This is a genomic window from Streptomyces sp. 142MFCol3.1 (assembly GCF_000424945.1).
Taxonomy (GTDB): Bacteria; Actinomycetota; Actinomycetes; order Streptomycetales; family Streptomycetaceae; genus Streptomyces; species Streptomyces siamensis.
The window spans coordinates 1-57,671 of sequence record NZ_AUKV01000008.1; the positions used below are offsets into that span (position 1 = coordinate 1).

The 57,671-nt window shown below is 71.4% G+C and carries 40 protein-coding genes and 2 pseudogenes (1 of these 42 running past the window's edge); 20 read left to right on the forward strand and 22 right to left on the reverse strand.

The annotated features are described in order from the left end of the window. Positions 1-1,162: DUF1996 domain-containing protein (locus H305_RS0112915; protein WP_028800760.1), on the forward strand; the 1,162-nt coding region annotated here is incomplete at its 5' end. Positions 1,163-1,456: 294 nt separating this feature from the next. On the opposite strand, the gene H305_RS0112920 is transcribed toward H305_RS0112915, so the two are convergent. Further along, positions 1,457-1,918: a hypothetical protein gene (locus H305_RS0112920; protein WP_028800761.1), complete on the reverse strand. Its 462-nt coding sequence runs from the start codon at positions 1,916-1,918 to the stop codon at positions 1,457-1,459. Between the two features lie 215 nt (positions 1,919-2,133). Here H305_RS0112920 and H305_RS0112925 point away from each other — a divergent pair, with 215 nt between their 5' ends. The 4 genes from H305_RS0112925 (at position 2,134) to H305_RS0112940 (ending at position 6,889) form a co-directional block, all read left to right on the forward strand. Continuing rightward, on the forward strand, positions 2,134-4,062 hold the full coding sequence (locus H305_RS0112925; RefSeq protein WP_028800762.1) for a hypothetical protein: 1,929 nt from the start codon (positions 2,134-2,136) through the stop codon (positions 4,060-4,062). A 108-nt stretch (positions 4,063-4,170) separates the two neighbouring features. Continuing rightward, positions 4,171-5,076, forward strand: coding sequence for a metal-dependent hydrolase (locus H305_RS0112930; protein WP_028800763.1), 906 nt, complete (start codon positions 4,171-4,173; stop codon positions 5,074-5,076). Further along, a complete protein-coding gene (locus H305_RS0112935) occupies positions 5,073-6,131 on the forward strand; it encodes a PDR/VanB family oxidoreductase (RefSeq protein ID WP_028800764.1) in 1,059 nt (352 codons plus the stop codon). Before H305_RS0112930 ends, H305_RS0112935 begins: the two co-directional genes overlap by 4 nt. 56 nt (positions 6,132-6,187) lie before the next feature. Continuing rightward, complete coding sequence (locus H305_RS0112940; protein WP_078629021.1) at positions 6,188-6,889, forward strand: TetR/AcrR family transcriptional regulator; 702 nt, start codon at positions 6,188-6,190, stop codon at positions 6,887-6,889. 37 nt (positions 6,890-6,926) lie between these two features. Here H305_RS0112940 and H305_RS0112945 read toward each other — a convergent pair whose 3' ends face one another. The 8 genes from H305_RS0112945 to H305_RS0112980 form a co-directional block, all read right to left on the reverse strand. Further along, complete coding sequence (locus tag H305_RS0112945) at positions 6,927-7,286, reverse strand: 5-carboxymethyl-2-hydroxymuconate Delta-isomerase (RefSeq protein WP_028800766.1); 360 nt, start codon at positions 7,284-7,286, stop codon at positions 6,927-6,929. Positions 7,287-7,315: 29 nt separating this feature from the next. After that, complete coding sequence (locus H305_RS0112950; protein ID WP_051370557.1) at positions 7,316-8,941, reverse strand: fused response regulator/phosphatase; 1,626 nt, start codon at positions 8,939-8,941, stop codon at positions 7,316-7,318. An 80-nt stretch (positions 8,942-9,021) separates the two neighbouring features. Further along, a complete protein-coding gene (pulA, locus tag H305_RS0112955) occupies positions 9,022-14,421 on the reverse strand; it encodes a pullulanase-type alpha-1,6-glucosidase (RefSeq protein ID WP_028800768.1) in 5,400 nt (1,799 codons plus the stop codon). 144 nt (positions 14,422-14,565) lie between these two features. Further along, positions 14,566-15,948: an alpha-amylase gene (locus tag H305_RS0112960; RefSeq protein WP_028800769.1), complete on the reverse strand. Its 1,383-nt coding sequence runs from the start codon at positions 15,946-15,948 to the stop codon at positions 14,566-14,568. 237 nt (positions 15,949-16,185) lie between these two features. Beyond that, the gene (locus H305_RS0112965; RefSeq protein ID WP_028800770.1) at positions 16,186-17,865 is read right to left on the reverse strand and encodes a glycoside hydrolase family 13 protein; all 1,680 of its coding nucleotides are present in this window, start codon (positions 17,863-17,865) and stop codon (positions 16,186-16,188) included. A 201-nt stretch (positions 17,866-18,066) separates the two neighbouring features. Beyond that, positions 18,067-18,975 (reverse strand): sugar ABC transporter permease, encoded by a 909-nt coding sequence (locus tag H305_RS0112970; protein ID WP_028800771.1) that lies wholly within the window; start codon positions 18,973-18,975, stop codon positions 18,067-18,069. Between the two features lie 13 nt (positions 18,976-18,988). Continuing rightward, positions 18,989-19,993 carry a carbohydrate ABC transporter permease gene (locus H305_RS0112975; protein WP_028800772.1) on the reverse strand — a complete coding sequence of 335 codons (1,005 nt, stop codon included), beginning with the start codon at positions 19,991-19,993 and terminating at the stop codon, positions 18,989-18,991. Between the two features lie 133 nt (positions 19,994-20,126). After that, entirely contained in the window at positions 20,127-21,401 is a 1,275-nt protein-coding gene (locus H305_RS0112980; RefSeq protein WP_028800773.1) for an extracellular solute-binding protein, read from the reverse strand. Positions 21,402-21,868: 467 nt separating this feature from the next. Between H305_RS0112980 and H305_RS0112985 the strand changes: the two genes are divergently transcribed. Together H305_RS0112985 and H305_RS0112990 are read left to right on the forward strand one after the other, a co-directional pair. Further along, on the forward strand, positions 21,869-22,903 hold the full coding sequence (locus H305_RS0112985; protein WP_028800774.1) for a LacI family DNA-binding transcriptional regulator: 1,035 nt from the start codon (positions 21,869-21,871) through the stop codon (positions 22,901-22,903). A 110-nt stretch (positions 22,904-23,013) separates the two neighbouring features. Further along, the gene (locus H305_RS0112990; protein WP_028800775.1) at positions 23,014-23,874 is read left to right on the forward strand and encodes a phosphatase PAP2 family protein; all 861 of its coding nucleotides are present in this window, start codon (positions 23,014-23,016) and stop codon (positions 23,872-23,874) included. Between the two features lie 71 nt (positions 23,875-23,945). Here the strand turns inward: H305_RS0112990 and H305_RS54685 are convergent. Together H305_RS54685 and H305_RS0112995 are read right to left on the reverse strand one after the other, a co-directional pair. Then, positions 23,946-24,276: pseudogene (locus tag H305_RS54685) on the reverse strand (amidohydrolase family protein); the annotation flags it as partial. 1,076 nt (positions 24,277-25,352) lie between these two features. Further along, complete coding sequence (locus H305_RS0112995) at positions 25,353-28,349, reverse strand: bifunctional [glutamine synthetase] adenylyltransferase/[glutamine synthetase]-adenylyl-L-tyrosine phosphorylase (protein WP_028800776.1); 2,997 nt, start codon at positions 28,347-28,349, stop codon at positions 25,353-25,355. A gap of 127 nt (positions 28,350-28,476) precedes the next feature. On the opposite strand from H305_RS0112995, the gene H305_RS0113000 reads away from it, so the two are divergent. From H305_RS0113000 to H305_RS0113015, 4 genes are all read left to right on the forward strand, one after another. Then, complete coding sequence (locus H305_RS0113000; RefSeq protein WP_028800777.1) at positions 28,477-28,917, forward strand: VOC family protein; 441 nt, start codon at positions 28,477-28,479, stop codon at positions 28,915-28,917. Between the two features lie 110 nt (positions 28,918-29,027). Next, a complete protein-coding gene (locus H305_RS0113005) occupies positions 29,028-29,915 on the forward strand; it encodes an alkaline phosphatase family protein (RefSeq protein ID WP_028800778.1) in 888 nt (295 codons plus the stop codon). Between the two features lies 1 nt (position 29,916). Beyond that, a complete protein-coding gene (locus H305_RS0113010; RefSeq protein WP_028800779.1) occupies positions 29,917-31,473 on the forward strand; it encodes an MFS transporter in 1,557 nt (518 codons plus the stop codon). Continuing rightward, positions 31,470-32,492 (forward strand): TolB family protein, encoded by a 1,023-nt coding sequence (locus tag H305_RS0113015; RefSeq protein ID WP_028800780.1) that lies wholly within the window; start codon positions 31,470-31,472, stop codon positions 32,490-32,492. The genes H305_RS0113010 and H305_RS0113015 overlap by 4 nt, the downstream gene beginning before the upstream one ends. Before the next feature lie 241 nt (positions 32,493-32,733). Here the strand turns inward: H305_RS0113015 and H305_RS0113020 are convergent, their stop codons facing one another. After that, positions 32,734-33,879 (reverse strand): PP2C family protein-serine/threonine phosphatase, encoded by a 1,146-nt coding sequence (locus tag H305_RS0113020; RefSeq protein ID WP_028800781.1) that lies wholly within the window; start codon positions 33,877-33,879, stop codon positions 32,734-32,736. A 170-nt stretch (positions 33,880-34,049) separates the two neighbouring features. Here H305_RS0113020 and H305_RS54695 point away from each other — a divergent pair. Further along, positions 34,050-34,130: pseudogene (locus H305_RS54695) on the forward strand (integrase); the annotation flags it as partial. A 91-nt stretch (positions 34,131-34,221) separates the two neighbouring features. Here H305_RS54695 and glnA read toward each other — a convergent pair. Next, positions 34,222-35,583 carry a type I glutamate--ammonia ligase gene (glnA, locus tag H305_RS0113025; RefSeq protein ID WP_028800782.1) on the reverse strand — a complete coding sequence of 454 codons (1,362 nt, stop codon included), beginning with the start codon at positions 35,581-35,583 and terminating at the stop codon, positions 34,222-34,224. Between the two features lie 326 nt (positions 35,584-35,909). On the opposite strand from glnA, the gene H305_RS0113030 reads away from it, so the two are divergent. Next, on the forward strand, positions 35,910-37,097 hold the full coding sequence (locus tag H305_RS0113030) for a globin domain-containing protein (RefSeq protein ID WP_028800783.1): 1,188 nt from the start codon (positions 35,910-35,912) through the stop codon (positions 37,095-37,097). Between the two features lie 147 nt (positions 37,098-37,244). Here H305_RS0113030 and H305_RS0113035 read toward each other — a convergent pair whose 3' ends face one another. After that, the gene (locus H305_RS0113035; RefSeq protein ID WP_028800784.1) at positions 37,245-37,676 is read right to left on the reverse strand and encodes an RrF2 family transcriptional regulator; all 432 of its coding nucleotides are present in this window, start codon (positions 37,674-37,676) and stop codon (positions 37,245-37,247) included. A gap of 174 nt (positions 37,677-37,850) precedes the next feature. Here H305_RS0113035 and H305_RS0113040 point away from each other — a divergent pair, with 174 nt between their 5' ends. The 3 genes from H305_RS0113040 to H305_RS0113050 all read left to right on the forward strand — a co-directional run bounded on the left by H305_RS0113040 (position 37,851) and on the right by H305_RS0113050 (position 41,559). Further along, positions 37,851-38,513, forward strand: coding sequence for a DUF3105 domain-containing protein (locus H305_RS0113040; RefSeq protein WP_028800785.1), 663 nt, complete (start codon positions 37,851-37,853; stop codon positions 38,511-38,513). After that, on the forward strand, positions 38,510-39,133 hold the full coding sequence (locus H305_RS0113045) for a DUF305 domain-containing protein (RefSeq protein WP_028800786.1): 624 nt from the start codon (positions 38,510-38,512) through the stop codon (positions 39,131-39,133). Before H305_RS0113040 ends, H305_RS0113045 begins: the two co-directional genes overlap by 4 nt. Before the next feature lie 485 nt (positions 39,134-39,618). Then, on the forward strand, positions 39,619-41,559 hold the full coding sequence (locus H305_RS0113050; protein WP_037763739.1) for a S53 family peptidase: 1,941 nt from the start codon (positions 39,619-39,621) through the stop codon (positions 41,557-41,559). Positions 41,560-41,730: 171 nt separating this feature from the next. Here H305_RS0113050 and H305_RS0113055 read toward each other — a convergent pair whose 3' ends face one another. The 5 genes from H305_RS0113055 to H305_RS0113075 all read right to left on the reverse strand — a co-directional run bounded on the left by H305_RS0113055 (position 41,731) and on the right by H305_RS0113075 (position 48,721). Continuing rightward, positions 41,731-43,485 carry an NAD+ synthase gene (locus H305_RS0113055; protein ID WP_028800788.1) on the reverse strand — a complete coding sequence of 585 codons (1,755 nt, stop codon included), beginning with the start codon at positions 43,483-43,485 and terminating at the stop codon, positions 41,731-41,733. 290 nt (positions 43,486-43,775) lie between these two features. Further along, a complete protein-coding gene (locus H305_RS0113060; protein ID WP_028800789.1) occupies positions 43,776-45,005 on the reverse strand; it encodes an MFS transporter in 1,230 nt (409 codons plus the stop codon). Positions 45,006-45,152: 147 nt separating this feature from the next. Continuing rightward, positions 45,153-46,190 (reverse strand): endonuclease/exonuclease/phosphatase family protein, encoded by a 1,038-nt coding sequence (locus tag H305_RS0113065; protein ID WP_028800790.1) that lies wholly within the window; start codon positions 46,188-46,190, stop codon positions 45,153-45,155. A 215-nt stretch (positions 46,191-46,405) separates the two neighbouring features. Continuing rightward, positions 46,406-47,026 (reverse strand): TetR/AcrR family transcriptional regulator, encoded by a 621-nt coding sequence (locus tag H305_RS0113070; RefSeq protein WP_028800791.1) that lies wholly within the window; start codon positions 47,024-47,026, stop codon positions 46,406-46,408. A gap of 102 nt (positions 47,027-47,128) precedes the next feature. After that, positions 47,129-48,721: an MFS transporter gene (locus H305_RS0113075; protein WP_028800792.1), complete on the reverse strand. Its 1,593-nt coding sequence runs from the start codon at positions 48,719-48,721 to the stop codon at positions 47,129-47,131. A 243-nt stretch (positions 48,722-48,964) separates the two neighbouring features. On the opposite strand from H305_RS0113075, the gene panB reads away from it, so the two are divergent. The 3 genes from panB to H305_RS45640 all read left to right on the forward strand — a co-directional run bounded on the left by panB (position 48,965) and on the right by H305_RS45640 (position 52,237). Beyond that, positions 48,965-49,852 carry a 3-methyl-2-oxobutanoate hydroxymethyltransferase gene (gene panB / locus H305_RS0113080; RefSeq protein WP_028800793.1) on the forward strand — a complete coding sequence of 296 codons (888 nt, stop codon included), beginning with the start codon at positions 48,965-48,967 and terminating at the stop codon, positions 49,850-49,852. A 466-nt stretch (positions 49,853-50,318) separates the two neighbouring features. Beyond that, complete coding sequence (locus H305_RS0113085) at positions 50,319-51,353, forward strand: ATP-binding cassette domain-containing protein (RefSeq protein WP_028800794.1); 1,035 nt, start codon at positions 50,319-50,321, stop codon at positions 51,351-51,353. After that, on the forward strand, positions 51,350-52,237 hold the full coding sequence (locus H305_RS45640) for an ABC transporter permease (RefSeq protein ID WP_078629023.1): 888 nt from the start codon (positions 51,350-51,352) through the stop codon (positions 52,235-52,237). Before H305_RS0113085 ends, H305_RS45640 begins: the two co-directional genes overlap by 4 nt. Before the next feature lie 23 nt (positions 52,238-52,260). On the opposite strand, the gene H305_RS0113095 is transcribed toward H305_RS45640, so the two are convergent. Together H305_RS0113095 and H305_RS45645 are read right to left on the reverse strand one after the other, a co-directional pair. Further along, positions 52,261-56,052, reverse strand: a complete 3,792-nt coding sequence (locus tag H305_RS0113095; protein WP_037763743.1) for an AfsR/SARP family transcriptional regulator — start codon at positions 56,050-56,052, stop codon at positions 52,261-52,263. Positions 56,053-56,066: 14 nt separating this feature from the next. Continuing rightward, on the reverse strand, positions 56,067-56,594 hold the full coding sequence (locus H305_RS45645) for a DUF6578 domain-containing protein (RefSeq protein ID WP_037763745.1): 528 nt from the start codon (positions 56,592-56,594) through the stop codon (positions 56,067-56,069). 115 nt (positions 56,595-56,709) lie between these two features. Between H305_RS45645 and H305_RS0113105 the strand changes: the two genes are divergently transcribed. After that, positions 56,710-57,510 carry a site-2 protease family protein gene (locus H305_RS0113105; RefSeq protein WP_028800796.1) on the forward strand — a complete coding sequence of 267 codons (801 nt, stop codon included), beginning with the start codon at positions 56,710-56,712 and terminating at the stop codon, positions 57,508-57,510. Here H305_RS0113105 and H305_RS0113110 read toward each other — a convergent pair. After that, positions 57,500-57,671: the 3' portion of a hypothetical protein gene (locus H305_RS0113110; protein WP_234020770.1), read on the reverse strand. 71 nt of this gene lie beyond the right edge of the window; only the last 172 of its 243 coding nucleotides appear in the window; its start codon lies off the right edge, out of view — the gene reads right to left on this strand; the stop codon is at positions 57,500-57,502. The two genes, H305_RS0113105 and H305_RS0113110, sit on opposite strands and share 11 nt — an antisense overlap.

Genomic DNA, 57,671 nt, shown 5'->3' on the forward strand with positions numbered 1-57,671 from the left:
CGACCGGATCAAGCTGGAGATCTCGCGCGTGGGCGGCACCGCCCCGGACTCGCTGAACACTCTCGCCGGCTGCAACGCGACCACCGCCGACCAGACGCAGGCCGGCAACGGCGGACAGCAGCAGGGCGGCGGACAGGCCACCGCCTCACCGAGCGCTCCGGCCGGCGGCCAGCAGCAGGGTGGCGGGCAGCAGGGTGGCGGGCAGCAGGGTGGCGGGCAGCAGCAGGGCAACGGCGGCCAGGCCGGCAACGGTCCCGTCGCCGCCGACTTCGTCGACATCACGAAGGTCCGGCCGAACGTGCCCCAGAAGGCGCGGACCCGGGCGGGCGGCTCCTCCGGCACCTTCTCGAGCACCTGCGGTGTGAACGCGAACAAGAAGTTCAACACCGACAACGTGATCGTGGCGCCCGGCGTGACCAACGGCGCGCACCACCTGCACGACTACGTCGGCAACCAGTCGAACGACGCCTTCGCCAACAACGACACGTTCGCCGCGGCCAAGACCAGCTGCTCGAACCAGGGCGACAAGTCGTCGTACTACTGGCCGGTCGTGCGTATCCAGAACGGCACGCAGGACTTCGACCAGAACAACGACGGCGGTGGCAAGGAAGGCAACGTCGGCCAGATCCAGCAGGCCAAGCAGGCGCAGATCAAGTTCGTCGGCAACCCGAAGAGCAAGGTCGTCGCGATGCCGAAGTTCCTGCGCATCATCACCGGCGACGCGAAGACGACGACCAACGGACTCGCGAACGCCAACGCCCACTGGAGCTGCACCGGCTTCGAGAACAAGGTGCAGCTGACGACGCAGTACCCGATCTGCCCCCAGGGCAGCAGCGTGGTGCGCACCTTCGCCTTCCAGAGCTGCTGGGACGGCCAGAACATCGACAGCGCGAACCACCGGACGCACGTGGCCTTCGCCGACGCCCAGGGCAACTGCGCGGGCGGCTTCAAGGCGATCCCGCAGCTGACGATGCGCCTGGTGTACAACGTGCCGGCGCCGACCCTGCAGAACGGGCAGGTCAAGAACGCCTATGCGGTGGACGGCTTCCCGGAACAGCTGCACAAGCCCGCCACCGACCACGACGACTTCATCAACGTCTTCGACGAGAACGTGATGAACAAAATGGTCAACTGCATCAACCGGGGTCAGCGTTGCAGGTGAGCCGCTCGCAGCGGTGACCGACCCGACATGAAGCGCGAAGAAGGCCGGTGGCGGATCTCCCGCCACCGGCTTTCCGCGTTCCTCCTGCCACCGGCTTTCCGCGTCCCTCCTGCCACCGGCTTCCGCGTTCTTTCCGCCACCGGCTTCCGCGTTCTTTCCGCCACCGGCTTCCGCGTTCTTTCCGCCACCGGCCATCCACGTCCTTCCGGACGCCGCCGCGCCGCGGGCCGTTCCGGCTCGTGCCCGGGACCGGGCCGGCGGCGTCCCCGCCCCGTCCCTCCCGGGCCCGGGGCGTCAGCCGGCGTGGTGACCGGAGTGCCCGGTCGCGGTTCCCGCACCCCCGGTACCTCCCGCGTGGTGGGACATGCCCTCCTCGACCGTCCCGCCGAGCCGGCCGCGCAGCGTCGTGACCATCTTCTGGTCGCCGACGGCGACCCACTTGGCGCCGACGAGGTACGAACCGCCGTAGTCCTTGGCGCCGTTGAGCCACTCGCGCTGTCCGCGGTCGGTGGCGAAGGTCGCGAGGATGAACTTGCCGGAACGGATCTTGCACACGCCCTGACGGATCTCGTCCGCGTCCGTCTGGATGTCCGGGGTGCACTTCACCTCGGCCGCCAGGTCCTCCAGGCTCCCGGTCGCCGTGGCCGGCACCTTGTCCTGACGGTCGGCCGCCTTGTCGCCCGACCCACCGCAGCCGGTGAGCATCAGCAGGGCCACGGCGGCCCCGGCCGCGAGCTTCTCGCGTGTCAACGTCATACGTACCTCCGCTGCGTGTCGGCGCTCACGCCGATGAGAGCCCCGGCGGGGGCTCTGCCTTCGATACGGCTCCGGCGGGCCCCGCGCTCAATCGTCCCCCCATCCGCCGTGCTGCCGGCGGTCGACGGGCGAACCACGCGCGTCCGCCCGTCGGGCACGGGACAGATACGCCCGGCGCGGGGTGACCATCCGCCGATTCGCTCGTTCTGCTGAACGTGCAGTCACAGGATGTAGCCCCGCGCCCCGCACCCTCCTCAGGACCGGTCGTCGACGTCGAGCAGGCCGAGGCCGCCCTCGTCGAGCACTACCCGCGGCTGGTCCGGCTGGCCTATCTGGTGCTGCCGCCGGGTCTGGGCCGTGGCCGCCGGGTACTGACCGCGCACGCCCTCACCCAGCGCGCGCTGCCCCGGGGCCGCGCCTCGGGCGACGCCTCGGTCATCCCGGCCCAGCAGTCCGGCGGCGGCCGCGACGGCGACCCGGGCTACACCTTCGTGCGCCTGCGCGTGGTGCGTGCGGCCCTGGAGGCGTGCCTGCCACTGAGGCTCCGCGCCCGGCCCAGGCGCGCCCAGCTGCCGCCGCTGCTGCCGCACGTGTGGGGCCTGAAGCTGTTCCCGCGCTCGGGCGGAGCCGACGAACTCGCCCTGGACCAGCGGCTGTCCGCGCTGTCCGGCCCCGCCCGTGCGGCCTACGTCCTGCGCGGTCTGGAGAAACTGCCGGACGCTCACGTACGGAAGGTCCTCGCTGCGGCGGGGGTCGCGGACCCGGACGCAGCGCTCGCCGAGGCGTCCGGCGTCGAGGCCCGCGACTCGCTGCTCGACTCCCCCGAGTTCGACCCCTGTTCGCTGCACGCCCGGCCCACCGACCTGATGCGGCGCAGGCAGCACGTCAGGGCCGCGCTCGCCGCCACCGCCGCCGTCGCCGTGTGCGGCGCACTCCTCGCGCTGCCCGGGGACGGCTGGGGCCCCGACGGCGCCGCGGCGCCCTCCTACGCGCAGAACCCGGCGGCCGAGGCCGCCCTCGACCCCGGCAGGCTGACCAAGGTGGCGGGCACGGCCTGGGAGTCGTCCGCGCGCACCGACTTCTCCGTGTGGCCCGCCCGCGGCGGCCTCCTCGACGACAGCGCGCTGCTGCGGCGCGCGCTCGCCGTGTGGGCCAGGCCCGGCGAGTCGGTGCGGGTCTCGGCGACCCCCGGCACCCCGTCCGGCGCCCCGCCCGGCCCGCCGCAGCTGCTGTACGCGGGCGAGATCGACCAGGCACGCGTGGTGCTCCTCTACGACGGTCTGCGCATCGCGCGGTACGCGGAGCCGAAGGACGGCACGAGCGGCGCCGCCCTCGACTTCGCGCGGGTCGACGGCGCGCGCCGGGCCGAGGCGAACGCGGTGGTCGTGGGCCGCTCCGACGGCAACGTCCGGTATCTGACCGCGCCCTGGGTGACCGAGGCGGCCGAGCGGGACCTGATGAAGCCGTCCTCGGGCGCGATGGACCTGCCGATCTCCGCCGACGGCGTCACCTCCCCGCTGGCCGGTCCCGCCCAGAGCGGCGCCTGCACCTCATGGAACGTGCTCCAGCTGAAGGACGACTCGGGCACCCGTCTGATGGCCGACCTCGGCGAGCTGACCCCGGCGCACCTCACGGCGGGCAAGCCCTCCTCCCCGCACGAGGCCTCCGGCGCCGAGGCGCTGCGCGAGTGGTCCCCGTTCGCCTGCTCGCTCGCCTCGGTGCGCTCGCAGGGCGTGCGGTCCGTGAACGCCTGGCGGTTCGCGCAGCAGCCGCTGCCGGACGCGAGTGGCACCGCGGCCTGGGTCTGCACCCGCGCCGACACCTGGCGGGGCGGCGGGACGCGGGTGCTCGCGCAGTTCCACACCCCGGGCGGGGTGTACGGGGCTGTCGCCGCCAAGGCCGAGAACTCCACCGCGTGCGGCTCCCGTGACCCCCATGTGCTGGCCGGCGTGCTGTGGAAGTCGGGGACGGGCAGCTGGTATCTGCTGGCCGCAGGGAGCAGGGACACGGCGTCCGTCCGGGCCACGGGCGGGGTCGAGGGCGCCGTGCGGGGCAGCATGCTGGCGGTGCGGGCGCGGCAGGGCGCCCAGGCCCGGCTGAAGGCGACCCTGTCGGACGGACGGTCGATCTCGGGGCTGCGCTGAGCCGGTCGCCGGCTGACGTCGAACGGGCCCGACAGCTAGTTGACATTCGCGTAAACAAGTAGGCGCACGGGGCTTCTCCGTGCGCCTACCCGTCAGTACATTGACGCCATGTCTCACACGCAGGCCCGGCTGCCCCGGCCAGTCGACTCCGAGCGGACGGCGCTCAAGGCGCGGAAGGTGTCGTTCTCCTGGAAGGACACGCCCCTGCACTGGGTGCCCGGGGACCCGTTCGCCACGCACACCATCAACGTGCTGCACCTGCTGCTGCCGGCCGGTGAGCGCTGGTTCGTGCACGTGTACAAGCAGGTGCTGCCCCACATCCGCGACGAGCGGCTGCGTGAGGACGTCATCGGGTTCATCGGGCAGGAGGCGATGCACTCGCAGGCGCACGACGAGGTGCTGCCGCACCTCAAGGAGCTGGGGCTCGACCCGACCCCGTACACCGCCCAGGTCGACTGGCTCTTCGAGAAGCTCCTCGGCGACCGCACCCTGCCGCCGGGCAAGGCCCGCAAGTGGTGGCTGCTGGAGCGGGTCGCCATCATCGCGGCGATCGAGCACTACACCGCCTTCCTCGGCGACTGGGTCCTGAACGCCGAGGAGCTGGACCGGCGGGGCGCCGACCCGACCATGCTGGATCTGCTGCGCTGGCACGGCGCGGAGGAGGTCGAGCACCGCTCGGTGGCGTTCGAGCTGTTCATGCACGTCGACGGGAGTTACCGGCGGCGGGCCCGGACCTGGGCCACCGCGTTCGCGGCGCTCGTCTTCCTCTGGCAGCGCGGGGCACGGTTCTTCATGGAGAACGACCCGACGCTGGCTGACGGCCGGGCGAGCTTCAAGGACTTCTACGAGTGCGGGAAGCAGGGCGTGCTGCCGTCCACCGGGGACATGCTCAAGTCCATCCCCCGCTACCTCAGCCGCTCCTACCACCCCTCCCAGGAGGGTTCCACCGAGCAGGCGATCGCCTATCTCGCCTCCTCCCCCGCGGCGACCGCGGCGGAACGGGGTGCGGCATGACGCCCCGGCTTCGGACCGTCGTGGCCGCCGCCGGGGCGGCCCTCGTCGTGCGGCGCGCGCTGCGCCGCCGTATCGAGGCCTCGCCGCTGTGGCCGCTGCCCGCGCTGGAGGAGCCCATCTCCGGCCGGCCGCGCACCCGGGCGCTGCGCCTGCTGGTCACCGGGCACGAGCGGGTCGCCGACGGTGTCGTCCAACTGCGCCTGGAGGGGCGGGACCTCCCGCGCTGGGAGCCGGGCGCCCACCTCGACCTGGTCCTGCCGTCGGGTCTTGTACGGCAGTACTCGCTGTGCGGGGACCCCGAGGACACCTCCTCGTACACCGTCGCGACGCGGCTCGTCGAGGACGGGCGGGGCGGTTCGCGCGAGGTGCACGAGCAGGTGCGGGAGGGCTCCGAGATCGAGGTGCGCGGGCCGCGCAACCGTTTCCCCCTCGTGGACGCGCCGTCGTACGTGTTCGTCGTGGGCGGCATCGGGATCACCCCGGTGCTGCCGATGCTGCGCGCCGTGCGGGGGCGCGCGGACTGGCGGCTGGTGTACGGCGGCCGGTCGCGGGCCTCGATGCCCTTCCTGGAGGAGATCGAGAAGCTGGACCCGGACCCCGAGCGGGTCACCGTCGTCGCGGAGGACGAGCAGGGGCTGCCGGACCTCGACGCACTGTTCGCGGAGCTCCCCCGGGACACGGCGGTCTACTGCTGCGGACCGGAGGGGCTGACGGCGGCGGTCGAGGCCCGCGTCCCGGACGGGGCGACGCTCCATCTGGAGCGCTTCGCGCCCCGCACGTCGAGCGAGGGCAACGGCGCCTTCGAGGTCGAACTGCGGCGCAGCGGACGCACGGTGACCGTGGCCGCGGACTCCACGGTCCTCGCCGCCGTCCGCGCGGAGCTGCCGGGCACCGTGTACTCGTGCGAGCAGGGGTTCTGCGGAACCTGCCAACAGCGGGTGCTGGAAGGAGAGATCGACCACCGGGACGAGCTGCTGACGGACGCGGAGCGTGACGACTCGATGCTGATCTGTGTCTCGCGGACGCGCGGTGAGAGAATTGTGTTGGACATGTGAACGATCGCGGGCGGACCGGCCCGTTCCGGGCCGGATCCGATCGGTATGGTGTTCGCATGACAACCGGGGTACGACGCAGGATGGGTGTCGAGGAACGCCGGCAGCAGTTGATCGGCGTCGCCCTCGAACTGTTCAGCCGACGCTCGCCCGACGAGGTCTCCATCGACGAGATAGCCTCCGCCGCGGGCATCTCCCGTCCCCTGGTCTACCACTACTTCCCCGGCAAACTCAGCCTGTACGAGGCCGCCTTGCAGCGCGCTTCGGACGACCTCGCGGGGCGGTTCGTGGAACCCGCGGAAGGGCCGCTCGGAGCGCGGCTGCTGCGGGTGATGCGCCGGTTCTTCGACTTCGTGGACGATCACGGGCCCGGTTTCGCTGCGCTGATGCGGGGAGGCCCCGCGGTCGGCTCCTCCACCACCAACGCACTGATCGACGCCGTACGGCAGGCCGCGTACGTGCAGATCCTGTCGCACCTGAACGTCGAGAAGCCGACGGCCCGCCTGGAGCTCATGATCCGCTCCTGGATCTCGCTGGTCGAGTCGACGGCCCTGCTCTGGCTGGACGGTCGGCGGATCCCGCGCGGCGAGCTGGAGTTGCAGCTGGTGCACGACTTCGCGGCGCTGGCCGCGGTGAGCGCCGCCCACGACGAGCAGATGAGCGAGCAGCTGCGCCAGGGACTCAAGGGCGAGCCGGGCGACGGGCCGTTCAGCGACCTCGTCGTCCGGCTCGTCGCACTGGCCTCGCCCCCGGACGCCTGAGCCCGCGGACCGCGGGCCCCGGGCGGCGGGCGGCGGGCTAGGCCCCCTCGAACTTGCGGTACGACGGGTCGAGGTCCCGCACTTCGGCGGAGGCGTGCACGGTGACCCCCTCGACCGGCTCGACGTACTTGCGCAGCAGCTCCAGCGCGGCCTCGGTCAGCCGCGCCTTGGTCTCGTCGGACCGGCCGGCGAGCAGCGCCAGCGTGACGTGCACGATCGCGTGGCCCTCCCCGTCCGCTCCCACCACGTCGTCCCCGGTCGTACGGAACCGTGTCTTGCACGCCTCGATGCGGGCGGCAGCCGTCTCCACCACCACCGGGTGCAGCGCCAGCGCGAACCCGCGCCGGTCAAAGGCGTCGTCGAGCGACTCGGAGCAGTCGACGGTGATCTGCGGCATCAGCGCACTCCTGTTCTAGGAATCTGCGATCACCCTAACCGCAGCGCGAGCAGCGCGATGTCGTCCTCCCGGCCCGGCCCGAAGCAGTCGAGCAGGGTGTCGCAGAGGGCGGCGACGCCGGCCGGTGCCTCGGCGCCGGCACTGCGCAGCTGCTCCAGGGAGACCCCCAGGTCGGTCCCGCGCGTCTCGATGAGACCGTCGGTGACCATGAGGAGCCGGTCCGTCGGCAGCAGGACGATCTCGGTGGGCTGCGGCCGGTCCAGGCCGAGGCCGAGCAGCGGGCCGCTGACGTCCGCGTAGCCGGCGGTGCTGTCGTCGCCGACGATCAGCGGAGGGATGTGGCCCGCGTTGGCGATGCGCGCCCGCCCGCTCGCCGGGTCGACCAGGCACAGGCAGACGGTGGCCGTGACGTCCGGGTGGTAGTGCTGGAGCATCCGGTCCAGGCGCCGGGCCAGTACTCCGGGGTCGGGGTCCTCGACGCAGTAGGCGCGCAGCGCGTGCCGGATCTCGACCATCACGGTGGCCGCCTCCAGCGAGTGGCCGACAACGTCGCCGACGGCGGTGAGGACCCCGTCCGACGTGCGCAGCACCGCGTAGAAGTCACCGCCGATCTCGGCCTGCCGGGAGGCGGGAACGTAGCGCACGACGACGTCGAGGCCCGGCGTCTCGGGCATCTTCTGGGGCAGGAAGCTGTGCTGGAGGGTCAGCGCGACATGCCGCTCCGCCTGGTACATCAGCAGGGGCTCCGCGGCCAGCGCGGTGGCCTGGGCGAGCCGGGCCACCAGGGTGTCCGTCTGCGGGGCCATGTCCCGATCGCCGTCCGTGGGCGTCGCGAGGCAGACCGGCACCCTGCCGTCGGGGGTGCGTGCCAGCACGACCCGGGCCGCGTCGGGGGCACCGGCCCGGAAGAATCCGCGCGGCCACAGCGGGGCGGGGACGACCGCGCCGCTCACTCCGGTGTGGCCTGCCGTCATGTGGCGGATCAGCCGGGTCACGGTCTCGTGCGCGCCCGGGTCGGACGCTGTCGTCCGCGCCCGGGTGCGGGACGTCCCGCGGTAGAGCTCGCCGTCCTCGGAGAGGACGAACACGGCGGCGGGCGAGCCGGTGAGACGGGCGGTGCCCTCGGCCGCGGCGTCGGCGAGCTCCTCGGGGCAGCGGGCCGTCTGGACGGCGACGATGGTCTCGGAGAGCAGTGTCAGCCGTCGTACGAGTGTCTCGGCGCCGATCCGCATCCGGGAGCGGCGCACCGCCGCGCGGACGACGGCCTGGATCTCCTCGGGCTCCGCGGGCACCGAGAGGTACGCGTCGCCACCCGCGTCCAGGCCCCGGCAGCGGTGGGCGGTTCCGGAGGAGGAGGCGGAGAAGTGCACCACGGGCAGGGCGGCCATGGGGGGCTGCGCCTTGAGTCTGCGGCACAGTTCGAAGCCGCTCATGTCGGGCAGGCCGACGTCCACCAGGGCGACGTCGGGCAGGACTCCGGCGCGCAGCCGCACGTCGAGCTCGACGAGTGCCTCGGCGGCACTGGCGACGGGTACGACCCTGTGTCCCGCGCGGGTGAGCACGGCGCCCAGCGCGTAGCGGCTGGCCGCGATGTCGTCGACCACCATCACGGTGGACAGAGTGTCCACCGTGGGTCCGGCCGATTCGATGGCCATCGGAACAGTCCCTCGGAGCACGGGTGATGGGGGCAGGTCCGGGGATGTCCCGGCCCTGCCCCCACCAAATTAGTGCGCTATCAGCCGGTCCGGGTGAAAACCGCCACCGTGCGGCCCGGAACGGCGAACGTCCCCGATTCGGCCGCATAGGACGAGGACTTGACGATAGGGTCCGCGCCCGACGCCTGTGCCGGATGCAGCGCGTACGCCGTTCCGGCCAGCGAGCCGACGGTCTGCTCCTGCTTCTGGGGCGTCGCGTTGAAGACGACGACGAGATCGCCGAGTTCCATCGTGATCACCCCGGGCGTCTCCGTCTTCCCGGACAGCGGGAAGGCGAGCTCGGACTGCACCCGGTCGGCCGTGGGGAGCGAGAAGACGCCCTCCGTGGTGCGGATGCTCTGGAGGTCCCCATAGGCGGCCGCCGTCGCCCCGATCTGGTCGCAGCCCACCTTGACCGAGGTCAGCAGCGGCTTGGCGTAGGACCACTTGGAGGCGTTGTCCGCGGCCATCGGCAGCCCGCGCCCGAAGCCGTTGCCGTCGCGGCAGTCCCAGTGGACGGCGTTGAACCAGTCGCCGCTGTCGAACGAGTTCCGGTCGAGGGACTTGGAGCGCAGCAGGTCGCTGCCGGCCTGGGAGAGGGACGGACCCTGCGAGAGGGTGGCCGTCGCCATCGCCAGGACCTGCATCCGGGCCCGGTCGGCCGCGCTCGTGGTGGCGGGCAGCTTGTAGGTGAGCGCGTCGAACAGCGATTCGTTGTCGTGGGCGTCGGCGTACGCGAGGGCGTCCCCGGGGGCGTCCGCGTAGCCTGCGGGCTGTCCGTTGTAGTCGACCTCGGAGCCCTTGACCTCCTTGCCGGCGGTGTCGGTGAACCGGTACTTGGCGAGGTTGCCGCTCAGACCGACCTTGATGAGGTCCTGGTAGTGCAGCAGGCGGGCCTTCTGTTCGGCCGTGGTGCCGTTCGCGTCCGAGGAGTTGGGGTCGGTGTAGAGGCCGGAGGCGAAGCCCTGGATGCCGGGGTCGGCGTCGAAGGGGCCGCCGCCGCGCACCGCGTCGCGGGCACGGTCGGAGAAGGTCGCGATTCCCGTGCCGGCCATGTTCTTCTGGGTGGCCTGGACGAAGCGGGCGTCGTCGGCGACCTCGCCGAAGTTCCAGCCCTCGCCGTACAGGATGATCTTCTTGCCGTCGACGCCGTCCTTCGCGAGGGTGAGGGCGTCCAGGGCCTTGCGGACCGCGAGGATGTTGGCCTTGGGGTGGTGGCCCATGAGGTCGAAGCGGAAGCCGTCGACCTTGTACTCCCTGGCCCAGGTGACGATCGAGTCGACCACCAGTTTGCCCATCATGGCGTTCTCGGTCGCCGTGTTGGCGCAGCAGGTGCTGTTGGCCACCGAACCGTCGGCGAGGAGCCGCTGGTAGTAGCCGGGCACGATCCTGTCGAGCACGCTGGTGTCCGCCTGGCCGGAGGCCGCCGTGTGGTTGTAGACGACGTCCATGACGACCCGCAGGCCGTCGTCGTTGAGCGACTTGACCATCTTGCGGAACTGGACCGTGCGGGCGGTGCCGTCCGGGTCGGTCGCGTACGAGCCTTCGGGAACCGTGTAGTGGTACGGGTCGTAGCCCCAGTTGTAGGCGTCCTTGGCGGCGGCCTTCGCGACGCACTCCTGCTGCTTCTCGGAGTCGGCCGCGAAGGAGGCCAGGTCGCAGTCAGGGGTGGCCTGATCGGCCTTCTTCTCGGGGATGGTGGCGATGTCGAAGGCGGGCAGGAGGTGGACGTACGACGTGCCGGACTTCGCCAGCTCGCGCAGGTGCTCCGAGCCGTCGCTGCCCTTGTCCGCGAAGGCCAGGTAGGTGCCCTGGTCCTCGGCCGGGACCGTCTTGTCGGCCACCGAGAAGTCCCGGATGTGCAGTTCCTGGATCTGGGCGTCCCGCAGCGGTACGGCCTTGGGCTTGCTCAGGGTCGACCAGCCACCCGGGGCGAGGGCCTTGTCGTTCAGGTCGACGACCAGGCTGCGCTCGGAGTTCGCGGTCAGCGCGACCGAGTAGGGGTCGGTGACCTTGTTCGTCACGACCTTGCGGACGCTGGGGGCCCACACCTTCACGACGTACCGGTAGGGCTTGTTCTTCCAGGACGCCGGACCCGTGACGGACCAGACGCCGGTGGCCGCGTGGCGGTGCATGGCCACCTCTGAGCCGGCCAGCTCCAGGGAGACGCTCTGTGCCGTCGGCGCCCAGACGGAGAGGGTCGGCTTCCCGTCGCGGAAGACCGGTCCGAGCTTCGCCGCGGTCGCGTCGTACACGTCGTCGAGGACGCCCGCGATCTGCACACCGGTCGCGGCCAGCACCGCGCCGTTCGCCGCACGCTGGGAGGCCACGATCTGGCCGCCGAGCGCCTGGCGCACCCGGTCCCGGTCACGCGGGTCGACGGACCAGGCCGTGTAGTCCTTCAGGTGCGGGAACTCGGCCTTCTGGGCGTCGGTGAGGCTCGTCCTCGTCAGCCGCAGCCAGCGCTCGTCGTCGCTGGTCAGCGTCCCGTCCTTGGCTGCGATCGAGCCGTCGCGGGAGGAGAGCAGCTGGGTGGAGGCAGCGCCGTCCGCGCCGTTCCAGGCGACCGTGTCCCGGTCGATCCAGACCGCCTTGGAGGTGGTCAGGTCGAGAGCGGCCGCACTGCCCGCGGGCTGCGGGAGCAGGTACTTCTCCTGGCCGCTCAACAGCCACACCTCGTAGCCGCTGGACTTGAGGTCCAGGGACTGGTCGGTGGGCAGATCCTTGTCGTCGCCCTTGTGGATGATGTAGCTGAGGCTGGTGGCACCGTCGGTGAGCGGTACCTCGAAGACCGCGCCGTAGGCATCGGTCTTCACCGGCTTCAGGGGGTTCGACCAGTCGGTGGGGTTCGCCGCGCCCGTCCAGACGTGCAGGCCCCAGCCGTCGTAGTTCCCGTCCGCGCGGTGGTAGTGGACGACTGCCTTGGTCTTGTCCTGCGCGGGGTAGTCGGGCCTCTTGGTGAGGACGTCCGTACTGCCCTGCTCGACCCAGACCTCGCCGGTCTTGGTGACGTCGATCGTCCGGTCGGCGGAGACGTCCTTGTTGCCGTCCTTGTCGATGACCAGGAAGCCGACGTTCGAGGCGCCGGGCTTGAGCTTGACGTAGGCGAAGGCGCCGTAGGCGTCACGGCCGGTGAAGGGATGGCTGGCGGGCCAGTTCGTGGACTCGCCGTCGGCGAGGTCGCCCCAGGCGTACAGGCCCCAGTCGTCGTAGTCGCCGTCGGTGCGCTTGTAGTGGACGATCGCGTAGTCGCGCGAGGAGGCGGTGGGGACCTCCGGGGCGGGCGGGGTGCCGGTGGTGCTCGTGGCGGTGGCGCTCGCGGTGCGCCCGGCGGAGTCGATCACGACCGCCTTGTAGCGCAGGGCCGTCCCCGCGGGGACGTCCTTGCCGATGGCCTGGGTGACCTTGTACGGGGCGTGGTCGGCGGAGCCGAGGATGCGCCACTTGCCGTTGCCGGCCTGGGCGGCGAAGACGACCCGGTCGAGCCGGCCGCCGGCGACGTTCGCGGAGAGCTCGACGGTCCCGGTGGCTCCGGCGTCCGGGGCCTTGAGCGTGATCGTCGGCTTGGTGACGGGCTCGGCGAGGGCGCCGGCCGCCTTGAGGACGACGGCGGACCCGGCGGGGACGGTGACGGTGATCTTCTTGTCGCCGTCGGTCCTCGCGGTGTCGCGGGTCCCGTAGATCCCGCGGTAGGTCATGTCCGCGGAGCCGGTCGCGAAGGTCGCGGTCTTCGCCTCGCCGGCGTTGTTGAAGGCGACGACGTACTCGGCGCCGGTCCTGGCGTCGGTGCGGGTGACGGCGTACACGCCGGAGCCGTCCGCCGCGTACCGCTCCGTCTGGACGCCGTCCGTGAGGGCGGGGTTGGCCTTGCGGAGCGCGGAGAGCGCGGCGATCCGCCGGTACAGCGGCGCGCTCGTGTCGTAGGCGTCGCTCGCGTGGGTGCGGTCGGTGCCGATCTCGTCGTCGTCGAGGTAGTCGGCGACCTTGGAGGCGAACATCGTCTGCCGGGCGTCCTTGTCACCGCCGGCGCCGGTGAACCCCTGCTCGTCGCCGTAGTAGACGACCGGGTTGCCGCGGCTGAGGAACATCAGCTCGTTGGCGAGCTGGTCCTTCTTGAGCAGTCCGGCGTCGGTGGCCTTCGGGTCGTCCTGGTTCAGGAAGGTCCCGATGCGGCCCATGTCGTGGTTGCCGAGGAAGGTGACCTGCTCGTACGCGTTGGCCTTGTCCGTCGTGTACTTGTAGTCGTCGCCGAAGACGGACGCCAGTTTCTGCGCGCTGCCGCCCTGGGAGGCGTACTGGCGGGCCGCCTCCTGGAAGGGGAAGTCGAGTGTGGAGTCGAGGCGGCCCTCGGTGACGTAGGGCGAGGTGATCGACGTGTCGGCGGAGTAGACCTCGCCGAACATGAAGAAGTCCTTGCGGCCGTGCCGGGCGGCGTAGGCGTCGAGGGCCGTGGCCCACTGGGTCCAGAACTCCATGTTCACGTGCTTGACGGTGTCGATGCGGAAGCCGTCGACACCGAAGTCCCGCACCCACTTCTCGTAGATCTTCTCCATGCCGGAGACGACCTCGGGCCGTTCGGTCCACAGGTCGTCGAGGCCGGAGAAGTCTCCGTACGTGGTGGACTCACCGGCGTAGGTCGAGTCACCGCGGTTGGTGTACATCGTCGTGTCGTTGAGCCAGGACGGGACCTTGGCGTTCTTCTTCGCGGCGGGAACCGTCGGCGTACGGGGGAAGGAGTCGGCGTCCACCGACGGGAACCCCTCGGTGCCGTCCGCGTAGTCCGCGTCGTCGAAGGGCCTGCCGTCCTCGGTCAGGTACGGGAAGGCGCCCTTGGAGAGGTAGTCGTAGGACTTCTCCTCGTAGTCGACGACGTCGGCCGTGTGGTTGGTGATGACGTCGAAGAAGACCTTCATGCCCTTGGCATGGGCCTTGGAGATCAGGGTCTCCAGGTCCTTGTTGGTGCCGAAGTGCGGGTCGACCTGGGTGAAGTCGGTGATCCAGTAACCGTGGTAGCCGGCCGATGCGTCCTTGCCGGTGCCCTGGACGGGCTGGTTCTTGAAGATCGGCGCCATCCAGATGGCGGTGGTGCCGAGGCCCTTGATGTAGTCGAGCTTCCGGGTCAGACCCTTGAGGTCGCCACCCTGGTAGAAGCCCTTGTCGGTGGGGTCGTAGCCGGTCGACAGGCGCGAACCGGTCAGGCCGCCCTTGTCGTTGCCCGTGTCGCCGTTGGCGAAGCGGTCGGGCAGGACGAAGTAGAACTGCTCGCGGGTGGCGTCGTGCCGGGCGGGCTGCGCGGCGAGCGCGGCGTCCGACGGCGGAGCGGGCGGGGTCTCGGCCCGCGCTGCGAGGGGTTGTGCGAGCGATACGGCCAGAGCGGCGGCAAGAACGGCTGCGCGCAGTCTGGAACGGCCGGGGCGGCGCGCCGGCCCTCTCGGTATCAGGTCCACAGGTGTGAACTCCTAGCGATTACGGCGTACTCGGGTCCGACCCCGCGCAGCGTTCCGGCTCCGGTGCCGAACGCCCGCGTGACCGTATCGCTCACGCAAGGTTTACAGCAAGAGTCTTGCAAGGTACGGAAAGGCTTTTCAGCAGCTGGACTTGCCCGCGTAGACCGCGAGCGCGGTGTTGGCGCCCAGGGTGGCCGTGAGCTGGCCCGAGGCGTTCACGGTGACCGTCGTGTTGTTCTGCACGTTGCAGTACGTGCCCGCGGCGAGCGAGGTGCTGTATGTGCGGGTCAGCGCGGAGGACTCGTGGTTGATGGCGACGAAGCCCTTGCCGCCGCGGCCGAAGGCGATGGCGTCGCCGCCGTTGTCCCACCAGTTGGTGACGGACTGTCCACGGGTGGCGTTGCGGAAGGCGACCATCGACTTGATCTCCGGCCAGGCGTGCTGGCACTTCCAGCCGTCCTGCCAGCAGGCGTTGACGGTGCCGCCGTTGGGCGGGCCGGCGTCCGCGTCGGACCACTCGTAGGCGGAGTTGATGTCGGGGGCGCCGTACGGGTAGGCGAGCATGAAGACGTTGGCGAGGGTGTAGTTCGCGCCGTCCTTGTAGTTGAGCGTCGAGCCGTTGCGCTCGGTGTCGTGGTTGTCGACGAAGACGCCTGCGACCGAGCTGCTCATGTAGCCCCAGCCCTCGCCGTAGTTCTTCAGGTAGGCGAGGTTCTCGTTGTTGAAGACCCTCTTGAGGTCGTAGGCGTAGCGGAACTCCTGCACGTCGCCGTTGCCGGTGTACTCGGTCGGCTGGACCGCCTCGCCCGCACCGTAGATGACCTCCTGCTTCCAGTACACCGACGGGTTGTTCAGCCGGGACTTGATGTTGGCGAGGTCGCCGGCCGGGATGTGCTTGGCCGCGTCGATCCGGAAGCCGTCGACCCCGTAGCCGAGCAGGGTGTTCAGGTAGCCGGCGATGGTCGCCCGGACGTACTCCTCACCGGTGTCGAGGTCCGCGAGACCGACGAGTTCGCAGTTCTGGACGTTGCCGCGGTTGGAGTAGTCGCTGATGGTGGCGGTGCAGTCGTCCATGTCGTACGAGGAGTACAGGCCCGGGTAGTTGTACTTCGTGTACGAGGAGCCGCCGGTCCCGGTCCCGGAACCGGCCGACATGTGGTTGATCACCGAGTCGGCCACGACCTTGACGCCGGCGGCGTGACAGGTGCTGACCATGTTGCGGAAGGCGGTGGCGTCACCGAGCCGGCCCGCGATGCGGTAGCTGACGGGCTGGTAGGAGGTCCACCACTGCGAGCCCTGTATGTGCTCGGCGGGCGGGGACACCTGGACGTAGCCGTAGCCGGCCGGGCCCAGCGTGTTGGTGCACTCCTTGGCGACCGAGTCGAACTTCCACTCGAACAGGACGGCGGTCACGTCCTTGGTTCCGGGCGGGGAGGCTTCGGCCACTCCGGCGGGGAGGGTCACGGAGGCCGCCATGCCCGCGGCGAGCGCGAGCGCGGTGGCGAGAGTTCTCTTGGCCATGTCTTCTCCTGCACATCGTCGTGCGGTGGGGGATGCGGGTGCGGGACCGGGGCGCCGGGTGCAAGTGGGGGGCCCTGGACGGAAGTTGCCCGATGAACCAGTCGGGCGTGTGCCGGAACGTATCTCTTGCCGGGAAGTTTCAGCAAGATGTCGTAAGGAATTTCAGTGCGCGAAAAAGGGGTGCTCCGGTCCCGATGGGACCGGAGCACCCCTTGAGGGTGCCGTGGTGACGAACCGTCAGGCAGTCCACCACACGGTCGTGTCCGCGGCCAGCTCGGCCTTGCCGTCCGGCGTCACGGTCACGTCGCCGCTGGCGATGAGCACCCGGCCGTGCGCAGGGAGGGTCACGGGTTCGCCCGTGGTGTTCGCCGTGCAGACGAACTCCCCGCGCCGGAAGGCGAGTACGCCCTCGGGCGCCGTCAGCCAGGAGACGCTGTCGCCCGCACCGAGGTCGGGCTGCGCGCGGCGCACCGCGAGCGCCTCGCGGTACAGCTCCAGGGTGGAGCCCGCCACCCCGGTCTGCGCCTCGACGCTCAGCTCGGCCCACTCGGCGGGCTGCGGCAGCCAGCTGCCCCCGCTGCCGAAACCGTACGAGGAGCCGACGCGGGTCCACGGGATCGGCACCCGGCAGCCGTCACGGAAGCCGTCCTGGCCCGCGCCACGGAAGTAGGCGGGGTCCTGCCGCACCTCGTCGGGCAGGTCCACGACGTCGGGCAGGCCGAGCTCCTCCCCCTGGTAGAGGTAGGCGGAGCCGGGCAGCGCCAGCATCAGCAGGGTCGCCGCGCGGGCCCGGCGCAGTCCCAGCTCCCGGTCGCCCGCCGTCCGGATCTGGGTGCCGAGACCTGCCTCGTTGGCGAACCGGGTGGCGTGCCGGGTCACGTCGTGGTTGGACAGCACCCAGGTGGAGGGGGCGCCGACCGGCCGCATCGCGTCGAGAGTGCGGTCGATGACCGAGCGCAGCTCCGCCGCGTCCCAGTGGGTGCCCAGGTACTGGAAGTTGAAGGCCTGGTGGAGCTCGTCGGGGCGCACGTAGTGGGCGGTGCGCTCGATGGTGGGCGTCCACGCCTCGGCGACGAAGATGCGCTCGCCGGAGTACTCGTCGAGGATGGTGCGCCACTGGCGGTAGACGGCGTGCACGCCGTCCTGGTCGAAGAACGGCATGACATCGTTGCCCAGCAGTTTCAGCTGGTCGTGGTCGCCCAGGTCCGGCAGGCCCTCCGCCTTCACCAGTCCGTGCGCCACGTCGATACGGAAGCCGTCGACCCCCATGTCCAGCCAGAACCGCAGGATCGAGCGGAACTCGTCGCCGACGGCCGGGTGCTCCCAGTTGAAGTCGGGCTGTTCGGGGGCGAAGAGATGCAGGTACCACTCGCCGGGGGTGCCGTCCGGCTCGGTGACCCGGGTCCAGGCCGGCCCGCCGAAGATGGACTCCCAGTCGTTGGGCGGCAGTTCGCCGTTCGCGCCCTTGCCGGGACGGAAGTGGTAGCGCTCCCGCAGCGAGGAGCCGGGGCCCTCGCGCAGGGCGCGCTTGAACCACTCGTGCTGGTCGGAGGAGTGGTTCGGCACGAGGTCCACGATGATCCGCAGGCCCAGGGCGTGGGCCTCGCGAATGAGGGCGTCGGCGTCCAGGAGGCTGCCGAACATGGGGTCGACCGCGCGGTAGTCCGCCACGTCGTACCCGGCGTCGGCCTGCGGCGAGGCGTAGAAGGGGCTGAGCCACACGGCGTCCACGCCGAGGTCGCGCAGGTAGGGGAGTCGGGAACGTACGCCCTCCAGGTCGCCCATGCCGTCGCCGTTGCTGTCGGCGAAGCTGCGCGGATAGACCTGGTAGATCACCGCGTCGCGCCACCAGTCGCGATGTGCGGCGACGGTGGCGAGAGCGGAGTTCGGGGCCTGGTCGGCGGAGTGCTGGCTCATGTCGTCCTTGATGCGTGACGGGTTCGAGGTGGGGGCTCCCCCGCACCGGGGCGGTGCCCGGTGCGGGAGAGGAAATACGTCATCGGTGTGGCGGGCGATGAGGCGGCCGCGGAACCGGCGGGGTCGGATGGGCACCGCGGCCGCCACCCGCGCGCTGGGAGCGCGCGGGAGTCTTCGGGCGTCGGAGGCGTACCGGGCGGGTCAGCCCTTCGTTCCGCCCGCGGTGAGTCCGGTCACCAGGTTCTTCTGCACGAGGTAGAAGAAGGCGGAGACGGGTATCGCGATCAGTACGGCCGTGGCGGCCATCAGGTTGCGCTGCGCGTCGTGCTCGCTGACGAAGCTCTGGAGTCCGACGGCGAAGGTGTACTTCGAGTCGTCCAGCATGAACGTCGAGGCGAAGGCGACCTCACCGAACGCGGTGATGAAGTTGTAGAACGCGGCCACCGCGAGGCCCGGCTTGGCGAGCGGCAGGATCAGCCGGAAGAAGGTGCCGAAGGGGGTCAGCCCGTCGACGCGGCCGGCCTCGTCGATCTCGAACGGGATGGTGTCGAAGTAGCCCTTGAGCAGCCAGGCGCTGTAGGGCACCGCCGTCGAGCAGTAGACGAGGATCAGACCGAGGTAGGAGTCGATGAGCTGCAGGTCCGAGAGGATCTGGTACATCGGCACGATGAGGACGGCGATCGGGAACATCTGGGTGACCAGCAGCACCCACATGAACTTCTTGTAGCCGGGGAAGCGCATGCGCGACACCGCGTAGCCGGTGGTGGCCGCGACCATGACGCCGACGACCGTGGTGCCGAGCGACACGATGAGCGAACTCTTCATCCACTCGAAGAAGTTCGTGTGCTGGAGCACGAAGGAGTAGTTGTCGAACGTCATCGTGTTCCAGATGCGTCCGGGGTGCAGGTAGTCGTCCTTGTCCGGGCCGAGGGACAGGAAGACGAGCCAGGCGATCGGGAACAGCGCGACCAGGCTCGCGACGGTCAGGACGCCGTGGGAGACGAGCGAGCCGACGAGGCCGCGCCGACCGCGCTTGCCGGCGGGCCGGGGCTCCTCCTCGTACCCGGAGGTCTGGTCGGCCGGAGGCGTCTGAAGGGTGGTGGTGCTCATGGAGACTCCTGCCTCAGATCGCGAGCTGCTGGTCATTGCGGTTCAGCCAGCGGCGGTAGAAGGAGGTGAAGACGATCAGGATGGCCAGCAGCAGCATGCCGTAGGCGGCGGACTGCGCGAAGTCGCGCGGCTGCTGTCCGAAGCCCAGGTAGTAGGCCCAGGTCACGAGGATCTGTGCGTCCGGGGCGGTGTTGCCGAACAGCAGGAAGATCACGGCGAACTGGTTGAAGGTCCAGATGATGCCGAGGAGCACCACGGTGGAGCTGACCGACCTGAGGCCCGGCAGGGTGACGTAGCGGAACTGCTGCCACCTGTTCGCGCCGTCCATCTCGGCGGCCTCGTAGAGCGTGCTGTCGATGGACTGCAGTCCGCCGAGCAGCGAGACCATCATGAACGGCACACCGCACCAGGTGTTGACCATGATCGCGGCGAACCGCTGCCAGAAGGTGTCCTCCAGCCACAGCGGTGTGGGCAGGTGCACCGCGTCGAGCATGGAGTTGATGATGCCGCCGTCGGCGAGCATGAAGCGCCAGCCGAAGACGGTGACGAAGGTCGGCACCGCCCACGGCAGCACCAGGACCAGCCGGTAGAACGTGCGGCCGCGCAGCTTCTGGTTGAGCAGCAGCGCCAGACCGAGGCCGATGCAGTAGTGCAGGGCGACGCACAGGACGGTCCAGGCGATGGTCCAGATGAAGTGCGACCAGAAGCGGTCGTACGACGTCGGACCCCACAGGATGTCCTTGTAGTTGTCCAGGCCGATGAACTTGTAGGTGGCGTCGATGTGGTTGACGCCGATCGTGCGGGCCGAGTTGAGGCTGTTGGCGTCCGTGAACGTCAGATAGAGGCCCCGTACCAGGGGATAGAGCACCAATCCGCCGAGTACGACGACGACCGGTGCGATCATCGCGTACGCATACCAGTACTTCTGGTACGAGTGCTTCAGACGCTGCATCCGGCCCGGACGCGGTGCTCGGTCACCGCGGCGCTTGCCGGTCGCTCGGTCGATGGCGACTGTCATGGTTCGACACCTTCTGCAAGATCAGGAGTTGGGCGCACACAGCCGGTGGCCGCCGGATCCGTTCCCCCAGTTGTAGGGGTCCCCGCGGCCCGACGGAAGTCGGGCCGGGGAAGGATCCGGCGGCCACACGGGCTCACTTGCTGAAGTCCGGGACCAGCTTGGCGATCGCCAGTTCGGCGTTGCTCAGGCCCTTGTCCAGCGACTCCTTGCCACCCGCGATCTTCGGCAGCTCGGTGTCGAGCGGGCCCCACAGGGAGCCGTACTCGGGAAGCGCCGGGCGCGGCTGGGCGGCGGGGAGGACGCCCTGGTAGCCGGCGATGCCCGGGTCGGCCTTGACCTCGGCGGTGTAGGCGTCGTCACGCGTCGGCAGCGTGGAGTTCTTGAGGGCGATCGTCGACTGCGACTTCGCGGACGTCATGAACTTCACGAACTTCAGCGAGGCCTCCTGGTGGGCCTTGTCCGAGCCCGCGTACACGGAGAGGTTGTGGCCGCCGGTCGGGGCACCCGCCTTGCCGGTGGAGCCGGCCGGGACGGTGGCGATACCGAGGTTCGCCTTGTCCGCGAAGGCCGAGCCCTTGTAGAAGTTGGTGATCTCCCACGGGCCCTGGATGATCGAGGCGACCTTGCCGTTGACGAAGGCGTCCTGGATGTGGGCGTACGCGTCGGCGGTGGTGTCCGCCTTGTGCAGGCCCTTGCCGGAGAACAGACCCTGCCAGGTGCCGAACGCCTTCTTGGCCTCGGGCGAGTTCACCGTGATCTTCTTGGCGTCGGCGTCGACCGTGTTGGTGCCCTCGCCGTAGAGGAAGGACTGCGCGTAGTAGGCCTGGGTCGAGCCCCAGTAGCCGTCGACGCCCGTCTTCTTCTTGATCGTCGCGGCGGCGGTCTTCAGGTCGGCCCAGGTCTTCGGGGCCTCGGTGATGCCGGCCTTCTTGTAGAGCGCCTTGTTGTAGACGAGCGCGAGGGTGTCGGTGACGAACGGCACACCGTACGTCTTGCCGTCGAACTTGGCCTGCTCGATCAGGTTGGGCTGGAACTTGCTCTGGTCCGCGAGGGCCTCGGTGCCGTCGAGCGGCAGGAAGTAGCCCTTCTTCGCGAAGGCCGGGGTCCAGCCGACCTCGGAGCGCAGGATGTCCGGGGCGCCCTTGGAACCGGCGGCCGTGTCGAACTTGTTCTGCGCCTGGTCGAAGGGCACGTTGACGTACTTGACCTTGATGTCCGGGTTGGCCTTCTCGAACTCCTTGGCCAGGGCCTTGTACGTCGGCGCCTCATTGGTGGCGTTGGAGGTGTCCCACCACGTGATGGTGAGGGGGCCGTCCGACTTGTCGCTGCCGCTGTCGCTGCCGCCGCAGGCCGTCGCCGCGAGGGCGAGGGACGCCACCAGCGCGGTGGCCGCTATGCCACGCCGCATGAGATCTCCTTGAGGGTGAAAGCCCGAGTGGGTGGAGGAGCGGTCCCGCCCGCTCTCCTTGCCGACTTGCCGACTGCGCCGTTGCGTCCGCCGGGCGACGTGAACGTAACAGCGTTGTAAGCGCCGCGAAAGACCTTGCAGAAAAAAAATGCAAGGACTGCCGAGAGTTACCCGCCCGTGACCCGTCGGTGTCACTAAGGAAACCCTTGTGCGAGGCCGCTCAGCAGACATGCGGGCCTCTGTGCAAGACTCTGCAAGCTCTTGCCATGGCGGACGGGTACGGGGATCATCTGCCCGGCAGCGCCTTGCAGGAGCCACCCCTTCCCGCGGCGCTCGCGCGGGACGCCGAGCCGACCAGAACAAGAGGGAGCGCGATGACGCAGCAGCCCGGAGCGGGCCGATCAACCGCCCGCACACGGCGTCTGGTTGGTGGGCACGGGGAGATTCGGCCGGTACAGTCCAATCCCGTGACCACACGGCTTGCCGACATCGCAGCCCAGGCGGGGGTCAGCGAGGCGACTGTCAGCCGCGTCCTGAACGGGAAGCCGGGCGTCGCCGCGACCACCCGCCAGTCCGTCCTGGCCGCGCTGGACGTACTGGGCTACGAGCGCCCCGTGCGTCTGCGGCAGCGCAGCGAGGGCCTGGTGGGCCTGATAACCCCCGAGCTGGAGAACCCGATATTCCCCGCGCTGGCGCAGGTCATCGGGCAGGCGCTGACCCGGCAGGGTTACACGCCGGTGCTGGCCACCCAGACACCGGGCGGCTCCACCGAGGACGAGCTCACGGAGATGCTGGTGGACCGCGGCGTCGCGGGCATCATCTTCGTCTCCGGTCTGCACGCGGACACCTCCGCGGACATGCAGCGCTATGAGCAGCTGCGCGCCCAGGGTGTCCCTTTCGTCCTCGTCGACGGCTTTTCTCCCAAGGTGCAGGCCCCCTTCATCTCACCGGACGACCGCGCGGCGATGGCCCTCGCGGTCACCCACCTCGTCTCGCTCGGGCACACCAACATCGGGCTGGCTCTCGGCCCCAAGCGATTCGTGCCCGTGCAGCGCAAGATCGAGGGCTTCGTGCGCACCGTGCAGGAGCAGTTGGGGCTGAGCCCCGCCGACATCGAGGAGCGGCTGGTCCAGCACTCGCTCTACACCCTGGAGGGCGGTCAGGCCGCCGCCAGCGCCTTGATGGACCGGGACTGCACGGCGGTGGTGTGCGCGAGCGACATGATGGCGCTCGGCGCCATACGGGCGGCCCGGCAGCGCGGCCTGGAGGTGCCGAAGGACGTCTCGGTGGTCGGTTTCGACGACTCCCCGCTGATCGCGTTCACCGACCCGCCGCTGACGACGATCCGCAAGCCGGTCCCGGCGATGGGGCAGGCCGCGGTCCGCACGCTGCTGGAGGAGATCGGCGGGACGCCCGCTCCGCACAGTGAGTTCGTGTTCATGCCGGAGCTGGTGGTGCGCGGTTCGACCGCTTCTGCGCCCGGGGACCGCAATCGTCCCTGAGGAGGAGAATGCGGGGCCTTCGCGCCCCTCCTCCCGGTGCAGAACGTGCGGCCCGGACCCGACCAGGGGATGATCGGTCACAGAACGCTTTTCTGGCAGACTCTGTGCCTATGGGTGAGAAGACCGTGACGACACTGGAAGGCCGGGAGCAGGCCCCTCCACAGCCCGTCGCGGAGGAGGAAGCGGGGCACGGATTCCTGCACAGGTTGCGGGCCCCGCGGCGCCCCCGCTTCTGGTTCGAGATCCTGTTGATCGCCTTGAGCTACTGGATGTACTCGCTGATCCGCAACGCCGTGCCGGAGCAGAAGCACGAGGCCCTGCGCAACGCGGACTGGATCTGGCGCACGGAGCACCACCTAGGGATCGCCGTCGAGCACTCGGTCAACCACGCCGTGAACTCGGCGACATGGCTGATCATCGGGATGAACTACTACTACGCGACTCTGCACTTCGTGGTGACGCTCGGTGTGCTGGTGTGGCTGTACCGCAGCCACCCGGGCCGCTACGCGGCAGCCCGGCTCGGGCTGTTCGCGACCACGGCCGTGGCCCTCGTCGGCTACTACTTCTTCCCGCTCGCGCCACCCCGTCTGATGACCGGCGGCCACTTCGTCGACACGGTACTGGTCCACGACACCTGGGGCTCGATGGCCTCCGGAGACCTGAAGCACATGTCCAACCAGTACGCCGCGATGCCCTCCATGCACATCGGCTGGTCGCTGTGGTGCGGTGTGACCGTCTTCGCGCTGGCGTCCGTGCCCTGGGCGCGCGTTCTGGGCCTGCTGTACCCGACCGCGACGCTCGTGGTCATCGTCGCCACCGCCAACCACTTCTGGCTGGACGCGGTCGGCGGCATGCTGTGCCTGGCGTTCGGCTTCCTGGTGGCGCGGCTGTGGTTCGGCGCCCTGCCGTACGCGCTGCCTCGCTGGGTGCCGGGTACGGGCGGGGCCGCCCTGCTGCCGCTGAAGGCCTGACCGGTACGCCCGCGGGCCGGCGGCGGGCCCAGGGGGCCGCCGCCGGCCCGGCGGGCGTACCGGTGTCGGGCTCCGCGGTGGACGAGGTGTCCCCCGGTCACGGTGAAGCGCCGGGGCCTCGGCGACCTCGTCCGCGGGTGCCTCGACGGGGTCCGGAGCGAAGGCCGTGAGGTCCGCCCGCAGGCCCGGAGCGATGCGTCCGGCCGCCTCCGGCCCGCCCCCGGCGGCGAGCGCGGCGTGCGTCGTGCGGCCCTGCACCGCCCGGAGCCCCGTGAGCCCGGCCCGTGCCGAGGCCGCGCCCGGCGGCGCGCGGGCGGTCGCCAGGACGCCGCGCACGTCGTACGCGGCGATCGGCCAGTCTGAGCCCAGGGCGACCTTCGCTCCGGCGTGGCGACGGTCTCGGTGCCCGGCCGGCGCCGGTCGCGTACGTCGTCCTCGTCGCCCACCTCGGCGATCACCCCGCCCCGGACGGCGGCCGCGGTGGCGTGCGGCCGGGCGGGGTCGAGGGTGCGGACCTCGGCGCCGGTGAGGATCAGCTCGGCGGTGGGCATCCGCGTGATGCCGCTGATCATCGCCCGGCAGAACCTGGTCCTCGGCTCGGCCCTGGGCCTCGCGGCCCCCGAGGCCATGGGGAGCTCCCGGACGACACTGCCACCCCGCGCCTCGCCGCGGCCCCGGACGCCGTCGGCGAGGACCGCGCGAACCGCGCCTTCGGACCGGCCCTGGACGCCTTCCTCACCCATGCGAGCGCCTTGCAGGGGGCGTGAGGCCCGGGAGGGGCTACGCGGCGCGGGCGTGAGGCCCGGGAAGGGGCTACGCGCCCTCGCGGGCCACAGCACGGGGCGAGGCCCGGGAAAGGGCTACGCGCCCTCGCGGGCCACGGCGCTCAGCGCGTCCAGCAGACCCCGCAGCGCGGGCCTTTCGGGGGCCGACTCGCGCACGGCCGCCTAGATGGCCCTCAAGGGCTCGGGGTCGCGGACCTTGCGCACGACGACGTCGGGATGGCGGCCCCCAGTCCGAGCAGGGGGATCAGGCTCACCCCGAGTCCCGCCGCCACGAAGCCCTGGGCGGCGACGTGGTCCTCGGCGCGCGGGCCGTGGCGGGGATGGTGATGGTGCTCGCCGGCGTGGCGCTGTCGCGTCGGGCGCGGGCGGGTACGGCTGCGGGTGGGGCCGGAGCCGAGACCGAGACCCGAGCCGAGACCCGAGCCGAGACCGGAGCCGGGGCGGCCGGAGCCGAGACCGGGACCGGGACCCGAGCCGAGACCGCGACCCGAGACCGCGACCCGAGACCGCGACCCGAGCCGAGACCGCGACCGCGACCCGAGCCGAGACCGCGACCGCGACCGGGACCGAGGCCGCGGAGGCTCGCGTCGCGGGCGCCGGTGCGGGTGGCGGCGACGGTCCCGACGCAGCCGTCGCGGACGCCGACGCCGGTGACGCCGACGTCGCCGTGGCCGTCACCGGTCCGGGGACGGCTCACGCCCCGTAGAACAGTTCCTCCACGAGCGCCCGCGCCCGCCTGGTGGTCCGCCGGTAGTCGTCGAGCATGTCTCCCACGTGGCCCGGCCCGTACCCCAGGTACCGTCCTACCGCGGCGAGTTCACGCGAGTCGGACGGGAAGGTGTCGCCGGCCCGGCCGCGGACCAGCATCACGGCGTTGCGCACCCGGGTGGCCAGCACCCAGGCCTCGTCCAGCGTCGCCGCGTCCTCCGTGGAAATGAGCTCCGCCGCACAGGCGGCGGCCAGCGCCTCCCGCGTCCGTGTCGTCCGCAGGCCCGGCTCCGCCCAGCCGTTCTGCAACTGCATCAGCTGCACGGTCCACTCCACGTCGGACAGCCCGCCCCGTCCGAGCTTGGTGTGCAGCGTGGGGTCGGCGCCCCGCGGCAGCCGCTCCGCCTCCATCCGCGCCTTCAGCCGGCGGATCTCGCGCACCGCGTCGTCGCCGAGCCCCTCCACCGGGTATCGCAGCGGGTCGATCAGCTCGATGAACCGGCCGCCCAGATCCTCGTCGCCCGCCACGTGTACCGCGCGCAGCAGCGCCTGCGACTCCCACACCAGCGACCAGCGCCGGTAGTAGGCCTCGTACGACTTCAACGTCCTCACCAGCGGGCCCGACTTGCCCTCGGGCCGCAGGTCCGCGTCGATGAGCAGGGGCGGGTCGGCGCTCGGGATCTGGAGCAGCCGCCGCATCTCGGACACCACCTTGTTCGCGGCGCGGGCCGCCTCCTGCTCGTCGACGCCCTCCCGGGGCTCGTGCACGAACAGCACGTCCGCGTCGGAGCCGTAACCGAGTTCGTGCCCGCCGAACCGGCCCATCCCGATCACCGCGAACCGGGTGGGCAGGGTGTCCCCCCACCCGTCGCGCACCACGGCCCGCAGCGTGCCCGCGAGGGTCGCGGCCGTCAGGTCGGAGACCGCGCCGCCGACCAGGTCCACCAGGGCGCCCTGGTCGGCGACGGCGGGCGACTCCTCGGTGCCGTAGGAGGCGACGATGTCGGCCGCGGCGGTGCGGAACAGCTCGCGCCGCCGCACCCCGCGGGCGGCGGTGACCGCCTGCTCGCCGCCGTCGGCCCGGCCGACCGCGGCGAGTATCTCCTGCTCCAGGTGGTCCCGGGTCCGCGGTTCGAGCCCGCCGCCGTCCCCGTCGCCGAGCAGGGCCACCGCTTCCGGGGCACGCATCAGCAGGTCGGGGGCGAGCCGGCCGGCGGACAGCACCCGCGCCAGGTTCTCCGCCGCGGCGCCCTCGTCCCTCAACAGCCGCAGGTACCAAGGGGTCTTGCCGAGGGCGTCGGACACCTTGCGGAAGTTGAGCAGTCCGGCGTCGGGGTCGGCGGAGTCCGCGAACCAGCCGAGCAGGACGGGCAGCAGGGTCCGCTGGATGGCGGCCTTGCGCGTGACGCCGGACGCCAGCGCCTCCAGGTGCCGCAGCGCGGCGGCCGGGTCGGCGTACCCGAGCGCGACGAGCCGTTCGCGGGCCGCGTCGGGGCTCAGCCTGCTCTCGCCGGGGGCGAGTTGGGCGACGGCGTCGAGCAGCGGCCGGTAGAACAGCTTCTCGTGCAGCCGGCGGACGACGGCGGCGTGCCGCTTCCATTCCCGGTTCAGTGCCACGACGGGGTCGGACCGCAGTCCCAGCGACCGTCCGATGCGGCGCAGATAGGACTCGTCCTGAGGCACCAGATGGGTGCGCCGCAGCCGGTAGAGCTGGATGCGGTGCTCCATGGAGCGCAGGAACCGGTAGGCGTCGTCGAGCTGCATGGCGTCGGCGCGCCCCACGTAACCGCCGGCGGCCAGGGCCTTCAGCGCGTCCAGCGTGGTGCCGCTGCGCAGCGACGTGTCGGCCCGACCGTGCACCAACTGGAGCAGCTGCACGGCGAATTCGACGTCACGCAGTCCGCCGGGGCCGAGCTTCAGCTCACGCTCGATCTCGGCGGCGGGGATGTTCTCGACGACCCTGCGGCGCATCTTCTGCACGTCGGCGACGAAGTTGTCGCGCTCGGCCGCGTGCCACACCAGCGGGGCGAGTGTGGCCACGTACTGCTCGCCGAGGCCGAGGTCCCCGGCCACCGGCCTGGCCTTCAGCAGTGCCTGGAACTCCCAGGTCTTGGCCCACCGCTGGTAGTAGGCGAGATGGCTGCTCAGCGTGCGCACCAGCGGTCCGTTGCGCCCCTCGGGGCGCAGGTTGGCGTCCACCGGCCAGATGCTGCCCTCGACGGTCGTCTCGGAGCAGATCCGCATCATGTGGGAGGCGAGCCTCGTCGCGGCCTGGAGGGCCTTGCGTTCGTCGGCTCCGTCGGCGGCCTCCCCGACGAAGATCACGTCGACGTCCGACACGTAATTGAGCTCGTGCCCCCCGCACTTGCCCATCGCGATGACCGCCAGGCGGCACTGCGCCGCGTCGTCGGGGGCGGCCGTCTCGGCTATGGCGAGGGCGGCGCGCAGGGTCGCGGTGGCGAGGTCGGCGAGCTCGGCGGCGGACTGCGCGAGGTCGGTGGTGCCGCACACGTCGCGCGCGGCGATGGACAGCAGGCAGCGCCGGTAGGCGACGCGCAGCGAGACGGGGGACGATGCCTCGGCGAGCCCCCGCTCGAACTCCCGTACTCCGGGGTGCAGGTCCTGCGGCTCGTAGGTGACGAGGGCGTGCCAGTCGCGCGGGTGCCTGGCGAGATGGTCGGCGAGGGCGGCCGAGGAGCCGAGCACGCCGAGGAGCCGGTCGCGCAGGGGCTTCGCCGCGATCAGGGTGTCGAGCAGTTCCCGCTGGGCGGAGTGGCCGTCCTGCGCCTCGACGAGCCGGACCAGTCCGAGGAGCGCGAGGTCGGGGTCGGCCGTGGCGCCGAGCGCTTCCAGGAGCACCGGGTCGGAGCGGACGGGTTCCAGCTCGGCGCCGTCCAGGAGGCGCTCGGCGGCGGAGGGGTCGGTGAAACCGTGCCGCAGCAGCCGTGTGAAGGTACTGCTCCTGCGTCCCGGCGCCGTCATCCTCGGCCTCCTGTCCGATCAAGGTCGTACGAGCCAGAGCCTAACCCCGGTCACCAGGGTGGCGCCCCACGCCGGACTCCGCTTCTGTAGGGGATGCCCGTGCGCCGTACGACGAAGGAGTCACGCCATGGACATGACCCTCGAAGTGATCCTGCTGCCGGTGTCCGACGTGGACCGTGCCAAGGAGTTCTACCGGGACAAGGTCGGGTTCCACGTCGACCTGGACGGCGAGGTGATGGAGGGGGTGCGGATCGTCCAGCTGACTCCGCCCGGCTCCGGATGCTCCATCGCGCTGGTGGACGGCCTCCAGGTCCCGACCGGGACCCCGCAGCCGGGGACGTACCACGGGATGCAGTTGTGCGTCGCCGACGCCAAGGCCGCGTACGACGAGCTCACGGCCCGCGGCCTCGACGTCAGTGAGCCGGTGGAGTTCGCACCGCAGGACGGCGCCACGTTCATGTACTTCAAGGACCCGGACGGGAACGGCTGGGCTATCCAGGAGTACCGGCGGCGCGAGACGGAGCCGCTGCACCGGCTGCTGGGCGAGCTGGCGGCCCGGCGGCAGTAGTTCATCCGCTCTTCACCCCTCGGGTTGGGCCGCGTGGGGCGGGGGAATATTGGCGTGCGCATGCTCTGTCCGCACCGCCCCCGCCTCTTCCCCCCCACCGGAGGTCTGAAGTGTCCGGCAGAAACGTGTACCGCCGCAGCCGTGCCCTCGTGGCGTCGGCCCTCGCCTTCACCGCCGCGGCCGTCGGGCTGTGGACCGGATTCGGCGGCTCGTCCACCGCGCACGCCGCGGCCGCGGTCCCGACCCCGGACCACGTCGTCGTCGTGGTCTTCGAGAACCACGCCTACAGCCAGGTGATCGGCTCGTCCAGCGCGCCGTACATCAACTCCCTCAAGACCGGAGGTGCGAACCTCTCCCAGTCCTACGCCGAGACCCACCCGAGCCAGCCCAACTACTTCGCCCTGTTCTCGGGCTCCACCCAGGGCATCACCGACGACAGCTGCTACACGCCCGGCTTCTCCTCGGCCCCCAACCTCGCCTCCGAGCTGATCGCCGCGGGCAGGACGTGGGGCAGCTACAACGAGACGCTGCCCAGTCAGGGCTCCACGACCTGCAGCAGCGGCAAGTACGCCCGCAAGCACAACCCGTGGTTCGGCTTCAGCAACGTACCGACGTCGAGCGCCCGGACGTTCGCGCAGTTCCCGACGGACTACTCGACGCTCCCGCAGGTCTCCTTCGTCGTCCCCAACCTGTGCAGCGACATGCACGACTGCTCGGTGTCCTCGGGCGACACCTGGCTGAAGAACAACCTGGGCGCCTACGCGACCTGGGCCAAGACGCACAACAGTCTCCTCGTCGTCACCTTCGACGAGGACAACCGGCTCAGCGGCAACCGCATCCCGACCGTGCTCTACGGCCAGCAGGTGACCGCCGGCTCCTCGTCCTCCACGACGTTCAACCACTACGACCTGCTGCGCACGCTGGAGGACATGCACGGTCTCCCGCACGCGGGCAACGCCGCCTCGGCCAAGGACATCACCGGCATCTGGACGTCCTGAGATGTACGTGGCGGACAGCCGCGCCGGCACACCGAGGACCTCGGCGGCGGCGTCCGCGGAAGGCGCCGCCCGGCCCCGGGCCGGGCGGCGCCGTGCCGCGGTCGCACCCACGGTGCTGGCGCTCGGCACGGTCAGTCTGATCACCGACGTCTCCTCGGAGATGGTGACGGCCGTGCTGCCCCTCTACCTGGTGGCGGGCCTCGGCCTGTCCCCCCTGGGCTTCGGGCTCCTCGACGGGATCTACAACGGCTTCTCGGCGCTGGTGCGTCTGGTCGGCGGGCACCTGGCCGACCGGGGCGGCGGCCGGCACAAATGGGTGGCGGGCGCCGGGTACGCGCTGTCGGCGGCCTGCAAGCCCCTGCTGCTCGTGGCGCAGTCCCTGACGCCCATCGGGCTGATCCTGGCCACCGACCGCACCGGCAAGGGCCTGCGCACCGCCCCGCGCGACGCGCTGATCTCCTTGTCGAGCACTCCGCAGACCCGGGGGCGCGCCTTCGGCGTGCACCGTGCGATGGACACGGCGGGCGCGCTCTTCGGGCCCCTGGTCGCCTTCCTGATCCTGCGGACGACCGTGGACGGCTACGACGCCGTGTTCACGGTGAGCTTCTGCGTGGCCGTGGCCGGTGTGCTGGTGCTGGTGCTGTTCGTGCCGGGGGGTTCCGGCACGAACGCCGACCCCGGCACGAACGCCGACTCCGGCGCAAGGACCGGCTTCGGCGCAGGGGCAGGCTCCGACGCACGGGCCGGGGCCGGCGGCGGCGCCGGTTCCGAGGCGAAGGCCCGCGCCGGCACGGGAACCGGCTCCGAGACGACGGCTCGCCCCGGCAGGAGGGCCGGCGAGCTCTCTGTGGAAGCCGGCCTGGACACCGGCCTGAACGCCGCTGTGGAAACCGGTCCGGACACCACCGCGGACACCGCCGTGGACAGCGCCGCGGCCGCCGACCGCGGGAAGGCGGCCTCCCGCCCCACGCTCCGCGCCGCCCTCGCTCTCCTGCACCGGCGTGATCTGCGCCGCATCACCGTCTGCGCCCTGCTCCTCGGGCTCGCGACCGTCAGCGACTCGTTCGTGTACCTGCTGCTCCAGCGGCGGCTCGGCGTGCCGGACCGGTGGTTCGCGCTGCTGCCGCTCGGCACAGCGGCGGCGTTCCTGCTGCTGGCCGTCCCGCTCGGCCGCCTCGCGGACCGGACCGGCCGGTGGCGGGTGTTCCTGGCGGGCCACGGCGCCCTGCTCCTCGCGTACGGACTCCTGCTGTCCTCCTGGCACGGGACGGCCCTGCCGTACGCCGTCCTCGTGCTGCACGGCGGCTTCTACGCGGCGACCGACGGCGTGCTGATGGCGGCAGCCTCGGACAGCGTGCCGAGGGAGCTGCGTTCGTCGGGTCTCGCGCTGGTCCAGACGGGTCAGGCGCTGGCCCGCTTCGCATGCTCGCTCGGCTTCGGCGCGGCCTGGACGGCGTGGGGCGACCGCACGGCGCTGACCGCGTCGGCCGTGGCGCTGGTGTGCTGCGCCCTGTTCTCGTTCCGGCTCCGTCCCACCCCTCCCGAAGGGCTCGCATGACCCTCCGCACCCGCATCCTGGTCCTGGTCTCGGCGCTGGTCGTCCTGGCGGGCGTCGCCACGGCGTCCGTCCTGCACGCGTCGGCCCGGGCGGACCGCAGGAACCAGGCCCGGCCCGGCGGCCCGCGGATCACCGCGGGCACGGTGGCGCTGACCGGTGACGGCGGCCGTATGGTCTTCCGGAACATGGCGTGGGGCCCGCACCGCGACGAACTGGCCACGGTCCCGGCGTCCGACCCGTCGGGCCCGCGCACGGCGTCCGGGGTCAAGTGCCTGCGCTTCTACGCGGCGGCAGGCACCGGGGTGTGCCTCCAGGCGGTGCACGGGCCCGTCCAGGACACCTACCGTGCCGTGGTCCTCGACGCGCGGCTGAAGGAGCGTGCACGCTACGACGTGCCGGGCATCCCGTCCCGCGCCCGGGTCTCCCCCAGCGGCCGCTACGCCTCCTGGACGGCATTCGTCGGCGGCGACTCGTACGCGGGCACGAACTTCTCCACCCGCGCGGCCGTCGTCGACACGCGGACGGGGAAGCTGACCCCGTCCCTGGAGGCGTACCGGGTGGTGAAGGACGGCCGGATCCACCACGCGGCGGACGTGAACTTCTGGGGCGTCACCTTCGCCGCCGACGACCGCACGTTCTACGCGACGCTGGCGACGGGCGGGAAGACCTACCTGGTCCGCGGGGACCTGCGCACCCGCACGGTCACCACGCTGCGCACGAACGTCGAATGCCCGTCCCTCTCCCCCGACGGCACCCGCGTCGCCTTCAAGAAGCGGGCCGAGGGCCTCCCGAAGGACGCCCCCTGGCACCTCTACGTCCTCGACCTGCGCACCATGCGGGAAACCCCGCTCGCCGAGCCCCGCAGCGTCGACGACCAGGCCGTCTGGCGCGACGACCACACCCTCGTCTACGCCCTGCCCGGCGACTACGGCGCCGACCTCTACACCGTCCCGTCGGACGGCACGGGAGCACCACGACGCATCAGCACGGCGGCGGTGTCACCGGCGTACATCGGCTGACGTGCGGGCGCGAACCGGCCCGCCCCGGGACGCCGGTGGGGCCCCGTGGTGACCGTGCGGGTTGCACGGGGTCGGGTCGCTCCCGGTCGTCATTCGTTGTTGCAGGTCGACCCCACGGCCCAACGACGGCCCGGCTACGGCCGCCTCCCGACAGCCGGCAGATTCACAGACCGTGCGGAGGGCGACCCTCGAGCCGCGGTTTCGCAGCCGAGAACAACGGTCACCCGACGTATGCCCCACCCTAAGGTGACCCTGGTAGGTCGTTGAGCCGATCAGCGAGGATCATCGCCACATCGTCCGCCAGGTCGCCGCCGGTGTGGAGGGTCAACCCCTGGTGCAGTTGCTCCAGGAATTCCGGTGGGCTGGGACCGGCGCCTATCTCCTCCATGGCCTCCGGCAGGGCGAAGAATTCGCCGTCGCGATTGCGGGCCTCGATCACACCGTCGGTGTACAACAACAGACGGTCGCCGGGGACGAACGCATAGCTCTCAGACTTCTCGGGGAGGTCAGTGATGAGATCTTCGAGGCCGAGAGGCGGCGACACCGAGCTCGGCGTCAGTGGTGCAGCACTGCCCTGGTGCAGCAGCAGCGGTGGTGGATGCCCACGGTTGACCAGCTGTACCAGGGGTTGGTCTGGCACCTGCGCGATGAGCGCCGTGGTGAACCCTTCCAGCAGAACCTCCTGGCCATACGCACCTGGCACGAAGAGTTCCCGTCGCAGCGCAGCCGCGCAGCGGTTCATGACCTCCACCAGGTCCTCCTCATAGTGCACGGCTTCCCGGAACGCGCCCAGCGCCACCGCGACGGCTCGCACCGCGGACAGACCCTTTCCCCGGACGTCCCCGACGATCATCCGGACGCCGTACCTCGTCTGCACGGCCTCGTACAGATCCCCGCCCACCCGCGCCCCCGTCCCGGCCGCAAGGCACAGACTGCCGGCCCGCAGTGGGCCCAGGCACGCGGGCACAGGCCGCAGCACGACCTCTTGGGCCGCTACGGCGATGCTGCGGACCTGGTCGAGCTCTCGCTGCCTGCGCTCCTGCATGGCGCGGCTGGTGATGAAGCCGGCCACGGAGACCAAGGCCAAGGCCAGGAAGTTGCTGTAGACCTGCAGCGTCCCCCACGCCCCGTTGTAGGTCGCGGTGGTCACGCTGATCGCCAGCGCGAGGGCGGCCGCCGCGGTGGTGCCCTTGGGCCCCAAAGTCACTGCCGCCAGCGCCGGGACCGCCGTGAGAAAGGGGCCCGTATAGATGAAGTGCGCAGGCGTGAGCTCGATGACCAGCACGGCCAGTGCGATCAGATAGGGCAGATACTGCATCAGCGTGAAGAGGACCCGGTGATGACCGCCTGCTCTTGGCACCGGGGGTGAGCGCAAGAGCGACTTCATGCACCAAGCCTGCCTCGCCGGCACCTACGGCTCCACCCGGCCGCCCTGGCCGGCCCGGAGACTGGCGCGGCCCAATTCACAGTCTCACGCCAACGCTGCCTGATCTGGCGCTAAAACTCCGCGGCCGGGCGGGTGCACGTCCATGCCACGGCCCCCGCAGGGACCGGCAGACGGCGCGAGAGCACGGGATGCATGCTCTGAGGCACTTCTACGCGTCGGTGCTCCGGGACGCCGGCGAGAACGTCAAAGCGCCGTAGCACCTACCTGGCGGCACACAGAGGCCTGCGGTCATCGACCGCAGGCCCGGCCTACGGCGTCACGAGAAGTGCCGCTGACCTGTCCTTACAGCACTGGAAGATTCTTCCGCAGCTCGAACGCCGTGACCTCGGACCGGTACTCCTCCCACTCCGACTTCTTGTTGCGCAGGAAGAAGTCGAAGACGTGTTCGCCGAGGGTCTCGGCGACGAGTTCGCTGCGCTGCATGAGGGTGAGGGCCTCGCCGAGGTTCTGCGGGAGGGGCTCGATGCCCATGGCGCGGCGTTCGGCGTCGGAGAGGGCCCAGACGTCGTCGTCGGCGCCCGGCGGCAGTTCGTAGCCCTCTTCGATGCCCTTGAGGCCGGCGGCGAGGAGGAGGGCGTAGGCCAGGTAGGGGTTGGCGCCGGAGTCGAGGGAGCGGACCTCGACGCGGGCCGAGCCGGTCTTGCCGGGCTTGTACATGGGCACGCGGACCAGTGCGGACCGGTTGTTGTGGCCCCAGCAGATGTACGACGGCGCCTCACCGCCGGCGCCGGCGGTGCGCTCGGAGCCGCCCCAGATGCGCTTGTAGGAGTTGACCCACTGGTTGGTGACGGCGGAGATCTCCGCGGCGTGCCGGAGCAGGCCCGCGATGAAGGAGCGGCCGACCTTGGAGAGCTGGTACTCCGAGCCGGACTCGTAGAAGGCGTTGCGGTCGCCTTCGAAGAGGGAGAGGTGGGTGTGCATTCCGCTGCCCGGGTACTCCGAGAACGGCTTCGGCATGAAGGTGGCCTGCACGCCCTGCTCCAGCGCGACCTGCTTCATGATCAGCCGGAAGGTCATGATGTTGTCGGCCGTGGAGAGCGCGTCGGCGTAGCGCAGGTCGATCTCCTGCTGGCCCGGGGCGCCCTCGTGGTGGCTGAACTCGACCGAGATGCCCATCGACTCCAGCATCGTGATGGCCTGGCGACGGAAGTCCTGGCCGACGTTCTGCGGGGTGTGGTCGAAGTAGCCGGAGTTGTCGGCGGGGGTGGGACGCGAGCCGTCCAGCGGGCGGTCCTTCAGCAGGAAGAACTCGATCTCCGGGTGGGTGTAGAAGGTGAAGCCCAGGTCGGAGGTCTTGGCCAGGGCCCGCTTGAGCACGTAGCGCGGGTCGGCGAAGGACGGGGAGCCGTCCGGCATGAGGATGTCGCAGAACATGCGGGCGGTGCCGGGGGCCTCCGCGCGCCAGGGCAGGACCTGGAAGGTGGAGGGGTCCGGCTTGGCGATCATGTCGGACTCGTAGACGCGAGCGAAGCCCTCGATCGCGGAACCGTCGAAGCCGATGCCCTCGTCGAAGGCCTGTTCCAGCTCGGCCGGGGCCACGGCCACCGACTTGAGGAAGCCGAGCACGTCCGTGAACCACAGACGTACGAACCGGATGTCCCGCTCCTCCAGGGTCCGGAGCACGAACTCCTGCTGCTTGTCCATCTTCCGCTTCCACCCATCCTTGCTGGTCAGGCCGCCTGCTCCCACGCCCCGGGGACGATCGGGCCACCTGAGCATCCCACCACAACACCATTTCGTGCGCGTTGCGGACCATGATCGCCCGGGCGACTCCGGCCTGAACGCCTCGCGTACGGCAGGTGTCCTGCTCTGGGCCCATCTTGCCTGTTCGACGGCGTCTCTGAAATGGCCGACCCCCACCTCCTCCCGCCTCCCTTTAAATTTGCATCTGAGATGCAAGTTTTATTACCGTGCGAGGCAGACAAGGGGGGCCGCGGCCCACCCTCCCGCCTCTCCTCCGAGGAGCCCTGATGCTGTCCGAACAGTCCACCGCCACCGTGCGCGCCACCCTCCCCGTCGTCGGAGCCGCCATCGGAGAGATCACCGAGCGCTTCTACGCCGGACTGTTCGCCGCCCACCCCGACCTGCTGCGCGACCTCTTCAACCGCGGCAACCAGGCCGCCGGCACGCAGCGCCAGGCCCTGGCCGGCTCCATCGCCGCGTTCGCCACCCATCTGGTGGAGCGCCCGGACGAGCGCCCGGACGCGATGCTCCAGCGCATCGCCCACAAGCACGCCTCCCTGGGCATCGCGCCCGAGCAGTACGCGGTCGTCCAGGAGCACCTGTTCGCGGCCATCGCCGGAGTGCTCGGCGACGCGGTGACCCCCGAGGTCGCGGCGGCCTGGGACGAGGTCTACTGGCTGATGGCGAACGCCCTCGTCGCCATCGAGCGGCGCCTGTACGACGAGCGGGACGGCGGCGGCTGGCGCGAGTGGGAGGTCGTCGACCGGGTCGAGGAGACCGCGGACGTCGCGACCTTCCGGCTGCGCCCGGCCGACGGCGGGCCGGTGCCGGACTTCCGCCCGGGGCAGTACGTCTCGGTGCGCGTCGAACTGCCGGACGGCGCCCGTCAGATACGTCAGTACAGCCTGTCCAGCGCCCCGGGCTCACCCGTGCGCCAGATCGGCGTGAAGCGAGTGCACGGGGGCGACGCGCCCGACGGCGAGGTCTCGAACCACCTGCACGCGCGCGTGCACGAAGGCAGCAGGCTGTGGCTCTCCGCCCCGTACGGCGATCTGGTGCTCGAGGCCGACGACGCACCGCTCGTGCTCGCCTCGGCCGGAATCGGCGTGACTCCGATGATCGCGATGCTGGAGCAGCTCGCGGACACCGGGCACGGCGCTCCGGTCACCGTGGTGCACGCGGACCGCTCACCGGCAGAGCACGCGCTGCGCTCCGACCACGAGGCGTACGCGGGCAAGCTGCCGGACGCGGCCGTCCACTTCTGGTACGAGCGCCCGGAGCCTGGACACCCCGCCGACCGTACGGGCTTCGTCGACCTGTCCGGGGTGGCGGTCCTGCCGGGCACCCGCGCGTACCTGTGCGGTCCGCTGCCCTTCATGCGCAGGGTGCGGGAGCAGCTCCTCGCGAAGGGCGTGGCGGCCGCCGACGTCCACTACGAGGTGTTCGGGCCCGACCTGTGGCTCGCCAAGGGCTGAGCCACCGGCCGGCGCGGAGGGGCGGAGAGCCGGCCGGCCCGGAAGGTGCCGGCCGGCGTCGGGGCCACGGGCGCCGGAAGGTCTCCGGAAGGGCTTCGGGAGATCCGGCCGGCGTCTGAAGGTGCCGGCCGGCGCCGCGGGGCCCGGTCAGCGCCGGGAGATGCCGAGCAGCACCGGCCCGGTCGGCGCGGCGACCATGTCCGCGACGGTCAGCGGGTCCAGCGAGGCGTAGAACGCCTCCTGGGCCCGCTTGAGGGCGCCCCGCAGGCGGCAGGCGGAATTCAGCGGGCAGGGCACGGCCCCCTCGCACTCGACGACGTCCCCGTCCCCCTCGAAGGCGCGGACGACGGCGCCCACCGACGCCGAGAGTCCCGCCTCGGTGAGCGCGAGGCCTCCGCCCCGGCCGCGACGGGCCGAGAGCAGCCCCAGGTGCTGGAGCTCGGCGACGACCTTCGCGGCATGCGTGTACGGCACGTCCATGTCCTCGGCGACCTCGCGGGTCGTGGGAGAGGCCCCGTCCGCGACGGCGAGCCGCATCAGGACGCGCAGAGCAAGGTCGGTGGATCGCAGGAGCCGCATACCGCGAGCGTAAATAATGCGCATCCGAGGTTCAAATTATCGGGACGAAAGCCGTCCGCGCACCGGCCCGAAGGCCACCTGTTCGGTCATTCCTGCGGCCCGCTCTGCATACGCGCCCGTCTCCCCTACTACGATCAGCGGACCGACCGTCCCATTCCCCCATAAGGACTCGCCATGGGTTCCGCCAAGAACACCAGCACCGCCTCGCGCAAGGCGCGCATAGAGGAGCTGCGCCGTGCCGAGCGCGCCCGTGAGCGGCGCAACCGGATCCTCACCATCACCGCGAGCGTGGTCGTCGTCGCCGGCCTCGTCGTCGGCGGCGTCGTCCTCGTGAAATCGCAGTCCGACAAGAACGACACGGCGAGCGACTCGAAGACGGCGGGCCACTTCGTCACGGGCAAGGACGGCGTGAAGACCTGGCAGGGCACGCTGGCCCGCAACCACGTCTCCAAGACCGTGAAGTACCCGATGGAGCCGCCGGTCGGCGGTGACCACAACCAGGTCTGGATGAACTGCAACGGCGACGTCTACACCAAGGCGGTCAACAACATGAACGCCGTGCACTCGCTGGAGCACGGCGCCGTCTGGGTGACGTACAACAGCAAGGCGTCGGACGCGGACGTGAAGGCCCTCGCGGCGAAGGTCAAGAAGACCCCGTACACGCTGATGAGCCCCGTCGACGACCAGAAGGACCCGATCATGCTCAGCGCCTGGGGCAAGCAGCGCACGGTGACGGGCGCGAGCGACCCGAACGTCGACAAGTTCTTCTCGGAGTTCGTGCAGGGCAAGCAGACGCCCGAGCCGGGCGCCGCCTGCACCAACGGTCTGTCCCAGTGAGGCAGGCCGGCTGGATCGCGGGAACCGCGGCGGCCGTACTCGTCGCGGGCGGGGCGATCACGTACGCGGTGGCCCAGGACGACGGTTCGAACACCGACGTGCCCGCCGCCGGCTCCGCCGACGCGGGCTTCGCGCGCGACATGGCGGTCCACCACCAGCAGGCCGTGGAGATGTCGTACATCGTGCGCGACCGCACCAAGGACACCGAGGTACGTCGTCTCGCGTACGACATCGCGCAGACGCAGGCCAACCAGCGCGGCATGCTGATCGGCTGGCTCGACCTCTGGGAGCTGCCGAAGGTGTCCGCGGACGCCCCCATGACCTGGATGGGCATGGGCGACATGGCCTCCGGTGACGACGGAGCGCTGATGCCCGGCATGGCCACCGACGCCGAGATGAAGAAGCTCGGCACGCTGAACGGCAAGCAGGCGGAGATCCTCTACCTCCAGCTGATGACCGACCACCACAAGGGCGGCATCCACATGGCCGAGGGCTGTGCCGCGAAGTGCAAGGTCGGCGTGGAGAAGAAGCTCGCGCAGGGCATGGTCGACGCCCAGCAGTCGGAGATCCGGCTGATGTCCGACATGCTCAAGGCGCGCGGCGCGAAGGCTCGCGACTAGGACGCGTGCGGGCCGGTCCCGGGGGGCTCCGAGCTCCGGGCCCGGCCCGGGTTCCGGCGGGCGTCCCGGAACCGCCGCGGCCCGTCGCCGACCGCGGCCTCGCGCACTGACGGCCCGTCAGTCGCACAGCTCCGCAGGGCCGCACCAGTACTCCGCACGCCCGGCGGGTCCGCCGCGTCCGAAGCCCTGACCCGGGCAGCCGGCCCCGCGCCTACACAAGGCCGGGGCCTTTTCACAACAACTCGGCATGGAACCGAGGGAAAACCCTCGATTCTCCCCGAAGGCCTGCCGCAAACCGCCCCAAAAAGCCGCGAAACACGGCCACTTGGGGTTTCCTTGGCCTTTCCATTCCCCTGGCATGAACGGTTCATCGCCAGAGTGGCCCCCATCGTGTGATCCATTACCCGCCGCCTCCTCGGGCGCGGGCAACCACGTGTTTCACCGAACGACCACTACATGCGACGAACCGCATCGCAGGGGGTTCTATGAGATCCAATCGCGCCAAGACGCGCGCCGGGGTGAGCATGGCGGCGACACTGCCACTGCTCGCCGGCGCGCTGGCGCTCGGCATACCCGCGGCCCAGGCCGCGGACGGCCCGGGCCGGGACACCCTCGCGGGCACCAAGCCCGCCTGGGCGACGGCGAAGGCGGACAAGGGGGCCACGTCCGACGGCTCCCAGGTCTCCGCCCGGGTCTACCTCGCCGGCCGGAACGCCTCCGGTCTGGCCGCGTACGCCAAGGCGGTGTCCGACCCGGACTCGGCCTCGTACGGCAAGTACCTGAGCGCCAAGCAGGCGCAGGCGCGCTTCGGCGCCACCAAGGCCCAGGTCACCGCGGTGACCTCGTGGCTGAAGTCGGCCGGCCTGAAGGTCACCGGCACCACGCGGCACTACGTCTCCGTGACCGGTGACGTGGCCGCGGCCGAGAAGGCCTTCGGCACCCAGCTGCACAACTACGCCAAGGGTGCCAAGACCTACCGGGCGCCGTCCAGGACGGCTTCCGCCCCGGCCGCCCTGAACGGCGCCGTCCTGACCGTCACCGGCCTGGACAACGCGCCGCACAAGGCGACGCACGCCGACCAGCTGCCGCCCCCGGACGCGGTGTTCAAGAACTCCGGGCCGTTCTCCTCGTACTACGGCTCGAACGTCGCGAGCACCCTGCCGGACGCCTACGGCTCGAAGATCCCGTACGCGGTCAAGGGCTACACGGGCAAGCAGCTGCGCGCCGCGTACGGCGCGGGCAAGCGCACCGGCAAGGGGGTGCGGGTCGCCATCACCGACGCGTACGCCTCGCCGACCATCGCCTTCGACGCGGCCACCTACGCCGGCAAGCACGGTGACGCGGCGTACAGCAGCAGCCAGCTGCGTCAGGTGCTGCCGAAGAAGTACACGAAGACGAAGGAGTGCGGAGCCGCCGGCTGGTACGGCGAGGAGACCCTCGACGTCGAGGCCGTGCACGCGGTCGCGCCGGACGCGAGCATCACCTACGTGGGTGCCGCCTCCTGCTACGACGACGATCTGCTCGACTCGCTGAACAAGATCGTCGACGGGCACCTGGCCGACATCGTCTCCAACTCGTGGGGCGACATCGAGGCCAACGAGACGCCGGACATCGCGGCCGCCTACGACCAGGTCTTCCAGTTCGGCGCCGTCCAGGGCATCGGCTTCTACTTCTCCTCCGGCGACAACGGAGACGAGGTCGCCAACACCGGTACGAAGCAGGTCGACACGCCGGCCAACTCGGCGTGGGTGACGGCTGTCGGCGGCACCTCGCTGGCGGTCGGCAAGGGCGACTCGTACCTGTGGGAGACCGGCTGGGGCACCCAGAAGGCCGCTCTGTCGGCCGACGGGAAGAGCTGGGACGCGTTCCCGGGCGCGTTCACCTCGGGTGCGGGCGGCGGCACGAGCAAGACCGTGGCGCAGCCGTACTACCAGAAGGGTGTCGTCCCGAACGCGCTCGCCACGGCGAACAACCCCGCGGGCAACCGGGTCGTCCCGGACATCGCGGCGATCGCCGACCCCAACACCGGTTTCAAGGTCGGCCAGACGCAGACCTTCCCGGACGGGACCGAGCAGTACAGCGAGTACCGCATCGGCGGCACCTCGCTCGCCGCTCCGGTGATCGCGGCCGTGCAGGCCCTGGCCCAGGAGGCGCGCGGCGGCAAGGCGATCGGCTTCGCCAACCCGTCGATCTACGCCAAGTACGGCTCGAAGGCGTACCACGACGTCACGGACACCCCCACCGGGTCCGGGCTCGCCGTGGCGCGTGTCGACTTCGCGAACGGCTTCGACGCGGCCGACGGTGTGCTCACCTCCGTCCGCAGCCTCGGCAAGGACAGCTCGCTGAAGGCCGTGAAGGGCTACGACGACGTCACCGGCGTGGGCTCGCCCGCCCCGGGCTACGTGGAGTCGTACAGCCGTCACTGACGGACCGTCATCACGGGTGCGCCCGCTTCTCCTGTCTCTTCGGGAGAAGCGGGCGCACCCGTTCGTCCTGTCCGTCCGTGAGGAGCGGGCGCGGGCATTCGCCCCATGGCGCGGGCGTTCGCCCGGGTACCGGCCGGCCCGGCGGCGGCGGGTTCCTCACCCCGCCGCGGGTCACGCGTGCTCGCGCCAGCCGTTGGTGATGGGCAGCCGGCGGTCCTTGCCGAAGCCCTTCGCGGAGATCTTGGTGCCCGGCGGGTACTGGCGCCGCTTGTACTCCGCCGTGTCGACCATGCGGAGCGTCTTCACCACGAGCTCCCGGTCGAAGCCGGCCGCCACGATGGTGTCGGCACCCTCGTCACGGTCCACGTACCGCTCCAGGATCGCGTCGAGGACGGGGTAGTCGGGCAGCGAGTCCGTGTCGACCTGGCCCGGCCGCAGCTCGGCGCTCGGCGGCTTGGTGATGGAGCTCTCCGGGATCGGCGGCGTCCGGCCGCGCTCGGCCGCCGCCCGGTTGCGCCACTCGGCGAGCCGGAAGACGGACGTCTTGTACACGTCCTTGATGGGCCCGTACGCGCCGACGGAGTCGCCGTACAGGGTGGAGTAGCCCACGGCCAGCTCGGACTTGTTGCCGGGCGCCAGGACGATGTGCCCCTCCTGGTTGGAGACGGCCATGAGCATCGTGCCCCGCAGCCGCGACTGGAGGTTCTCCTCGGCCAGGCCCGTCAGCCCCAGCGCCGACATGTAGGCGTCGAACATCGGCTCGATCGGCACGGTGCGGAAGTTCAGCCCCGTGCGTCGCGCCAGTTCGGCCGCGTCCCCCCTGGAGTGGTCCGAGGAGTACTTCGACGGCATCGACACGCCGTACACGTTCTGGGCGCCGACCGCGTCGCACGCGATGGCGGCGACGAGCGCCGAGTCGATGCCTCCGGACAGGCCGACGAGCACGGAACGGAAGCCGTTCTTCGCCACGTAGGCGCGCAGGCCGACGACGAGCGCCGAGTACACCTCCTCGTCGTCGTCGAGCCGCTCGGCGTAGCCCCCGGTGAGCTCCACCTCGTAGGGCGGCAGCGGCTCCTCGGAGACGACCAGCCGTTCGATGCGCAGCCCGTCGTCGACCACTCCCGTCACGGGCTCGGCGGCCCCGGCCGGCAGGTCCAGGTCCAGGACGACGCACCCCTCCGCGAACTGCGGTGCCCGTGCGACGACTTCACCGTCACGGTCCACGACGATCGAGTCGCCGTCGAAGACGAGCTCGTCCTGTCCGCCGATCATGGCGAGGTAGGCGGTGGTGCAGCCCGCCTCCTGGGCCCGCTTGCGCACCAGCTCCAGACGCGTGTCGTCCTTGTCGCGCTCGTACGGGGAGGCGTTGACGGAGAGCAGCAGGCCGGCCCCGGCGGAGCGGGCGGCGGGGACGCGCCCGCCGTCCTGCCAGAGGTCCTCGCAGATGGCGAGGGCGACATCGATGCCGTGCACCCGTACGACCGGCATGGTGTCGCCGGGCACGAAGTACCGGAACTCGTCGAACACGCCGTAGTTCGGGAGGTGGTGCTTGGCGAAGGTCAGCGCCACCCGGCCGCCGTGCAGCACGGCGGCGGCGTTCTGCGGGGCGCCGGCCGGCTGGCCGTACTTCGGCTGCGCCGTCTCGGACCGGTCGAGGTAGCCGACGATCACCGGCAGCTCCCCGAATCCCTCGTCGGCCAGGCGGGCGGCGAGCGAGTGCAGCGCCGCGCGGGAGGCCTCGACGAAGGACGACCGCAGGGCGAGGTCCTCCACCGGATACCCGGTCAGCACCATCTCGGGGAACGCCACCAGGTGCGCTCCCTGCTCGGCGGAGTGCCGGGTCCAGCGGACGATCGCCTCGGCGTTGGCGGCGATGTCGCCGACCGTCGAGTCGATCTGATTCAGAGCGAGGCGTAGTTGAGGCACGGCACCAGTCTAATCGTCAGAGCGACGCAATCGGGTGTGTGCCGCCCCACTGCACCCGGCGGCCGGTGCCGACACCCCGGCCGCCACCCGAACTCGGCCCCGCCGGCACTTCGGGGGCTCCGCCCCCGCACCCCCGTACCGGCCTGAACGGCCTCGTCCTCAAGCGCCGGACGGGCTGCGCGACGCATCAGCCCCTCCGGCGTGTGAGGAGCGGGGTTCGGGGCGGAGCCCCGGGGACGGGACGGGTAGGGGCGGAGGGGGCGCATCCCGGGGAACCGCCCGCCCCCCGGTCAGCCGGAGACACGCTCCGTGACCGGCGGGACGTGCCCGGCGACGAGCCGCCCGGCGGACGCGACGGCCCTGGAGGCCGGCGCCCGGCGCCGGTCCACGCCGTACGCGACCCCGGCGACGACGAGCCCGAGCACCGCGAGCCCCGCCCCGGCGACCGCGGGAGAGGTCACGCCGAATCCGGCGGCCAGGGCGAGCCCGCCGATCCATGCGCCACCGGCGTTGGCGAGGTTGAACGCGGCCTGGTTGGCGGAGGACGCGAGGGACGGCGCGGCGGCGGCCTTCTCCATGACCATCAGCTGGAGGGGCGAGCCGGTGACGAACGCGGCGACACCGAGGAGGGTGACCGCGACGGCCGCGCTCCACTGGGCGCCCATGAGGGCCGGGAAGAGTGCGAGGACGACGACGAGGGACGCCAGGCCGCCGAAGAGCGTGCCGCGCAGCGAGTGGTCGGCGAGGCGCCCGCCGACGAGGTTTCCGACCGTCGCGCCGACGCCGAAGAGGGCGAGCAGCAGGGTGACGCTGCCCTCGGCGTACCCGGCGGAGTCCGTGAGCATGGGTGTGACGTAGCTGTACGCGGAGAACAGCGCCCCGAAGCCCGCCACGGTGGTGCCGAGGGCCAGCCACACGGGCAGGGAGCGCAGCGCGGCGAGCTCGCCGCGCAGACCGCCCGCGGGGGCGTGCGCCGGGGCGTGCGGGATGAGCAGCAGCAGCGAGGCGATGGCGGCGACACCGATGACGCTGACGCCGAGGAAGGCGGCACGCCAGCCGAGGTGCTGCCCCCCGAGCGTGGCGACGGGGACGCCGACGATGTTCGCGACGGTCAGACCGAGGAACATCAGGGAGACGGAGCGCGCCCTGCGTTCGGGGGTGACCATGCCGGTGGCGACGACGGCGCCCACGCCGAAGAAGGCGCCGTGCGGCAGTCCACTGAGGAAGCGGGCGGCGAGCAGCCAGTGCTCGTCGGGGGCGAGGGCGGAGAGGGCGTTGCCCGCGACGAAGAGGCCCATGAGAGCGATCAGGACCGTGCGGCGGGGCAGCCGGGCGGTGGCCGCGGCGAGCAGCGGGGCGCCGATGACGACGCCGAGGGCGTACGCGGAGACGAGGTGCCCGGCGGCGGGGACGGATATGCGCAGGTCGTCCGCGACGTCGGGGAGCAGCCCCATCATCACGAACTCGGTGGTACCGACGCCGAAGGCGCCCACGGCCAGGGCGAGCAGGGCCAGGGGCATGAAGGGGCCTTTCACGAGCGGGGTGGAGGAGCGGTGCGCCGCGCGGGTGCTGCTCCGTAGGCATGTCACCGCCCGTGCACGGCGCTGTGCACGGGCAGCATAAGTTCAGCTACGGAACAAAATAGCTCAGGCCCAGTATTCCCGCGGCTACGACGCCGATTCGTCGATCTTGACGCGCGCGGCGATCGGCAGGTGGTCGCTGCCGGTCTCGGGCAGGGTCCAGGAGGTCACCGGCTCGACGCCCTTGACCATGATCTGGTCGATGCGGGCCATCGGGAACGACGCCGGCCAGCTGAACCCGAAGCCGCTGCCCGCCGCGCCCTGGGTGGAGCGCATCTGTGCGGTGACGGCGTTCAGAGCACGGTCGTTCATCGTGCCGTTGAGGTCGCCGAGCAGGACGACCCGCGTCAGGCGCTCGTCGGCGATGGCCTCGCCCAGTGCGTCGGCGCTCTTGTCGCGCTGGCGTGCGGTGAACCCCGCCTCCATCTTCACGCGCACCGAGGGCAGGTGGGCGACGTACACGGCGACCTTCCCGGCCGGCGCGTCCACGGTCGCCCGCATCGCGCGTGTCCAGCCCAGCTTGATGTCGACGGGCCGGGAGCCGGTCAGCGGGTACTTGCTCCACAGTCCGACGGTGCCCTGCACGGAGTGGTACTTGTACGTCGACGCGAGCGCCTTCTCGTACACCGGGACCGCGGAGGCGGTCAGCTCCTCCAGTGCCAGCACGTCGGCGCCTGAGGAGGCCACGTCGCGGGCGGTGCCCGACGGGTCCGGGTTGTCGGCGTTGACGTTGTGGGTGGCGACGGTGAGGTCGCCGCCGTTGCCGGTCCTGTCGGTGAGCAGTCCGCCGAAGAGGTTCAGCCAGACGATCGCGGGCAGCAGCACGGCGATCAGGGCGGTGACGGACCTCCGCACCAGGCCGAGGACCAGCAGGACCGGGACGAACACGCCGAGCCACGGCAGGAAGGTCTCTGTGAGGCTGCCGAGGTTGCCGATGCGGTTGGGGATCTGCGCGTGCAGCAGCATCACCAGCGCGAGGAACACCGCGAACGCGGCGAGGAGGATGCCGCGGCGCCAGATGCCCCGGTCGCCGCGCCAGCCGTCGAGCAGGCGCCGAAGCCGGGACCCTCTGCGGTCCGGCCCCTGGCCGCCGCTTCCCGTCTCCGTCATATACGCCTGCGCCATACCGTCGCCTCACAAACTGCCGCGCGCACCGTCTGCCCCTCGGCTACGACCCTAGGGGATGATCGGCGTCGTTCCTGCCGCCCGGGGGCGGCCGTACGGGCAAGGGGACGTACAACTTCGCGTCCGGAGTTCCGGATGGGGGCGTGGATCGCGCCCTCTGTGACGAAACGCGCACATTCGACCCGTCAGGAACGGCCCGTCAGAAACGATGCGGACTACGGCCGGTCGGGACGCAGCCCCTCCAGCACCGTGTCGACGATCCGCTCCGCGAGGTCCTCGGGGAGTTCCGACTCCGGGCGCATCACGGCCCGCACGAGCATGGGGCCGACGAACAGGTCGTTGAGCAACTCGATGTCGAGGTCCGTGCGCAGTTCGCCGTTGCGCTGGCCGCGCCGCAGCACCTCGTAACCCAGTTGGCGTCGCGGCGCTATGACGGTCGCGTCGTAGGCGGCCCAGAGTTTCGGGCTGCTCTTCATCTGCGCGTGGACGTTGTGCAGGATCGCCGACGAGCGGTTGAGCAGGCCGCGTTGGCGCAGCGATTCGAGCAGCACGATCAGGTCGTCGCGCATCGAGGTGCCGGGGAGGTCGGGATCGGGGGGTTCGGCGGCGCGCAGGACGTCGACGAAGAGCTCCTCCTTGCCGCTCCAACGGCGGTAGATGGTCGCCTTGCCGACGCCCGCCGTACGCGCGATGCGCTCGATGGAGAGCTCGCCGAGCGGCACACCGTCCTCCAGGAGTTTCATGACACCCTCCAGGATGGCGCGTTCCACGGCCTCGCTTCGGGGACGTCCCCGGGTGGACCCCCCGTGCCTGGGTCGGCTGTGCGCGAGGCTCACGTCGAACTCCGTTCCCTTCGTTGACCTGGTCCCATTCTCCCCGGTGCACGCGATTCGCGGGCACCCGGTGCCAGGATGCCCACGAATCGCCGCGACGGCGCGTCAGTGGTCGGCCGTCACCAGCTCGGCCTCCTCCTCGCCCGCCCGCTCCTCCGCCGCCCGTCCCGGCAGGAACACGGCGACGACCAGCGCGCCGATGATCGCCACGCCCGCGCCGCACAGGGCGGTGACGTGCATGGCGTGCAGGAAGGCGTCGTTGGCGGGGGTGACGAGGGCCTTGCCCTGCGGGCCCAGCCGGGCCGCGACACCGAGGGTGGCCTCGATGGACTCTCCGGCGGTGTGCCGCAGGCCGGCCGGGACGAGGGAGAGCTTGTCCTCGATGCCGGTGCGGTAGGACGTGGAGAGCACGGAGCCGAGGACGGCGATGCCCAGGGCGCCGCCGACCTGGCGGAAGGTGTTGCTGAGCGCGGACGCCGAACCCGCCTTCTCGCGCGGCAGGGCCTGCATTATCACGACGCTGGTGGGCGTCATGATGTGCGCCATTCCGGTGCCCATGAGGAAGAAGATGACCTCCAGGAGCCAGATGGGGGTGTCCCTGTCCAGGACGGCGAACGCGGCGAGCATCGCGGCGATGATCAGCAGACCCGCCGTGCAGGTGGCCTTGTTGCCGATGCGGTCGACGACGAGGCGGGCGCGCGGGGCGAAGATGATCTGGGCCGCGGCGAGCGGCAGCATCAGCAGACCGGTCTGCAGCGGCGAGTAGCCGCGCACGCTCTGCGTGTAGAAGACGGAGAAGAAGGTCACGCCCATCAGCGCGAAGAAGACCAGCGCGATGGCCGCGATGGCGGCCGAGAAGACCTTGTTCTGGAAGTACGTGACGTCGATCGACGGGTGGTCGCTGCGCTTCTCGTACACGACGAAGAAGGCGAGGACGGCGAGTCCGGCGGCGATGGTCGCGAGGACGGTGCCGTCGGTGAAGTCGGCGAGCTGGCCGCCCTTGATGATGCCGTAGACCAGCAGGACGAGCCCGATGACGGAGAGAACGACGCCGACCGGGTCGAGGCGGCCGGGGTTCGGGTCACGGGAGTCGGGGACCAGCCAGAACATCAGGACGAGCGCGAGCACCACGATCGGCACATTGATCAGGAAGACCGAGCCCCACCAGAAGTGGTCCAGCAGGACACCCCCGGTGATCGGGCCGATCGCGATGGCGAGACCGACGCCGCCGGCCCAGATGCCGATGGCCTTGGGCTGCTCGTCGCGCTCGAAGACGTTCATCAGGACGGCGAGGGTGGCGGGCATCACGAAGGCGGCCCCGAGACCCATCACCGCGCGGAACACGATGAGCTGGACCGGCGAGCCGGACTCCGCGGCCAGCGCGGATCCGATGCCGAACACGGCGAGACCGGCGAGCAGCATCTTCTTGCGGCCGAGCCGGTCGCCGAGGAGGCCGGCGGTGAACAGAAGTCCGGCGAAGACGAGCGTGTAGGCGTTGATGGCCCACTCCAGCTCGCTCTGCGTGGCGCCGAGTCCGGTGGGCGCCGGTGTCGAGATCGTCTTGATCGCGACGTTGAGGATGGAGTTGTCGAGCACCACGATCAGCAGGCTTAGCATGAGCACGCCGAGGATCGCCCAGCGGCGCCGGTGCACCGCCTCGGGCACACGTCGTTCGGCAGGAGGAGCGGAGGTCGTCATGGCGACCACCCTAGGCGACTTCCGATACGGCACCGTCTCGTATCGGAAATGCTTTACGTAGACCTTACGAAGGGACCTGGGCCGCAGGACGGAGGCGGGGGCCGTGGCGCGCGGACACCGCCCGCTCGGACGAGACGTGACATCGCCCGGCCCGGTCTAGCCGCGCGTGGCACGAAGTGCCACCATGGAGGCGGTCCGGGGACGCCGTCAGGGTGCCTCGAGATGACAGAAGGAGCCGTTGCGATGACGCAGCTTTCGGCTGCCCACGAGCAGTCTGCGGAGGGCGCCCTCAAGCGCACCGACAGCAGCAAGGCGCTCTACGGAGGCAAGAGCACCCGCCGTATCACGGTGCGCGACATCACCGCCGCCAAGGAGCGCGGCGAGAAGTGGCCCATGCTCACCGCCTACGACGCGATGACCGCGTCGGTCTTCGACGAGGCCGGCATCCCGGTGATGCTCGTCGGCGACTCGGCGGGCAACTGCCACCTGGGGTACGAGACGACCGTGCCCGTCACGATGGACGAGATGACGATGCTGTCCGCCGCGGTGGTCCGGGGCACCTCGCGCGCCCTGATCGTCGGCGATCTGCCCTTCGGCTCCTACCAGGAGGGCCCCGTGCAGGCCCTGCGCTCGGCGACCCGCCTCGTCAAGGAGGCCGGGGTCGGCGCGGTGAAGCTGGAGGGCGGCGAACGCTCGCACCGCCAGATCGAGCTGCTCGTGGAGTCCGGCATCCCGGTCATGGCGCACATCGGCCTGACCCCGCAGTCCGTGAACGCCATGGGCTACCGCGTACAGGGCCGCGGCGACGAGGCCGCGCACCAGCTGCTGCGGGACGCCAAGGCGGTGCAGGACGCCGGCGCGTTCGCCGTCGTCCTGGAGCTGGTCCCGGCGGAACTGGCCGCCGAGGTCACGCGCACGCTGCACATCCCGACCGTCGGGATCGGCGCCGGTCCGGAGACCGACGCGCAGGTCCTCGTCTGGACCGACATGCTCGGTCTGACCGGCGGCCGGGTGCCGAAGTTCGTCAAGAAGTACGCCGACCTGCGCCAGGTCATGGGCGACGCGGCGAAGGCGTTCGCCGAGGACGTGGTCGGCGGGACGTTCCCGCTGGAGGAGCACTCCGTCCACTAGGACCCAGAGCCACTGCGGCACCGAGGCGACCCGTCGATCTTCCCCCGTCGACGGGTCGCCGCCTTTTCGCAGCTGCCCCGGGCCGGCGGACCGCGGCCCTTCCCGCGTCCCCCGCCCGCTTCACCACGCCGACGGAGCGCCCCACCCCCTTCCGCGTCTCCCGTGGCGACGGCCGCCCCCTTCCGCCTCTCCCGTGGCGACGGACCACCGCACCCTCGCGCCTCTCCCGTGGCGACGGACCACCGCCTTCGCGCGTACGCATCTCCCGCGTACGCACCCCTCCCGCATCCCCAGCTCTCGCATGCGCGTCGTCCCGGGTACGCGGCGGATTCCCGGGTCCGCGCCCGTGTCGCGGGGCCGGACGGCGGTGCGCCGTCGGCGGCCTGTCGGTGTGCGCCGGACGGCGCCGGCGGGCTGTCGGTGGACTGTCGGCCGGTTGTCGGTGGCGGCTGACACCTTGGTCGGCATGACGCGAATCGACAAGAACCCCCGAGAGGGCGCCGGCGCCGCGAGCGCCGTCACCGTACGGGGGCTGGTCAAGCACTACGGCGAGACCAAGGCGCTGGACGGCGTGGACCTGGACGTGCACGAGGGCACCGTCCTCGGGGTGCTGGGTCCCAACGGCGCAGGCAAGACCACCCTCGTCCGCTGCCTGTCCACCCTCATCACCCCCGACTCCGGGCACGCCACCGTCGCCGGTTACGACGTGCTGCGCCAGCCCCGCCAGCTCCGCCGGGTGATAGGCCTCACCGGCCAGTACGCCTCGGTCGACGAGAAGCTCCCCGGCTGGGAGAACCTCTACATGATCGGACGGCTGCTCGACCTGCCCCGCAAGGTCGCCCGCCGTCGCGCCGACGAGCTCCTGGAGCGCTTCTCGCTCACCGAGGCGGCCCGGCGCCCGGCCGCCACGTACTCCGGCGGGATGCGCCGCCGACTCGACCTCGCCGCCTCCATGATCGGCAACCCGGCCGTCCTGTACCTGGACGAGCCGACCACGGGCCTCGACCCGCGCACCCGCAACGAGGTGTGGCACGAGGTCAAGCGCATGGTCGCCGAAGGCGCCACCGTGCTGCTCACCACCCAGTACATGGAGGAGGCCGAACAGCTGGCCTCCGAGCTGACGGTCATCGACCGCGGCAAGGTCATCGCGAACGGCCGGATCGACGAGCTGAAGGCCCGCGTCGGCGGCCGCACGCTGCGCGTCCGCCCGGTGGACCCGCTCGAACTGCGGCCGCTGGCCGCGATGTTCGACGAGCTGGGCCTCACCGGCCTCGCCGCGACGACCGTGGACGCCGAGACCGGCAGCGTGCTCGTGCCCGTCCTCAGCGACGAGCAGCTCACCGCCGTGGTCGGCGCGGTCACCGCGCGCGGCATCACCATCGGCTCCATCTCCACCGAACTGCCCAGCCTGGACGAGGTGTTCCTGTCCCTCACCGGCCACAAGGCCTCCGCCCCGCAGGACGAAGCCCCCGCCCCCACCCCCGAGGAGGTCGCCGTATGAGCGCCGGCCAGTCGCCCACCGCCACTCTCGCGAAGAGCGGCTCCGCCGCTCCCCTCCCCCCTGTCCCCGATGCCCCCGATGCCCCCCTCGCCGCCGAGGGCGACTCCCGCATCTCGCCCCGCGCGCACGCCCGTCACATCGGCGCCCTGGTCCGCCGCAACCTGCTGTGGATCCGCCAGGACCCCGAGTCGATGTTCGACGCCGTCCTGATGCCGGTCGTCTTCACCCTGCTGTTCGTGTACGTCTTCGGCGGTTCCATCGGCCAGTCGCTCGGCGGCGGACAGCAGGAGTACGTGCAGTACGTGGTGCCCGGCCTGATGGCCATGATGGGCATGAACATCGCCACGGCCGTCGGCACCGGCTTCAACCAGGACTTCCAGAGCGGTGTCATGGACCGCTTCCGCACCCTGCCGATCGGCCAGGGTTCGGTGCTCTTCGCCAAGATCGTGGTGGAGCTGATGAGGATGCTCGTCGCGACGACGATCCTCATGATCGTCGGCGTGCTGGTCGGCTTCGACATCGAGAACTGGCCGGGTCTGTTCGCGGCCGTGGGACTCGCCACCCTCTTCGGCTCGGCCCTGATGTGGATCTTCCTGGTCCTCGGTGTGACGATGAAGAGCGCCCAGTCCGTGCAGGCGATGGGCTTCCTGGTCCTGATGCCCCTCCAGTTCGGCTCGTCGATCTTCTCGCCGACCGGGACCATGCCCGGCTGGCTCCAGAACTTCACCGACTACAACCCGCTGTCCTCGCTCGCGGACGCCGCGCGCGGCCTGATGGTGGGCGGCCCGGTCACCCACGACCTGTGGGTCACCCTCGGCTGGACGGCGGCCCTGACGCTGGTCATGGCACCGATCGCGATCCACAAGTTCCGCACCAAGAACTGACCCTGCGGATCCACCGGTTCGCCTCAGACAAGGGCGGCGGCCTCCTGCGCGGAGAGCCCGCCGCCCTCGGCGTACGCGGTCTCGTACGCCGCGTCGTCGAGCACGGCGCGCACACCGGCCTCCGCCTGCGCGCGCACCTCGTCCTCCATCGGGCCGGTGAAGTGGCCCGGCGGCAGCAGGTGGTCGGCGGCTCCGAGGAGCCGGGCCGCCTCACGGACCCGGCTGCCGCCGTCCAGGCCGGTCAGGGCGATGGCGGCAGTGGTCAGTTGTGCCGAGGTCATGTGCGGCGCGATCATCTGCGACAAGGGGTCCATGGACCGGGACAGCGCCTTGCGGACCTTGGCCAGGGCGCTCTCGTGCCGCCCTTCGACCGCGTCCAGCCAGCCCTCCACGCCGAGCACGAAGCCCTCGAAGACCACGAAGGTGGCCGCCGCGAAGTCCTCGCGCAGCCGCCGCATCTGTTCGCGCGCCTCGGCGATCCGGCCGGTCCGGCCGAGCCACATGGCGAGGAAGAGCCGGGCCGCGGGCATCGCCTCGTTGAGGGCGCCGTGACCGTCGGCGAGGGCGTCGCGCAGCATCCGTTCGCCCCGCTCGTGCTCCCCCAGTTCGATGTACACACCGCCGAGCCGGACGCTGAGCACCGCCATCTGGGCGTGCGCGCCCAGCCGCTCGGCGTACCCTCTCGCCTCCGTGTAGTCCGCGGCGGCGGCCGCGTAGTCGCCCTTGCGTTCGTTCGCCTCGCCGCGCGCGGACAACGCCTCGGCGGCGCCCCAGGCGTCGCCGATCGCGGCGAAGATCTCCAGCGCCTCGTCCGCGTCGCGGGTGGCGTCGCCCGCCAGGTCGGCCCGGTTGGCGAGGACGTTGGCGCGCATCTGGAGGGCGACCGCGAGTTCCCACTCGAAGCCGAGCTCGCGGCAGGTGGCGACCGTCACCTCGACGACCTCGCGCATCCGGTCGAGGTCGCCGGTCAGCAGGACGGCGTAGAACCAGAGGTTGCCGGGGCTGCGGCAGGTCTGCGGGAGGCCTGGACGGTAGGTCTCGCTGATGACATGAAGTTTCGCCTGGGCCTCCGGGGTCTGCCAGGCCTCCATGTCCATGTCCATGCAGGCGAGATGGACGAGATGCACTCCGCGCCGGGCCTCGGTGAGGACGTCCGGGCGCATCGGCGGCGGGGCGTCGGTGCAGCGCTCGTGCAGCGGCTTTGCGGGGCGCGGCGGCGGTGCGAACGGGTCCGGGCCGAGGGCCATGACCTCGCGGGACCAGGTGCGGGCCTCGACGCGCTGGTCGCGGATCTGCCAGTACCAGTTCAGCGACAGGACGAGGCAGATCGCCTCCTGTTCGTCGCGCTCGGCGACGGCGTGCCGCAGGGCGGTGCGCAGGTTCTCGTACTCGCGCTCCAGGCCGGCGATCGCCGCCGCCTGGCGGGGGCCGCGCAGCTCCGGGTCGGTGGTGCGGGCCAGCTCGCGGTAGTGGGTGAGGTGGGCGCGCTCGGCGACGGCACGGTCGCCGCACTCGTCGAGGCGCTCGCCCGCGTACTCGGCGACCGTCTCCAGGAGCCGGTAGCGCATCTCCCCGTCGGCGCCCTCCCCCTCCGCGGTGGGCGCCGCGACGACGAGGGACTTGTCGACGAGCGAGCCGAGGGCCTCCAGCGCCGTGTCGCCGCAGACGGCCTCCGCCGCGGCGAGGTCGCAGCCGCCCGAGAACACCGACAGCCGCCGCAGCACGTCCCGTTCGTCCGCGTCGAGGAGGTCCCAGGACCAGTCGACGACGGCCCGCAGCGTCTGCTGGCGCGGCAGCACGGTACGGCTGCCGGAGGTGAGCAGCCGGAACCGGTCGTCCAGCCGGTCGGCGATCTGCCGCGGGGTGAGCATCCGCAGCCGGGCGGCGGCGAGTTCGATCGCGAGCGGCAGGCCGTCGAGGCGACGGCAGATCTCGGCGGCGGCCTCGGCGTCGTCCTCGACACGGAAGCCGGGGCGGGCGGCGGCCCCGCGGTCGGCCAGCAGCCGCAGCGCGACGGGTTCCGGCAGCGGTTCCACGGGGCGCAGCAGCTCCCCCGGTACGCCGAGGGGTTCACGGCTGGTCGCGAGCACCGTCAGCCCGGGGCACCGTTCCAGGAGTTCCTCCACGAGGTGCGCGGCGGCGTCCACGACATGCTCGCAGTTGTCGAGGACGAGGAGCATGCGGCGCTTGGCGCAGTGCTCGGCGAGCCTGGTGAGCGGGTCGTCGTGCCGGTCGGCCACGGCGCGCATCTCCTCGGCGCCCGCACCGCGCAGCACGGTCTCGCGCGCGCCGACCGCGGTGAGCACGGCCTCGGGCACCGCCTCCGGGTCGTCGACCGGCGCGAGCTCGGCCAGCCACACCCCGTCACGGGCCGCGTACGCCACGGACTCCGCCGCCTCCTGGGAGAGCCGGGTCTTCCCGGCCCCGCCGGGACCGAGCAGCGTCACGAGCCGGGCCGCCGCCAGGTCTCCGCGGATGGCGTCGATGTCCGCCTCCCGCCCCACGAAGGACGTGAGCCGGGCCCGCAGATTGCCGACGGCCGGGTTCGCGGGCCGGGCGCGGGAGGGGACGCCGGAGCCGGGGGTGCGGGCTGTGCCGCCGTCGACGGGGGTGGCGCGACCGGCGCCGCCGAACGCGCTGCCGGGGGCGAGGGGCACGCCATCGGGTATCGGGAGCACGCCTTGCGGCGCGCCGGCGTGGGACTCCGCGGGGGTGCCCGTCGCGGGCGAGCCTGCGGCGGAGGTGCGGTCGACGTGCCGTACGGCCCCGGCGTCCGCGCCGTGGTGACCGACGGCCCGGGCCACGTGCCGGGACGCGGCACCGTGCGACCCGTCGGCACCGTGCGACCCGTCGGCACCGTCCGCCCCTTCCAAGCCGTCCGCGGGCCGGGCCGCGGTCGCGTCCAGGTGCCGGGCCGTCGCGCCGTGGGCGCCCGCGGCAGTGTCCGGGTGTCCGGCCGCCGTCCGGTACCGGCCGCCGGTACGGTCGGGGCGCCCGGGTGCGGGAGGCGGGGTGCCGAGGCGCTCGCTCCCGGCGCGGGGCGCGTACGGGCCGCTGTCGTGGGACGGGGCGGATGGGGCCGGCCGCGGTGCGTCGAGGAGTTCCCGGTGCAGGGCGCGCAGCTCGGGACCGGGGTCCGAGCCCAGGCGGTCGGCGAGGAGCCGGCGTACGGACTCGTAGGCGGCCAGGGCCTCGGCGGGGCGGCCCGCTGCGCGCAGGGCGCGCAGCCGCAGGGCGTGCAGGGGTTCGTCGAGGGGGTGACCGTCGCACAGCGCGGTCAGCTCGGGCAGGACCTGCTCGGCGTGGCCGAGGGCGAGCGCCGCGCCGATCCGGGCGCGCCGCACGTCGAGCCGGCGCGTCTCCCAGCGGGCCGCCTCCGCGGCGCGGTCCGGGAGGTCGGCGAGAGCGGGCCCCTGCCACAGGGCGAGGGCGTCGTCCAGGACGGTCGTGGCCTTCGCGGGATCGCCGTCGGCGAGCGCGCGGGTGCCCTCCCCCGCGAGCCGCTCGAACCGGTACAGGTCGACGTCGTCGGCCAACGCCGCGAGCCGGTACCCGCCGTCCGCCGACTCCACCGCGTCCGGTCCCAGTGCCCGGCGCAGCCGCCCCACCAGGGCCTGCAGCGCGCCGGGCGCGTCCGCGGGCAGATCGCCGTCCCACACCTCGTCGACCAGGACGGCCGGGGTCACGGTCCGGCCGGGGTGCAGCGCGAGCACGGTCAGCAGGGCACGCAGCCGCGCCCCGCCGACCGGGACGGGCGTGCCGTCGGGGCGGAGGGCCTGCGTGGTGCCGAGGATGCGGTAGCGCACGGGGTCCATTGTCTCCGGTGGTCTCAGGTACGGAGGTCCGGCACCTCGAGTTCGGCCAGGACACCGCAGCGGCCCTCGCCGAACCACTTCGGGCTGCTGTCGGCGGTCTCCAGCGAGCGCGACTGCGGCACCGGCTCCAGGATGCGCGAGCCCGGGTCCGTCTCGGCGAACTCCTGACGCACCACGCGGATCGCCCGGACCGTGCCGGTGGTCTCGGGCCACCGCCCGCCGTGGCGCTCGACGGTGAGCATGCCGACCGCCCTGATCCACCGCTCGGGCCCGTCCGGAGGTTCGCCGCTCAGCGCGGCCGTGAGACCGTCGTCCCCACGCAGCGTGGCGACCGCGCCCCCGTCGGCGTCCTCGTCCCCGTCATGGTCCCGTACGGTCTCGACGGGACCCGACAGCTTGCTCAGCTCCTCGTACCAGCCGCCGCCCAGCACGTCGTCGCAGGACACGAGCAGCAGCGGCAGGCTCACCTCGTCGCCCACCGAGAAGGGCGTGCCGCAGCACTCCATCTGCCAGTCCGCGTAGAACACCCACCATCGCGCCATGACCCCACCCTCCCCGGAACCAATGCCCTGCCGCGAGACGTTTTCCGCCCGAGCCCGGTACGGTCGGGCAGGCCCGAAGCAGGTGCGTACCCGTCCCGACAGTCCAGGGAGCCCCATGACCGCCGTCGCGTCCCGCCGCAGTGAGCGGAGGATCAGCCCCGTCTTCCTCGGGATCGTGGCCGTCATGGCGGTGACCGGGTGGGCCGCCTGGACCGGCTTCGCCGAGGAGCCCGGCGTGGCCGTGTTCCTCTTCGTCACGTCCGGCTGGATCGTCTCCCTGTGCCTGCACGAGTACGCGCACGCGCGCACCGCCCTGCACAGCGGCGACATCTCGATCGGCGCGAAGGGCTATCTGACGCTGAACCCGCTGAAGTACACGCACGCGCTGCTGAGCATCGTGCTGCCGGTGATCTTCGTGATCATGGGCGGGATCGGTCTGCCGGGCGGCGCGGTCTTCATCGAGCGCAGCCGCATCCGGGGCCGCTGGAAGCACAGCCTGATCTCCGCCGCGGGTCCCCTGACGAACGTCCTCTTCGCGCTCGTGTGCACCGCACCGTTCTGGCTGCACGCCCTGGACGGCGTGCCCCCGGTCTTCCAGTACGCGCTGGCGTTCCTGGCGCTGCTCCAGGTCACGGCCGCGATCCTGAACTTCCTGCCGGTGCCGGGCCTGGACGGGTACGGCGTGATCGAGCCCTGGCTGTCGTACGGCGTCCGCCGGCAGGTCGAGCCGTTCGCGCCGTTCGGTCTGCTCGCGGTCTTCGCGGTGCTGTGGATCCCGTCGGTGAACCACGTCTTCTTCGACGCGATCTACTCGATCCTCGGCGGTCTGGGCATCGACGACGTGCAGCGCTACTGCGGCCAGAACCTCTACCGCTTCTGGGACGGTGTCGACCAGTACTGCACGGTCAGCCGGTGACGGAACCGCCGGCCGCCCGGCCGGCCCGGGCGCGCCGCAGGTAGTACCAGGCCATGTTGGACGTGAGGCCCGCCAGCAGCACCCACACGATCCCGAGCCAGCTGCCCTGGACGAAGGAGACCACGGCCGCGGCGACGGAGAGGACACAGACGACGAGGGCG

What these genes read in the sequence shown, in the direction of transcription:
- H305_RS0112920 (WP_028800761.1), bottom strand. Translation starts at nt 1,918, where the DNA reads ATGACGTTGACACGCGAGAAGCTCGCGGCCGGGGCCGCCGTGGCCCTG.
- H305_RS0112930 (WP_028800763.1), top strand. Translation starts at nt 4,171, where the DNA reads ATGTCTCACACGCAGGCCCGGCTGCCCCGGCCAGTCGACTCCGAGCGG.
- H305_RS0112935 (WP_028800764.1), top strand. Translation starts at nt 5,073, where the DNA reads ATGACGCCCCGGCTTCGGACCGTCGTGGCCGCCGCCGGGGCGGCCCTC.
- H305_RS0112940 (WP_078629021.1), top strand. Translation starts at nt 6,188, where the DNA reads ATGACAACCGGGGTACGACGCAGGATGGGTGTCGAGGAACGCCGGCAG.
- H305_RS0112945 (WP_028800766.1), bottom strand. Translation starts at nt 7,286, where the DNA reads ATGCCGCAGATCACCGTCGACTGCTCCGAGTCGCTCGACGACGCCTTT.
- H305_RS0112950 (WP_051370557.1), bottom strand. Translation starts at nt 8,941, where the DNA reads ATGGCCATCGAATCGGCCGGACCCACGGTGGACACTCTGTCCACCGTG.
- H305_RS0112960 (WP_028800769.1), bottom strand. Translation starts at nt 15,948, where the DNA reads ATGGCCAAGAGAACTCTCGCCACCGCGCTCGCGCTCGCCGCGGGCATG.
- H305_RS0112965 (WP_028800770.1), bottom strand. Translation starts at nt 17,865, where the DNA reads ATGAGCCAGCACTCCGCCGACCAGGCCCCGAACTCCGCTCTCGCCACC.
- H305_RS0112970 (WP_028800771.1), bottom strand. Translation starts at nt 18,975, where the DNA reads ATGAGCACCACCACCCTTCAGACGCCTCCGGCCGACCAGACCTCCGGG.
- H305_RS0112975 (WP_028800772.1), bottom strand. Translation starts at nt 19,993, where the DNA reads ATGACAGTCGCCATCGACCGAGCGACCGGCAAGCGCCGCGGTGACCGA.
- H305_RS0112980 (WP_028800773.1), bottom strand. Translation starts at nt 21,401, where the DNA reads ATGCGGCGTGGCATAGCGGCCACCGCGCTGGTGGCGTCCCTCGCCCTC.
- H305_RS0112990 (WP_028800775.1), top strand. Translation starts at nt 23,014, where the DNA reads ATGGGTGAGAAGACCGTGACGACACTGGAAGGCCGGGAGCAGGCCCCT.
- H305_RS0112995 (WP_028800776.1), bottom strand. Translation starts at nt 28,349, where the DNA reads ATGACGGCGCCGGGACGCAGGAGCAGTACCTTCACACGGCTGCTGCGG.
- H305_RS0113000 (WP_028800777.1), top strand. Translation starts at nt 28,477, where the DNA reads ATGGACATGACCCTCGAAGTGATCCTGCTGCCGGTGTCCGACGTGGAC.
- H305_RS0113010 (WP_028800779.1), top strand. Translation starts at nt 29,917, where the DNA reads ATGTACGTGGCGGACAGCCGCGCCGGCACACCGAGGACCTCGGCGGCG.
- H305_RS0113015 (WP_028800780.1), top strand. Translation starts at nt 31,470, where the DNA reads ATGACCCTCCGCACCCGCATCCTGGTCCTGGTCTCGGCGCTGGTCGTC.
- H305_RS0113020 (WP_028800781.1), bottom strand. Translation starts at nt 33,879, where the DNA reads ATGAAGTCGCTCTTGCGCTCACCCCCGGTGCCAAGAGCAGGCGGTCAT.
- glnA (WP_028800782.1), bottom strand. Translation starts at nt 35,583, where the DNA reads ATGGACAAGCAGCAGGAGTTCGTGCTCCGGACCCTGGAGGAGCGGGAC.
- H305_RS0113030 (WP_028800783.1), top strand. Translation starts at nt 35,910, where the DNA reads ATGCTGTCCGAACAGTCCACCGCCACCGTGCGCGCCACCCTCCCCGTC.
- H305_RS0113035 (WP_028800784.1), bottom strand. Translation starts at nt 37,676, where the DNA reads ATGCGGCTCCTGCGATCCACCGACCTTGCTCTGCGCGTCCTGATGCGG.
- H305_RS0113040 (WP_028800785.1), top strand. Translation starts at nt 37,851, where the DNA reads ATGGGTTCCGCCAAGAACACCAGCACCGCCTCGCGCAAGGCGCGCATA.
- H305_RS0113050 (WP_037763739.1), top strand. Translation starts at nt 39,619, where the DNA reads ATGAGATCCAATCGCGCCAAGACGCGCGCCGGGGTGAGCATGGCGGCG.
- H305_RS0113060 (WP_028800789.1), bottom strand. Translation starts at nt 45,005, where the DNA reads ATGCCCCTGGCCCTGCTCGCCCTGGCCGTGGGCGCCTTCGGCGTCGGT.
- H305_RS0113065 (WP_028800790.1), bottom strand. Translation starts at nt 46,190, where the DNA reads ATGGCGCAGGCGTATATGACGGAGACGGGAAGCGGCGGCCAGGGGCCG.
- H305_RS0113075 (WP_028800792.1), bottom strand. Translation starts at nt 48,721, where the DNA reads ATGACGACCTCCGCTCCTCCTGCCGAACGACGTGTGCCCGAGGCGGTG.
- panB (WP_028800793.1), top strand. Translation starts at nt 48,965, where the DNA reads ATGACGCAGCTTTCGGCTGCCCACGAGCAGTCTGCGGAGGGCGCCCTC.
- H305_RS0113085 (WP_028800794.1), top strand. Translation starts at nt 50,319, where the DNA reads ATGACGCGAATCGACAAGAACCCCCGAGAGGGCGCCGGCGCCGCGAGC.
- H305_RS45640 (WP_078629023.1), top strand. Translation starts at nt 51,350, where the DNA reads ATGAGCGCCGGCCAGTCGCCCACCGCCACTCTCGCGAAGAGCGGCTCC.
- H305_RS0113095 (WP_037763743.1), bottom strand. Translation starts at nt 56,052, where the DNA reads ATGGACCCCGTGCGCTACCGCATCCTCGGCACCACGCAGGCCCTCCGC.
- H305_RS45645 (WP_037763745.1), bottom strand. Translation starts at nt 56,594, where the DNA reads ATGGCGCGATGGTGGGTGTTCTACGCGGACTGGCAGATGGAGTGCTGC.
- H305_RS0113105 (WP_028800796.1), top strand. Translation starts at nt 56,710, where the DNA reads ATGACCGCCGTCGCGTCCCGCCGCAGTGAGCGGAGGATCAGCCCCGTC.